Source organism: Comamonas sp. GW821-FHT11H03, from assembly GCF_058807955.1.
In genome coordinates this window covers 548,307-605,977 of sequence record NZ_JBXARF010000001.1, presented here as the reverse complement: position 1 = coordinate 605,977, position 57,671 = coordinate 548,307, and the positions used below count along the sequence as shown (strand labels likewise).

Here is a 57,671-nt window from a genome sequence, read left to right as displayed (position 1 = left end):
TGCGCCCGTGGTACCCATCGCTGTTACCTCGGGCAAGTGCTGGCCGCGCAAGGCCTTCATCAAAAAGCCCGGCGTGGTGGATGTTTCCATAGGCAAGCCCATTTCTTCGGTGGGCCGCAAGCATGACGAGCTGATGGTCGAGGTCGAGGCCTGGATCGAGTCCGAAATGCAGCGCCTGGACCCTGAGGCCTACCGCAAATAAGGCAAAACTGCCCATGTCCACAGGCGATAGCTTGCAGCAAGCTTGGCAATGGCTGGTGCCGCCTGTGGTGGGGGATGGGCAGGGTGGGTTGGTGCCGCGCAAGCGCCGGCGCAGCGGCCCTGAAGCCATTGAACGGCGTTTGGATCAATCCGAGCTGGAATTTGAGAATAGTCAGCCTGTAGCGCCCGTCATTATCTCGGTGGGTACTATTGATTCTGAAGAGGACGAGCTGCCTGCAGAGCCCGTACTTCTGGTGCATCCGGAAGCCAGCCACAGCGCCCGCTTGCAAGGGTGTGAGGTGGCTTATCTGCTGCGCCGTTCGGCGCGCCGCAGCATCGGCTTCAGCGTAGGGCAGCAAGGGCTTGAAGTCACCGCTCCGCAATGGGTGGCCATGCCCGAGATCGAGTCAGCGCTGCAGACCAAGGCCGGCTGGATTGTGCGCAAGCTGCAGGAAGCCGGACAGCGACAGCAGATCAAGCAGGAAGCGCGCATTCTCTGGCAGGACGGAGGCGTGCTGGACTATCTGGGGCAGCCCATGACCTTGCGGCTGACAGGAGGGGTATCACCTGCATTGGCTACTCGCCAGACGCATCGAGAGCAGGGGAGCGATGGGTCGCAAAGCCTGCATCTTCCCCTGCCGCCGCAGGCACCGGCAGCCCAGGTGCGCGCTGCCGTTCAGGCCTGGATACTGCGCGAGGCACGTAGCTATTTCACGGCCCGCATGCTGCACTTTGCCGCACTCATGGGCGTGCGCTGGAATGCGCTGCGCCTGACAAGTGCCAGCACGCGCTGGGGCAGCGCCAACAGCAGCGGGGTCATTCGTCTGAACTGGCGGTTGATGCAGCACGGCCCGCAAATCATCGACTATGTGGTGGTGCATGAGCTCGCCCATCTGCATCATATGGATCACAGCCCGCAGTTCTGGGCTGTGGTGGCTCATGTGCTGCCTGACTGGAAGCACTTGCGCAGAGCCTTGAGAGACAGGCCTCTGCCGGTTTGGGAATAGCGGCAATGACCGAGACGAGGAATGAAATGAGCAATACGACCCCAATCCAACCTGCTGCCGGCTATGCCGGCGATGTGCCGGCGGAGTTGGCCTGGCAATGGTTGCAGGCCGGTGAAGCGGTTCTGGTCGATGTGCGCACCGATGCCGAGCGCGAGTGGGTGGGCAAGGTGCCAGGCGCTGTTGCCGTGGCCTGGAAGCAGTGGCCCGGCATGGCTGCCAACCAGAACTTTGACGCCGAGCTGCGAGCAGCGGTGCCCGAAGGCAAGAAAGTGGTGCTGCTATGCCGCAGCGGTGTGCGTTCTGTTGCGGCGGCCCAGCGTGCTGCGGGCCTGGGAATCGAGGCCTACAACATTCTTGAAGGTTTTGAGGGCGACGTTGACGCCAACGGCCAACGAGGCCAGTTGGGAGGCTGGCGCAAGCGCGGCCTGCCCTGGCATCAGTAAAGCGCAGGGCTTGGCCTGCAGCTTCTAGGCTGAACGATAGCCGTTGGGATTCCAGCTTTGCCAGCGCCAAGTGTCGGCGCACATGGTGTCCAGATCATGCTCGGCTTGCCAGCCAAGGGTTTTCAGGGCGTGGTCGGGGTTGGCGTAGCAACTGGCCACATCCCCGGGGCGGCGGTCTGTAATCGTATAGGGAAGGGTCTTGCCGCAGGCTTTTTCGAAGGCATGCAGCACTTCGAGCACGCTGTAGCCATTGCCTGTGCCCAGGTTGATGGTCAACAGTTCGGGCTTGGTCAGGCCGGCCAGTTTTTCAAGTGCCTTGACATGACCTCGGGCCAGGTCGACGACATGGATGTAGTCACGCACGCCGGTGCCGTCCACGGTGTCGTAGTCGCCGCCAAAGATCTGCAGCTTTTCACGACGGCCCACGGCGACCTGTGCCACAAAAGGCAGCAGGTTGTTGGGAATGTCCGAAGGGTCTTCACCAATCAGGCCGCTGGCATGGGCTCCAATGGGATTGAAGTAGCGCAGCACGGCCAGCGACCATTGGGAGTCGGAGTGGTAGAGGTCCGACAGAATCTCTTCCACCATCAGTTTGCTGCGGCCATAGGGGTTGGTGGCCGAAGTGGGGTGCACTTCATTGAGAGGCAAATATTGTGGCGAGCCATAGACTGTTGCCGAAGAGCTGAACACCAGATTGCGCACATTGTGCTTTTTCATGGCGCGCAGCAGCACCAGGGTGCCATTGACGTTGTTGTCGTAATAGTCCACAGGTTGAGCAACGGACTCGCCCACTGCTTTTTTGCCGGCAAAGTGCACGACACTGTCAATGCCATGCTCCCGCAATGCCTGCTCGAGTGCAGCTTGATCGCGTACATCGCCATTGATCACGGGGATGGTGCGTCCTGTGATCTTCTCCACACGGCGCACAGCTTCAGGATGGCTGTTGCTGAAGTTGTCGAAAATCACGACTTCATGGCCTTTGCCTAGCAGTTCAATGGCGGTATGGCTGCCGATATAGCCGGCGCCGCCTGTGAGCAGAGTTTTCATAAGCTGCAGTCTAACTTCGAGTCAAATGAAAAAAGCGCTCAGGCGAGCGCTTTTGGCGGCTGTATTTACAGAGCCAGATTTAGAGCGCCGGAATGCGCAGCTTCTGGCCGGGATAGATCCTGTCCGGGTTGCTGAGCATGGGCTTGTTGGCTTCAAAAATCACGTTGTACTTGTTGGCGTCGCCATAGTACTTCTTGGAGATGGCCGACAGAGTGTCGCCGCGCACCACATCGTGGTACTGGGCTTCTGGCTCGGGGTTGGTGACCGTCATCAGGTTGTCCACGGATTGGACATTGGCCACATTGCCGCAGCACAGCGTCACTTTTTCCTTGATGGCCTGAGTGGGGGCGGTCCCGTTGACCGTCACCTTGCCTTGAGAGCCATCGAACTGAACCTGCAGGTCGGATACGCCAAGATTCTGGGTATTGATATAGCTGGCGATCGCTTGAGCCGCCTGGGCATTCAAGTCTTCGGTTGGTGAGGCCGCATGTGCGTCGCTGCCGCCAAACAGTTTTTCTCCGGCTTCCTTGATGAAACTGAACAGACCCATGGTTTCGACTCCTCAAAATTAGTGGAAGAAGGCGGTTCACTTTAACGGGAAATCGAAATGAATCCTTGCAGGATATGGACTGAGCGCTTTCTTTGACAATTTCCTGCCCGCTTGTAATGAATGTGACAAACGGCTGTCTGATGAAGAGAAAAGTGCTGATAATGCGCCGCATGACATTTTTGGCCATAGACATTGGCAACACCCGTTTGAAGTGGGCCATGTATGAAGATCATCGCCCGGGTGCTGCCTTGCTGGCCCATGGAGCGGAGTTCCTGGAGCATATAGAGCGCCTGGCAGATGGTGCTTGGGCGGGGCTGCCAGCTCCCGAGCGCATGCTGGGCTGCGTGGTTGCCGGCGAGACGGCAAGGCGTAGGGTGCACGAGCAGATCGAGCTCATGCTGGGCTGGAATCTCGAGCCTCAGTGGGTCGTTCCTTCCGTTGCAGAAGCCGGCGTGACCAATGGCTACGACCATCCCTCCAGGCTGGGAGCAGACCGCTGGGTGGCCATGATTGGTGCACGTCACCACATGTTGCAATTGGGGGAGGCCCGGCCTTTGATCACGGTTATGGTGGGCACCGCAGTGACGGTCGATGCCATGGACGCGCAAGGCCATTTTCTTGGCGGCCTGATCATTCCCGGGCATGGCATCATGCTCAGGGCCCTGGAAGGCGGTACTGCGGGCCTACATGTGCCGACCGGTGAAGTCAGGTGCTTTCCCAAGAACACCAGCGATGCACTGACCAGCGGCGGCACTTATGCGATTGCAGGTGCCGTGGAGCGCATGTACCAGCATCTGGCCGAACACTGCGGCGCAGAGCCGATGTGCATCATGGCGGGTGGCGCCGGCTGGAAAATGTCTCCCAGCATGACCCGACCTTTTGAGCTGATCAACAACCTGATTTTTGATGGCTTGCTGGTGATGGCTGAAAAGCGCTGGGGCTGAGTGCTTTTTTGAAATGATTCGATTTTTGGTTTGAGGCTGTTTCCATGATTTTTGTAACCGGCGGTGCAGGTTTTATCGGCGCCAACTTTGTTCTCGACTGGCTGGCACATGTTAACGAGCCTGTGGTCAATATCGACAAGCTGACCTATGCGGGCAATCTGGAGAATCTGGCCAGCTTGAAGGGCGATGCCCGCCATGTGTTTGTGCAGGCCGATATCGGCGACAGTGCACAACTGGCGCAATTGCTGGCGCAGCACCAGCCTCGCGCGGTGGTGAACTTTGCGGCAGAGTCGCATGTGGATCGCTCCATTCATGGCCCCGAGGATTTCATCCAGACCAATGTGGTGGGTACTTTCCGCCTGCTGGAGGCAGTGCGTGGCTATTGGAATGGCCTGGAGGGCGAGGCCAAGTCCGGTTTTCGCTTTTTGCATGTCTCCACCGACGAGGTCTATGGCACGTTGGCGCCTACGGACCCCGCGTTTACCGAAGAGCACAATTACGAGCCCAACAGCCCGTACTCGGCCAGCAAGGCAGCTTCGGACCATCTGGTGCGAGCCTGGCATCACACCTACGGCCTGCCGGTGCTGACGACCAATTGCAGCAACAACTACGGCCCGCTGCATTTCCCGGAAAAGCTCATCCCGCTGGTCATTGTCAATGCGCTGGCAGGCAAGCCGCTGCCCATCTACGGTGACGGCATGCAGGTGCGTGACTGGCTGTATGTGCGCGACCATTGCAGCGCCATTCGCCGCGTTCTCGAGGCCGGCCAGTTGGGCGAGACCTATAACGTGGGCGGCTGGAACGAGAAGGCCAATATCGATATCGTCAAGACCGTGTGCAGCTTGCTCGACGAGTTGCGCCCGCGCGCCGACGGCAAGACCTATGCCGAGCAGATCACCTATGTGACCGACCGTCCCGGCCATGATCGCCGCTATGCGATCGATGCACGCAAGCTGGAACGCGAGCTGGGCTGGAAGCCTGCCGAGACGTTCGAAACCGGCATTCGCAAGACCGTGCAGTGGTATCTGGCCAACCCCGAGTGGGTGGCCCATGTGCAGTCGGGCGCATACCGTGACTGGGTGCAAAAGCAGTACACCGGCGAGGCTTCGGCATGAAGCTGCTGCTGCTGGGCAAGAACGGTCAGGTCGGCTGGGAGCTGCAGCGCAGTCTCGCCCCTTTGGGCGAGGTGATTGCGCTGGATCGCCAGAGCGTGAATGTGGATGGAAATGGCCTGTGCGGCGATATCGCTGATCTGCAGACACTGGCGCAGACCATTCGCAGCGTACGCCCGGATGTGATCGTCAATGCCGCAGCGCATACGGCAGTGGACAAGGCAGAGAGCGAGCCGGACCTGGCTTGGCGCCTGAACGCCGAAGCGCCCGAAGTCATGGCGCTGGAAGCCAAAAACCTGGGCGCCTTGCTGGTGCACTACAGCACCGACTATGTCTTCGACGGCTCTGGCAGTGCGGCGCGCAAAGAGGGGGATGCGACGGGGCCGCTATCGGTCTATGGCCGCACCAAGCTGGAGGGTGAGCAGCGGATTGCGGCCACGCATTGCCGCCATCTGATTTTTCGCACCAGCTGGGTCTATGCGGCGCGTGGCGGCAACTTTGCCAAGACCATGCTGCGCCTGGCGCAGGAGCGTGAAGCGCTCAGCGTGATCAACGACCAATGGGGCGCGCCGACTGGAGCCGATCTGATCGCCGATGTCACGGCCCATGCCGTGCGCCATATGGGCGCTCATGAAGGCGATGGCGGTCTCTACCATCTGGTCGCGGCAGGGGAAACCAACTGGCACGCCTATGCCAGCCATGTGATCGAGCGCGCGAAAAGCCTGCGCCCGGATCTGGACTGGAAGGCGAAAAGCATTGCCGCCGTGCCGACCACGGCCTTCCCGACACCGGCTGTACGGCCCTTGAACTCGCGTCTGGATACGCAAAAGCTGCAAGCGGCCATGCAACTGCATCTGCCCGCATGGCAGCAAGGCGTGGAGCGCATGCTGCGCGAGATTCTGTAATTTTTAAATAACTCGCTTCAAGTGCTTATCCGTAAAGCGCTTGAAGCCATCCATTGATTCATCATGACGACACAGCGCAAAGGCATCATTTTGGCTGGCGGCTCCGGCACCCGTCTGCACCCTGCCACCCTGGCCATCAGCAAACAGTTGCTGCCGATCTACGACAAGCCCATGATCTACTACCCGCTGAGCACGCTGATGCTGGCGGGCATCCGGGATATTCTGATCATCAGCACCCCGCAGGATACGCCGCGCTTCGAGCAACTGCTGGGCGACGGCAGTCAGTGGGGCCTGAACCTTCAATATGAGGTGCAGCCCAGCCCGGATGGCCTGGCCCAGGCCTTCCTGATTGGCGAAAAATTCCTCAACGGCGCTCCCAGCGCCCTGGTGCTGGGGGACAACATCTTCTACGGCCACGACTTCCAGCCGCTGCTCAAAAAGGCGGATGCGAGGCAGAGCGGCGCCTCGGTGTTTGCCTACCATGTGCAAGACCCCGAGCGCTATGGCGTGGCCGAGTTCGATGTCGACGGCAAGGTGCTGTCGCTCGAAGAAAAGCCCAAGCAGCCCAAGAGCAACTATGCGGTCACCGGCCTGTATTTTTACGACGAGCAGGTGGTGGAGCTGGCCAAGCAGGTCAAGCCTTCGGCGCGGGGTGAGCTGGAGATCACGGATCTCAACGGCATGTATCTGCAGCAAGGCAAGCTCAATGTCGAGCTGATGGGTCGAGGCTATGCCTGGCTGGACACCGGTACCCATGACAGCCTGCTCGAAGCCGGGCAGTTCATCGCCACCTTGCAGCAGCGCCAAGGCCTGAAAGTGGCCTGCCCGGAAGAAATCGCCTATCGCCAGAAATGGATTGATGCCGCTCAGTTGGAGAAGCTGGGCCAGGCGCTGGTCAAGAATGGCTACGGACAATATCTGCTGCAGGTGCTCAAGGAAAAGGTGCGCTTATGAAGTTCACGTCTTTGGCGATTCCCGATGTCTTTCTGATCGAGCCCAAGGTGTTTGGGGATGCGCGCGGCTTTTTTCTGGAAAGCTTTCGCCAGGACCTCTTCAACCAGGCGACGGGCACTAACTACGCGTTCATTCAGGACAACCACAGCCGCAGCAGCAAGGGCGTGCTGCGTGGGCTGCATTATCAGCTGCCGCCCCATGCCCAGGGCAAGCTGGTGCGTGTGATCTCCGGCGCGGTGTTTGATGTGGCCGTGGATATTCGCCGCAGCTCGCCCACTTTTGGCCAATGGGTGGGGGCGGAGCTGAGTGCCGAGAATCACCACCAGCTCTGGATTCCGCCGGGCTTTGCGCATGGCTTTGTGGTGCTCAGTGACACGGCGGACTTTGTGTACAAGACCACGGCCTACTACGCGCCGGAGTCGGATCGGGGCCTGCTCTGGAACGACCCCGACATCGCTATTGCGTGGCCACAGCTCGATACCGCTTTTTCCCTGTCCGAAAAGGATAGGCATCAGCCTGCATTCAAGCAGGCCGAACTGTTCGATTAGTTCTTTCTTGATTCGGCCATCTGCAGAAATGGCTGAATCAGCTGCGCATCGCGCCGCTCTCGCAGGCAGTACAGGTATTCGGGAAGACAGGGGACCTCGCCTTCCAGATCCAGAACGACCAGGTCCGGATGGGCCGATGCTTCGTGCCGCGCAAAAATGCTGATGCCCATCTGGCGTATCACGGCTTCGCGTATGGATTCGCGGCTGGCAATTTCCAGAATCCGGTGCGGGCTGACCTGGGCGGCTTCCAGCATCTGCTCGGTCATCTGCCGGGTCATGGAGCCGCGCTCGCGCAGGATCAGCGTGTTCTTTGCCAGATCCTTGATGGCTACGGACTTCTGCCCGGCTAGCGCGTGTTGCCGGTGCACGACCAGGGCCAGTGGGTCGCGCCCCAGCTCCAGGCGCAGCAGGCGCGGGTCGGTGTCCAGGTGCGAAGAGGTCGCCAGATCCACCTGGTACTCGGCCAGCGCCTGAATCATCTGGCGCGAATTGCCATTGACGATGCTCACCTCCACCAGCGCATATTGCTGCTGATAGCGCTTGACGATGTCCAGCACATAGTAGGGCGCTGTTGCGCCTATGCGCAGCTGACCCTGGTTGACATGGCCTGACTGGCGCAGCGCCGATTCGATCTGGGCCGACTGCAGCAGCAGCTTCTCTATTTCCGGCAGCAGCTTCAGGCCCGCATCGGTGATGGCCAGCCTTCCGCTCTGGCGCGTGAACAGCTCGACCTCATACAGCTCCTCCAAGGCCTTGATCTGCGCCGTGACCGTGGGCTGGCTCAGCCCCAGCTGGCGCGCTGCCTGCGTGATGCTGCCGAGGCGGGCGACCCAGAAGAAGGATTTGAGCTGTGTGGCAAACATGACAAGGTCTTCAAGAAAGCGGTGCCCGGATTTCACCATGAACGCTGCGAACGGCAATGTGCAAGCGTTGCTTTGATTTCAATAGCTTCTTGCGCATATATAAGAAAGTTTTTAGATGGTTTTATATATAAATATGATGCGGGTAAAGCGCAATGTGCTTCTGATTTAATAGCATCTCGACGGCCAACACTGGCGCGGCGCGATGACTACAAAGTTTGCTGATGACATCCGTGGCAGATTTCAGTTCTATGACACCAGCGTTTCACAGTGAGTTTCTACAGTTCCCTCATGCCGCAAATGATCGCGTTGGTCGGGCGGCAACGATCAATTCAAGGGACTGTTATCCATGCGCCACGCTTTTGCACCCGCCACTCGCCGCTTCACCTTGATCGCCTTTGCCGCAGTTGCCACGGCCTTGCTGGGCCTCACTTCCGCGGCCCACGCCAGGACCGATCTGCTCGTGTATTCGGCCCTGGAGGCCGACCAGATCAAGGCCTACAAGGCGGCTTTTGAAAAAGCCCATCCCGACATCGAGCTGAAGTTTGTGCGCGAGAGCACGGGCATCATCACTGCGCGCCTGCTGGCCGAAAAAGCCAATCCCCAGGCCGATGTGATCTGGGGCGTGGCCGCCACCTCGCTGATGCTGCTGGACAAGCAAGGCATGCTGCAGCCCTATGCGCCCAGGAACGTGGCCAAGGTGCGCTCCAGCATGCGCGATGCGGCAGCCACGCCGACCTGGGTGGGCATGGATCTGTGGTCGTCCGCCGTCTGCTTCAACACCGTGGAAGGCGAAAAACGCAAGCTGCCCACGCCTGCCAGCTGGGCCGACCTGACCAGGCCCGAATTCAAGGGCGCGATCACCATGCCCCACCCCGCGTCCAGCGGCACCGGTTATCTGATGGTGGCCGCCTGGCTGCAGATGATGGGCGAGGACAAGGGCTGGGCCTATATGGATGCGCTGCACCAGAACATCGGCGTCTACACGCACAGTGGCTCCAAGCCCTGCCGCCAGGCCGGCGCGGGCGAGTTTCCCGTGGGCCTGAGCTTTGAGTACCGGGCCAACAAGACCAAGAAGGACGGGGCGCCCATAGACATCGTCTTCCCCAGGGAAGGCCTGGGCTGGGATGTGGAGGCCACGGCCATCTTGAAGGCCAGCAAAAAGCAGGAGGCTGCCAAGGCCCTGGCCGACTGGGCGGTGACGCCCGATGCCAACAAGCTCTATGCGGCCAACTTCGCCGTACTGGCTCTGCCCGAGGCCCAGGAAAAACACGAATTCATTCCGGCCGACCTGGAAAAGCGCCTGGCCAGAAACGACTTCAACTGGGCAGCGGCCAATCGCGATCGCATTCTTTCCGAATGGAACCGCCGCTACGAGGCCAAAGCGGAGAAGAAGTAACACCCCCTGAGGCGCTTCGCCTGGGCGGCGCTGCCGCTTCCCCCTCTCTGGCGCTGCGCGCTGGAGGGGGACGACACCAGCGCGGCGGGGCGGCCCTTGCGCGGTGTCTCTGGGTTGGGGCGCGCCGGTATCGACCGGTATGCGCTCTGGTGGAAATAGTAGGCCGTCCGTTTTTGCAGGTGAAAGAGATACATGCTGCGCATAGACCATATTGCCAAGCAGTACAAGGAAACGCCGGTGCTGCGCGGCATTGACCTGGCAGTGGATAGCGGCGAGTTCGTCAGCCTGCTGGGCCCTTCGGGCTGCGGCAAGACCACGCTGCTGCGCATTCTGTGCGGCATCGAGCAGGCCGACGCGGGCCGCATTCTGTTTCAGGGGGACGACATCACGCGCTGGCCCGCCGCGCGCCGGGGCTTTGGCGTGGTGTTCCAGAGCTACGCACTGTTCCCTAACCTGACGGCGGCCCAGAATGTGGCTTTCGGCCTCAAGGGCCAGCCTGCGGCGCAAGTGCAGGCCCGGGTGCAGGAGATGCTGGCTCTGGTAGGCCTGGACGCCCAGGCGCAGCGCTATCCGGCGCAATTGTCGGGTGGCCAGCAGCAGCGCATTGCGCTGGCCCGTGCACTGGCGCCGCGCCCGCGCCTGCTGTTGCTGGACGAGCCGCTGTCCGCGTTGGATGCCCAGGTGCGCACCGAGCTGCGCAGCGAAATCCGCCAGTTGCAGCGCCAGCTGGGCATTGCCTGCGTGATGGTCACGCACGACCAAGAGGAGGCTTTGTCGATGGCCGACCGCGTGGTGCTGATGCACCAGGGCCGTATCGAGCAGCAGGGCTCGCCCGAGCAGCTTTATGCCCGACCCGTCAGCCATTTTGCGGCCGGCTTTGTGGGACGCATGAATTTGCTGCCCGCCGTGGCCGAGTCGGGCGATGCGGTGCGCGTGGGTGAGGGGCGGCTTGAATGCTGCACTGCCGGCTTTGAGGCCGGTGATGCCTTGCTGGTGGGCGTGAGGCCCGAAAGCGTCGTGCTGCACCCGGCCCAGCCCGCAGCGCTGCCCAATCTGTTCCGGGCGCGGGTGGTGGAGACCTCGTTCCTGGGCTCGCTGGTGTTGGTGCGTGTGTTCAGCCCCACGCTGCAATGCCAGATCGAGGTGCAATGGCCGCTGCGCCATGACGCGCGCCTGCCCGACTGGCTGCAGGGCGAGGTGCTGGTGGAGTTGCCGGCTGCTGCGCTGCAGTCGCTGGCAGCGCCCGAGATTCTGCGAAAGGCGGCATGAGCATGGATGCCTCTTCTTCTGCGCTGCCCGTGGGGAGCTACGCGCCCGCAGCAGCATCACACCAGCAGCAAGGCACCGGCCCTGCGGCGCCACGGCAAACGCGCTTTTTCCATTGGGAAAAGCTGTGGCTGGGCGCGCTGGTGCTGGGCCTGCTGTGCGCGCTGCTGGTGGCCATTGCACTGCCCGTGGGAGCCCTGCTGGGCCGCAGCTTTGTGTCGGCCGATGGCAATTTCTCGGGCCTGGCCCAGTACCTCGCCTACGCGCAAACGCCGGGCGTAGGCCAGTCGCTGTTCAACAGCCTGTGGCTGTCGGCCATCAGCAGCACTTTGTGTGTGGCCCTGGCCTATGGCTATGCCTATGGCGTGATGCGCAGCTGCATGCCGCTGGCCAGGCTCTTTCGCGCGATTGCCCTGGTGCCTCTGCTGGCGCCGTCGCTGCTCATGGCCATCAGCCTGATCTATCTTTTTGGCGCCCAGGGTCTGCTCAAGAGCTGGTTGGCGGGGGGCACGGCCTACGGCCCGTTTGGCATCATCATTGGCTCGGTGCTGTGGACGTTTCCGCATGCGCTGATGATTCTGTGCACCACGCTGGCCTCGGGCGATGCACGCTTGTATGAGGCCGCCGCCACACTGGGCGCAGGCCGCTGGCGCAGCTTCTGCCAAGTCACGCTGCCAGCCAGCCGTTATGGACTGATGATTGCCTGGATCGTGGTGTTCGTCCTGGTGGTCACCGACTTTGGTGTGCCCAAGGTGATTGGCGGCAACACGCAGATGCTGGCCACCGATATCTACAAGCAGGTGATTGGTCAGCAAAACCTGTCCATGGGAGCCGTGGTGGCCATGCTGCTGCTGGTGCCTGCGGGCCTGGCCTTGGCGGCCGAGCGCCATTTGCGTGCCCGGCAGGCCGCTGTCATGAGCGTGCGGGCCGTGCCTCTGGTGCCGCAGCCCTGTGCGCCGCTTGACCGTGCGCTGCTGGTGTATTGCAGCCTGATGGCTTTGGCGCTGCTGGCGGTGATGGGAGTGGCCGTGCTGGCATCCCTGGTCAGCTTCTGGCCCTACAACCTGAGCCTGAGCTTCAAGCACTACCAGTTCGACCTGATGGATGGCGGCGGCTGGGCCAGTTACGCCAACTCGCTGACCATGGCCGTGGCCACGGCGGCAACCGGCGCGCTGCTGAGCTTTCTGAGCGCCTATCTGGTGGCCAGGCCCACGGGCTGGCGTCGTGCGCGCCAGTGGCTGCACGCGGTGGCCACGCTGCCCATGGCGGTGCCGGGACTGGCGCTGGGTCTGGGCTATATCCTGTTCTTCAATTCGGGCAGCAATCCACTGCACTTTCTGTACGGCTCCATGGGCATTCTGGTGCTGTGCTCGGTGGCGCATTTCTTCTCGGTGGCGCACATCACCCAGCTCACTGCCTTGCAGCAGCTGGACGCCGAATACGAACGCGTGGCTGACTCCATGGGCGTGCCGTTCTGGACGCTGCTGTGGCGCGTGCACCTGCCCGTGTGCCTGCCTGCGTTGATGCAGGTGGCGGGCTACTTCTTCGTGAATGCCATGACCACGGTGTCGGCAGTGGTCTTTTTGTATTCGCCCGAAACCACACTGGCCTCGGTGGCCGTGCTGGCCATGGACGACGCGGGCGATACCGCTCCCGCCGCCGCCATGGCCACGCTGATCTTTGCGACCGCAGCCGCCGGTCGCCTGCTGATTGCGCTGCTCGATGCCTGGCTGCAGCGGCGTACCCAGCACTGGCGCCAGCGCTGAGGGCTTTGTCCTCATCACTTGATTTCCTGAATGTCTCTCGCTGCATCGCCATGGCGCTGCGGCAGGGATTGGGCTTGTCTGCTTTTCCTGTAACGCTATGAAAAACTACGATCTGATCGTCGTCGGCGCCGGCATTGTCGGCCTGGCGCATGCCTATACCGCTGCCGCGCACGGCCGCTCTGTGCTGGTGATAGAGCGCGACGGCGCCAGCCTGGGCGCCTCGATTCGCAACTTCGGCTTTGTCACCATCACCGGCCAGCGAGCCGGTGCCCATTGGCGGCGCGCCATGCGCTCACGCGATGTCTGGGCCGATATTGCCCCCAAGGCCGGTATCGATGTCCTGCATTCCGGCCTGTGGCTGACGGCGCGCCGTCCTGCTGCAGCTGCTGTGCTTGAGGCATTCATGCACACCGAAATGGGCGCAGGTTGTGAGCTGCTGACGCCAGCCCAGGCCGCGGCGCGCCATCCGGCGCTGCGCACCCAAGGGCTGCAATCCGTGCTCTACAGCCCGCATGAGCTGCGCGTGGAGTCGCGCACCGCCATCCCGCAACTGGGCCTGTGGCTGCAGCAGGCGCTTGGAGTGGATTTCGCCTATAGCGAAAGCGTGACCGAAGTGGCAACGCCGCGCGTCACCACCTCGCGAGGTATTTACCATGCCGAACGTGTGGTGGTCTGCAACAACGCCGATCCGGGCGGGCTGTTCGCCAGTGAATGGACTGACCACAAAGTGCAGCTGTGCCAGTTGCAGATGTTGCGCGTCAAGCCGCAAGCAGGCTTCAAGCTTGAAGGATCAGTCATGGGGGATCTGAGCCTGGTGCGCTACGAGGGCTATAGCGCGCTGCCCGAAGCCGCTGCACTGCGCGCTCAGCTGGAGCTTGAGGAGACGCAAAGCCTGAAGCACGGCATCCACCTGATTGCCGTGCAAAGCGCCGACGGCTCGCTCGTGGTGGGCGATTCGCACCACTACGCCAGCGCACCCCAGCCTTTTGCCAGCGAAGCCGTCGACCAGCTCATGCTGCGCCATATGCACGAGGCGCTGCATATCGACAAGGCCCAGGTGGTGGAGCGCTGGACGGGCATCTACCCCTCCAGTGCCGAAGCCCCTTGTTTGGTCAAAGCGCCCGATGCCGCGACACGCGTGGTGGCGGTGACCAGCGGCTCGGGCGCGAGCACGGCGTTTGGTCTGGCTGAAGAGGTATGGAAAGCTTGGTAGTTGCTACGGATTGAATAGCTGCTAGCGCTTGTCAGTTCTCGAATGTCGGGTGAATGAAATCAATATCGAGATCTATTCAGCGCTAGCAGCTATCAATGCATGAGCGTCACTGCTGCACAAACAGCGGCGCAATCAGCACCAGCAGCAAGATTACGGCCAGCACGGCAAACATGATCTTGACCCAGCTGTAAGGCCGCTCGCCCGCAATCTGGCCGGTATAGCCATTGGCCACGATCTGGTAGGTCTTGCTGCCATAGGTGTAGCCGACCAGCCAGACCGGCACCAGCGTGTGCTTGAAGCTGCGGCCCGAGTACTGGCGCTGGACCTGCAGATTGCGCTGCGTGTCGCCCGGCACCTCACGCGAGCACATGCTGCGCAGCTGGCCGTCCATATCTTCCTCATTGATCCTGGCTGCCTTGGAGAGGTCCACCTGGTAGCGCTCCACCGTCCAGCCGCGCACGAACTCCGGGCTGTAGGGCTTGAGGTCGGTGGTGGTCGGGAAAGGCTCCACCTGGCGCAGCAGATGGGCTTGCACGCCCACCGTGCCGGGCACCAGCTCATCGTCGAAGAAATGCTGCAAGCTGCCCGATGCCGGCTCCCAGCGCACATGCTGGACCTGGCGGGTCTGCAGATTGCCGTTGCCGTCGCGATAGGACTCGGTGGTGTAGTAGTAATAGCCGGCCTCTGCCCACCACTGTGCGCTGGCGTGGGCGTCAAAGGTCCAGTAGGGCAGATAGACACCGTGCAGCGTGTCCGTCAGCGCGGCGCTCTTGAGCTTGCTGGGCGCAAACCAGCGGCTGCCATACCACTGGCGGATCTTGTCGCGAATCTGGCCGTCGCTGATCTTGAACGGCAGAATGCTCTGCGGCGTGATGGCGTCGCTGCGCTCTTCATGGGCGACGATGGCCGGCGAGCCGCAGAAGTCGCAGCGCTGGGCCACATGCTTGCCGAGAAATACGGAGATGGCGCGGCAGTTCTGGCACTGCACCTCGTAGCGCTCGTCCGAGCCCCAGCCGCGACCGCTGGCCGGGTTGCGCAAGGCCTCGGCCAGATCCTGCTCCACCACGGCGCGTCCCAGCTCGGGCTGTGTCTGCTCGCTCCAGGGAACGACGGTGCCGCAGTAAGGGCATTTGAGCGACTGGGCCTTGGCATTCCACTCCAGATTGCCACCACATTCGGGGCAGACATGCTTGCCCACCATGGAGGGGGGCGCCGTCTCGGAGATAGGGGTGAATGCAGATCCGGAAGAGCGAGAGGAAGAAGCGGGTGTGGCCACGGCAAAAACGGGTTCAGGCGGCAGTAGCGGCTGGATGAGTTTCGTAGAAGGTCACGCAGTTGCCATCCTCGTCGAGAAGGCTGAATTCCTGGGTGCCCCAGGGCTGCTGGCGCAGACCGCCGTTGGGGTGAACCGCATTCTCGGCCAGACACTGCGCATGCAGGGCGGCAATTCCCGCCACCTGGATGCGGCAGCTGGTCTGCCTGGGAATCTCCGGGTCCTGGCAGGCCCAGAAGTGCAGCTCCAGTCCACCCAGCGAGACGATGGCGTACTCGGCGGGCTGGACGTGGACGGTTCTGGCGCCCAGCACGCGGGCGTAGAAAGCCACGGTGCGCGCCATGTCCAGCGATGCCAGCACCGGAGTGGTGCTGATGAAAACCGGTTTGTGTTCACTCATGACGTGCACCCGATGCCATCGGTTGCGGATCAGCCGCGCAGGAACTCGTCCAGCGCAGCCTGGGCGATGCGCCACTGGCTGCCGATCTGGCGGGCCTTGAGGTTGCCGGCCTGGATTTCGGCCAGCACATCTGCCTCGGCCACGCCCAGCACCTGGGCCGCCTGGGCGGGGGTCAGGACCTGCAGGCCGGCGGCGGCCGGGGCGGTAGGCGTCTGGGCGGCTTGGGCCGCTGCTGGCGAAAAGGGGTCTGCCACAGCAGCGCCCGGGCCGCCTGCAGCGCCGCCGCCGCCCTGCATGCCCTTCATCATTTCCTGGGCCATGCCAAAACCCATGGCCATGGTGGCCGGAATGGTGGCTGCGGCAGCGCCTTCGCCGCCGTTGGCCATGGCCTGGCCCATCTGGTATTTCACATAGTCGTTGAGGTTGCCGATGGCGCCCATGCTGGAGCGCTTGTCGATGGCCTGCTCCACCTCGGGCGGCACGGAAACGTTTTCCAGCAGGAAACTGGTGATCTCCAGGCCGTATTTCTCGCTGACGGCGGGGTTGATGAGCTGCAGCAGTGCGTCGCCCAGCTCGCTGTAGCGCTGGGCCACATCGAGTGCCGGCACCTGGGCCTTGGCCAGGGCTTCGGAGAAGATGCTGACAATGCGCGAGCGCATGGTGTCGGCAAACTCGTCGATGCGGAAGTTCTGGTCCGTGCCCGCCACCTCCTTGAGGAACAGGGCGGCGTTGGTGATGCGGAAGTCATAGGTACCGAAGGCGCGCAGACGGATCACGCCAAAGTCCTTGTCGCGCATCATGATGGGGTTGGAGGTGCCCCATTTGTTGCCCGTGAACAAGCGCGTGTTGATGTAGTAGACATCGCACTTGAAGGGAGAGTTGAAGCCGTACTTCCAGCCGCGCAGTGTGGACAGAACCGGGATGTTCTGCGTGGTCAGCAGATGGCGGCCCGGGTTGAACAGGTCTGCAAACTGGCCTTCGGAGACGAACTGAACCTGCTGCGACTCACGCACGATGAGCTGGGCGCCGTTCTTGATTTCCTTGTCTTCATCAGGCCAGCGATACGACAGCGTGTCGCGCGAATCATCGGTCCATTCGATGATTTCGATCAGTTGCTTGGTGATGATTTTCATGAAATCCATGACGTGCTCCGAAAGAGGATGACGGGAAAGGAATCATTCTAGGAGGCAAACCGCAGCAGCCGGCATCCGGGATGCATGGCAGTTGCACGGAAATTGTTAAAAAGTGAGCACACTGCGCTCGATATTCAATAGTTTCAGGGTCAATTGATGCTGTATCTACCTATTCATGAGTGGTAAGTGCTAGCGTTTTGTTTCTCACATTTTGAAATCACCGGCTGGAGCCCCTTCGTGAAAATGCCCGCTGTGGGGCCGCGCAGACAGACTACGTCCGTGATCAGTGGCACAGACTTAGAATCTAGCGCTTATGCGGTCGATACCGCCCAGAACACCTCTTAATGAAGATGCCGCCCGCAATCGCCAGTGATTGCAGACGCGCGAACGTATACAAGTCATGCTGACCTTCCAACAAATCATTCTGAAACTGCAGTCCTACTGGGCCGAACAGGGCTGTGCATTGCTCCAGCCCTATGACATGGAAGTCGGCGCCGGTACCTCGCACACCGCCACCTTTCTGCGCGCCATCGGCCCCGAGCCATGGAAGGCCGCTTACGTGCAGCCCAGCCGTCGTCCCAAGGACGGCCGCTATGGCGAGAACCCCAACCGCCTGCAGCACTACTACCAGTTCCAGGTTGTTCTGAAGCCTGCGCCCGACAACATCCTGGAGCTGTATCTGGGCTCGCTCGAAGCCCTGGGCTTCGATCTGAAGAAGAACGACATCCGCTTTGTCGAGGACGACTGGGAGAACCCCACGCTGGGCGCCTGGGGTCTGGGCTGGGAAGTCTGGCTCAACGGCATGGAAGTGACCCAGTTCACGTATTTCCAGCAGGTCGCCGGCATCGACTGCAAGCCCGCCACCGGCGAGATCACCTACGGGCTGGAGCGTCTGGCCATGTATCTGCAGGGCAAGGAATCGGTATACGACCTGGTCTATACCGACGGCCTGTCCTATGGCGACGTGTTCCACCAGAACGAAGTGGAGCAGTCCACTTACAACTTCGAGCATTCGAATGCCGAGTTCCTGTTCAGCGCCTTTGCGGCCCACGAAGGCACGGCCAATCAGCTGATCGACGCCCAGCTGGCGCTGCCCGCCTATGAGCAGGTGCTCAAGGCTGCCCATACCTTCAACCTGCTGGACGCCCGTGGTGCCATCTCGGTGACCGAGCGCGCTGCCTATATCGGCCGCATCCGCAACCTGGCCCGCGCCGTGGGCAAGAGCTATCTGGACAGCCGCGCGCGCCTGGGCTTCCCCATGGCACCCAAGGCCCATGCCGACGAGGTGCTGGCCGAGCTGGCCAAGGCTGCGGAGCAGGCAGCGAAGAAGGCCGCTTGAACCTGCCTGAGCCGCTTTCACGCTACCACCGTCCCACATTCCAAAATATCAGCAGCCAGCCTTGATATAGCAAGCGCTGGCTGCTATCAAAATTATCATGAACGCATCGAATCTACTGGTTGAACTGTTTGTCGAAGAGCTGCCGCCCAAGGCGCTGCAAAAGCTGGGTGACGCTTTTGCCGCCGTCATCTTCGAGCAGCTCAAGGCCCAGGGACTGCTGGCCTCGACCGAGTCGCGCCTGACCGCCTACGCCTCGCCCCGCCGTCTGGCCGTGCACATCACTGAAGTACTGCCCCAGGCAGAAGACAAGGCTGTCTCGCAAAAGCTGATGCCTGTCTCCGTGGCGCTGGATGCCGAGGGCAAGCCCACGGCGGCACTGCTGAAAAAGCTGGCGGCCCTGGGGGCCGACGAATCCGCCGTGGCCGCTCTGAAGCGCCAGGGCGAAGGCAAGGCCGAAGCCCTTTTCTACGAATCCACTGCCAAGGGCGTGCTGCTGACCGATGGCGTGCAAAAGGCGCTGGACGAAGCACTGGCCAAGCTGCCCATTCCCAAGGTCATGCGCTACCAGTTGCAGGACGGCTGGACCAGCGTGCACTTTGTGCGCCCGGCCCACGGCCTGGTTGTGCTGCATGGCACCCAGGTGCTGATCGGCGTGAAGGCCCTGGGCCTGACGGCCGGTGCCGCCACGCATGGCCACCGCTTTGAAGCCGCTGTGGACCCCGTGGTCATCCAGAACGCCGACAGCTATGCCGAGCAACTGCGTGAGGAGGGCTCCGTGATCGCCGGCTTTACCGAGCGCCGTGCCGATATCGCCCGCCAGTTGCAGGCGGCTGCCGAACGCATTGGTGGCGACGTGCGCCCCATCGACGACCCGGCCCTTCTGGACGAGGTGACGGCCCTGGTCGAGCGCCCCAATGTGCTGGTCTGCGAATTCGAGAAAGAATTCCTGGCCGTGCCTCAGGAATGCCTGATTCTGACCATGAAGGCCAATCAGAAGTACTTCCCGCTGCTGGACGCCAATGGCAAGCTGACCCATCAGTTCCTGATCGTCAGCAACATCCAGCCCCAGGACGCTTCGGCTGTGGTCGGCGGCAACGAACGGGTGGTGCGCCCCCGTCTGGCCGACGCCAAGTTCTTCTTCGACCAGGACCGCAAAAAGACCCTGGCCAGCCGCGTCGAGCAGCTGGACAAGGTGGTCTATCACAACAAGCTGGGCACGCAGGGCGAGCGCATTGCCCGCGTACGTGCCATCGCCAAGAGCATTGCCCAGCAGCTGGGCAACTCCGAGCTGGGTCGTCTGGCCGATCAGGCCGCCATGCTGGCCAAGACCGATCTGGTCACCGACATGGTGGGTGAGTTCCCCGAGCTGCAAGGCATCATGGGTCGCTACTACGCCCAGAACGACGGCCTGGATGTGGCCGTGGCCGATGCCATCGAAGACCACTACAAGCCCCGCTTTGCCGGCGACGAACTGCCGCGCGGCGATGTGGGCGTGATCGTGGCCCTGGCCGACAAGCTCGAAACCCTGGTCGGCATGTTCGGTATCGGCAACCTGCCCACGGGCGACCGCGATCCCTTCGCCCTGCGCCGCCATGCGCTGGGCGTGATCCGCATGCTGGTCGAAAAGGATCTGGAGTTGGATCTGGAAACCCTGCTGGTCAGCACCTTGCCCGCCTTTGGCGACAAGATCCAGGATGCCACGCCTCAGCTGGTCGAGTTCATCTACGACCGCCTGGCCAATATGTTCCGCGAACAAGGCTACAGCGCCCAGGAAGTGGAGGCCGTGCTGTCCCTGCAGCCCCAGCGCCTGTCCGACGTGCAAAAGCGCCTGGAAGCCGTGCGCGCCTTTGCTGCCTTGCCCGAAGCTCCTGCTCTGGCCGCGGCCAACAAGCGCGTGGGCAATATCCTGAAGAAGGCCGAAATCGACGTTCAGCCGCAGGTGAACGACGCGCTGCTGGTGGAACAGGCTGAAAAAGACCTGTATGCGGTGCTGCAGCAGGTGGCACCCAAAGCTCAGCAACAGTTTGCAGCAGGTGATTACACCGCCAGCCTGCAAACCCTGGCAGGATTGCGCGCTCCGGTTGATGCCTTCTTCGAACACGTCATGGTCAACGCCGAGGATCCTGCGCTCAGAGCGAATCGTTTGGGTCTGCTGGCCACATTGCATGAAGCCATGAACCGGGTGGCCGATCTGGCGCGACTGGCGTCTTAAGCTTTCCCTTTTACTGTTAGCTTGTCAGGCGCACGCGGGCGTGCGCCTGCTGCTTTTGCTTTATGTGACCCATGAATCCACATATAGATCATCCGTCCTCTCTATACGGCATGTTTTCCACCCTATGGCGTAATAGGCAATTGATTGCACGTATGACGCGCCGGGAGGTGGTTGGCCGTTACCGTGGTTCCGCCATGGGCTTGCTGTGGTCCTTGTTGACCCCTTTGTTCATGTTGGTTATCTACACCTTCGTTTTTTCCGTGATATTTAAAGCCCGATGGGGTGGAGATATGCAGGAGGGGCGCGGTCAGTTTGCCACCATTTTGTTTGCCGGCTTGATTGTGCATGGACTATTTGCCGAAGTGCTTAATCGTGCCCCGCAATTGGTTTTGGCCAATGTCAACTACGTTAAAAAAGTGGTATTCCCGTTGGAGGTATTACCTGTTGTTCAACTGTTGGCGGCCAGCTTTCATGCGTTGGTAAGCTTGGCCGTATTGCTGGTTGCGCAGTTTTGGCTAAACCATACCATTCCGTGGACGGCGCTGTTGTTCCCGGTGGTTGCCTTGCCTTTATTGTTGCTGACTTTGGGGTTGGCTTGGTTGCTTGCTTCGTTGGGCGTTTTTGTGAGGGATGTGGGGCAGGGTATCAGTTTGATTACCAGCGTATTGCTCTTTACCGCCCCCGTTTTCTTTCCCTTGCAAGCTCTGCCTTCTGCATTACGCCCATGGATGCAACTCAATCCTTTGACGTTCATTATTGAGCAGACACGCAATGTCTTGATTTTTGGGAAATTTCCTGATTGGTCAGGGATAGCTCTATATAGCTTGGTCGCATTCTTGGTCGCAGGGATGGGCTTCAAATGGTTCCAGAAAACACGCAAAGGATTTGCCGATGTCCTCTGAAAAGGCAGAAGTGGCCATCCGCGTCCACGGACTAGCCAAACATTACGAGATATACGATACCCCGGGGCAACGTCTGCGGCAATTCACGCTGCCGCGACTACAGCGCTGGCTAGGCATGCCGCAGCGTCAGTATTATCGGCAGTTCCAAGCCTTGAACGATATTTCCTTGGAGGTGCATAAAGGTCAAACGGTTGGCATCATCGGACGCAATGGTTCGGGTAAATCCACCTTGCTGCAGATTATTTGTGGAACTTTGTATCCATCAGCGGGAGATATTGAAGTAAACGGCAGGGTTGCAGCCCTTTTAGAATTGGGGTCGGGATTCAATCCTGAGTTTACGGGGCGCGAGAATGTTTACTTCAATGCCAGTGTCTTAGGGCAAGATGAGACGGTCACCCGCACCAGATTCGCTGAGATAGAAGCTTTTGCAGATATTGGTTCCTTTATTGACCAACCGGTAAAGACCTATTCCAGCGGAATGTTGGTGCGCTTGGCATTTGCTGTGATAGCCCACGTTGATGCCGATATTCTGGTAATTGACGAGGCCTTGGCGGTGGGGGATGCCTTTTTCACGCAGAAATGCATGCGCTTTTTGCGTGAATTCATGCAAAAAGGTACCGTGCTATTTGTCAGCCATGATCTTGGCGCTGTAAAAAATTTGTGCAGCGATGCTATTTGGATAGACCGGGGCTGTTTGCGTTACAGCGGTGACTCGCGCATTGCATGCGATCAATACATGGAAGAGCTTTTTGGCCATGTACAGGATGAGGCTGATACCCGGGTGGTCAATGCTCCCAAGCCTGCCGATTCCAAGGACCTGCCCGCAAGGCATGGCTCGGAGTCTCGCCATCAGAATGTTGCTCCAATCGTGAAAGATGTTCGCTCTGATTTGATAGATCGTTCGACTTTACGCAACGATATCCAGGTCTTTGACTTTGATCCGGCAGCCAAGTCTTACCACACGGGATTGGCCACCATTCAAGATGTCAGCTTCTGCAATTTGCAGGGGAAACCTCTGGCTTACATTGTGGGTGGAGAGACCGTAGTGTTGCAGATTCGTGTGCATGTGAAGGATGCCATTGAATCACCTATTGTCGGTTTCTACGTCAAGGATCGTTTGGGGCAAAATTTGTTTGGCGATAATACGTGGCTGAGTTATTGCGATCAGGCGCAGACAGTTCCCGCCGAGCATGATTTGCTGGCCCGCTTCGTTTTTGACATGCCGCGGCTGCACGTGGGTGACTATTCGATTACCGTGGCCTTTGCTCAGGGTACTCAGGAATCCTTTGTGCAACACCACTGGATACACGATGCTTTGCATTTTGTGTCTCAGACCAGCAGCGTTGCAGGAGGCCTTGTCGGCATACCAATGCAGGAAATTTCCATGGAAATTTCCCAAGATATCGATGTCTCTGCTCAGGAGGCGGTATGAGTAGCCTTTCGGCGGACGTGTCAGCTCCCGCACTCTCACTGATTGTCGTGGCCTACAACATGGCCCGGGAATTACCGCGTACCCTCTATACCTTGAGTTCCCAATACCAGCGTGGCATTGCTCCTCAGGACTATGAAGTCATCGTCGTGGATAACGGCTCGGATCAGCCCGTGGATAGCGCCATGTGGGCCTCCTGGCAGGCTTGGCCGGGACAGTTTCGACTGCTGCGTATTGATCAGGCGAGTCACTCGCCTGTCGATGCCATCAATCAGGGCTTGGCACAGGCCAGAGGAAACTGCATAGGCGTCATGATTGATGGCGCGCGCATGTGCAGTCCGGGCTTGCTGGCTCAGGCCTTGCAGGCCTGCAAGGGGATTGATGGGGCGGTGGTCGGCGCGCTGGGCTGGTACCTGGGGCCGGATTTTCAGCGTCAAGCCATGGTACGCGGCTATGACCAGCAGCGAGAGGATCAACTGCTGGCCAGCATCGATTGGAAAAGCGATGGCTACCAACTCTATACCATCGCTTGCATGGATGAATCCTCCATGGATGGATGGTATGCGCCGGTCGCTGAATTCAATGCCATTTTCATGCATCGCCAGCGCTGGCTGCATCTGGGCGGGTACGACCTGGGGTTTGATATGCCGGGAGGTGGCCTTGCCAATCTTGACCTGTGCAAAAGAGCGCTTGAGCAAGAGGATGCCCAGGGCGTGCTGCTGCGTGGCGAGGCTACATTCCACCAGTTTCATGGCGGTACGGCGACCAATGCCAGTCTCAAGCAAGCCATAGACGACTGGAATCGCTGGTGCGAGCACTACCAAACGTTACGTGGCAAGGCCTACGAGCTGCCCAGGCCAGGCAGGCCTATCTTGCATTTCGGTAGCCTGCCAGAGCCCGTGCGTCTGCATTATCTGAGGGCTCTGGCCTTTGGCTCGCAGCCCTCGGCGAGACAGCATCCTCCTTTGGGAATCGGTTTTGACCTGGCGTGCTGGGCCATGCCTGATGCCGTCTGGAACGAGGGCGATATTCCCCGCGTGTCTCAGGCACAGGCTTTGGCAGTGGCGCAATTGCTGCGCCATGCCCTGCAGCAACGTCTATACCACGATCTGGTGCAGACCTGCCGCTGGCTGTACCAGTATTACCCGGCCTGGAAGGCGCCAAGCCACCTGCTGCGTCTGCTTGCCCCTTGGTTACCTCATGGTCCAGGCCCCTTGGAGGAAGTAGCTGCTTCTCCCTTATTGCAGGCGGTGCAATCCGTGCTGGATGGCTCCAGAGCCCTCGGCTATGTCACTGTGGCCGGCGCAACTGAAGCCACAGGCAATTGGATTGCCACCACGCCCCCAACCTTGAATTACTGCTCTGAAGCGACATCGCGCATGACCTCTGTAAGCTCTTTTTCCACTTTGTTGAATTCTTCGGCCCTCTTGGAGCCGCATCATCTGACCCATCCAGCACCATGGGCGGGGCACATCGCCTTTGCCGGCTGGTTGCTCGCCATTCAGCAGCCGCGTACCTTGGTGGAACTGGGTACCTATTCCGGCATCTCCTACCTGGCGTTTTGCCAGGCCATCGCCGAAAACCGGCTGCCTACGCGCACTTGGGCGGTGGACACATGGCAGGGGGATGCGCATGCGGGTGCCTATGATGAAAGCATCTACCAGGCCCTGCGGCGGGCGCATGACCCGCATTACACGGGTTTTTCTACGCTGCTGCGCATGACGTTTGACGAAGCACTGCCGTACTTCGAGGAGGGATCCGTCGACCTGCTGCACATTGACGGCTTGCACACCTATGAAGCAGTACGCCACGATTTCGAGACTTGGCTGCCCAAGCTCTCCGATCGGGGCGTGGTGTTGTTCCACGACACGAACGTCTTTCGCGATGACTTTGGCGTGCACCGCTTGTGGGCCGAGCTCAGTCAGCGTTATCCCAGCCTGCACTTTACGCATAGCAATGGTTTGGGAGTGCTCTTGGTTGGTTCCCGGCAGCCGGACGAGTTGCAGCAACTGTGCGATGCGACCAACACCGAACTGCAGCAGCAGGCCCAGGCGCTGTTCGCATCCTTGGGTGCCCGGCTGGAGCGGCGTGCGGACGTGCTCATGCTCAATATCCAGTTGCAGGATGCGGAGCACCGTGCGGCGCGCGAGCAGGAGGCGGGCGGCCAGCGTCATCAGTGGATCGAGAAGCTCGACGGAGACATACGGGCTCTCTCCGGGCAAGTCCGGGAGCGCGATGCGCAGTTGGAGGAAAGCGGGCGGCAATTGCATGAGCGAGCCAGGCAACTGCAGGAGCGCGAGAGGCAATTGAATCATGCGGGGCAGGAGCTGCAGGCGCTCTACCGTTCGCGTAGCTGGCGTGTAACGTCCGGATTGCGTGCCATGGGGGGCGTCGCTCGCCGTCTAGGGGTCGCCCAGGTGCTGCGGCGAGCGCGCAACGCCTTGCGCTATGTGATGCGTGGTGACATCGGCGGGCTGCTGCAGCGCGCCCGCCAGCTTCGTCATGAGCGGCAACGCCATACGCATCTGGCTCGGCTGAGTGGCGAAGGGGTGCAGATCGGCATCATGGCCACGACGCACACCATGTTCATCGCCCATCTGCTGGAAAACGCTCTGGCGCAGGCTGGGCTCCAGGTTCAAATCGTGGATCAGCCTCAAGGCAGCAAGGACTTCGTGCTGGACTGCTACATCGTCATCTGTCCACAGATGTTCCAGCACCTTCCTCCGGGGCACCAGCGTATCGTTTTCCAGATGGAGCAAGGCGTCAGTTCCCGCTGGTTCACTCCCGAATACATCGGAATGCTGGAAAGCTCCTTGGCGGTGCTGGACTATGCATCGGCCAACTTGCCTTTCCTGGCGGACAAAGGGGTGGCCTATCCCCATGTATTCCTGCTGCCTGTAGGGGGCTTGCCCGACTATCCGCAATATCTGCGCCAGCACGGGCATGCCGTGGCAGAGCCTGTTTCCGAGCCGCAGTACGACGTACTTTTTTATGGCGACGTCAATGCGCCCCGGCGCCAGGCCATGTTGCAGGCGCTTGGCCAGCGCTTCAAGCTGCGAGTGGAGGGCAACCTTTTTGGACCGCAATTGCACCAGGCCATGCAAAGCGCTCGGCTGGTGGTCAATATCCACTATTACGAAGGCGCATTGCTGGAGACCACGCGCATCTATGAATGTCTATCGCTCGGCGTGCCCGTGGTTTCGGAAAGCAGTGTCGACATGCAGGACCACCAGCTTCTGGTCGAGAGCGGTGCGGTGACCTTCGCCCCGGTGGGTGATGCCCAGGCCTTGATCCAGGCGGTGGCCGACCAGCTGGAGCGGATCCGCAGTGCTCCTCAAGCGGTGATGCAGGCCTGTCAGAGCGCTCAGGCGGCTGGCAGCCAGCATTTCGCCTTCATGCTGTATCGGGCGCTGTATGCGCTCAAGCTGCTGAGCCATGAACAGTGGCAAAAAGCGACGGATCACCTGACTCTGCCAGGGCAGCGCATGGTGTTGGGGCTTCCCGAAACGTGGCAGCGTCGCAAGCACTTCATGCAAACCACGGCAGCAGCGCTGGGGCAGGACGCCCACTTGTTTGACGGCGTACGCTATACCCCGGGGTGGATGGGGTGTGCGCTGAGCTACCAATATCTGGCCCGAAAGTGCTTGCAGGCGGGCTGGCCCTGGCTGGAGGTTTCCGAGGACGATGTGTCGTTAGGGGGCGACTATGCGGCTCGGCGCGCCATCATCGAACAATGGCTTCATGCCAACGAGGGACAGTGGGACATATTTTCCGGATTGATCGCCCAGGTCCATCCAGACACCCGCGTGCTGGCGGTGCATGAGTACCAGGGGCAGCGTCTCGTGGTGATCGACCGCATGATCAGTACCGTGCACAACATCTATGCGGAGGGTGCCTTGAAAGCCCTGGCTCAGTGGGATGCAAGCAACACCGATGCACACAGCAACACCATCGACAAGTACATGCAAGGCCACCAAGGCCTGCGGTTGGTGGTGGCCTTGCCCTTCCTGGTGGGGCATGAAGAAGACGTGGCGTCCTCGCTCTGGGGCTTCAACAATGTGCAGTACACCGACATGATCGCCCAGGCCCAGGCTCAGCTGGAGCATATGGCGCATCTCTATACGCAGCAAGTCCAGGCACAGTGAACCGGCTGGTCTCTTGGAACGTGTCCACGACTTCCTCGGCGCCGCGCCCGAAAAGGCAGCGGCCCGAAGGAATGGGGCGAAATCGGGCGATTTCTTTGCACTGCGGCTTACTTGCACCCGGTGCCTCGAACTCACCCCGATGACATCCCAACGCGGTTGAGGCTTGCCCAGGGGGGGGCGAGCACGGCATTCAAGTGCAGTCGTCGATAGCGAAGAGATGGAGCCCCCTATTCGCCGAAGCTTCATTGTCAGCCAGGCGGTTGACACTTTGATGACGGTTGCGCGGCAAACTGACGGCCGGTTGAATGTGCCCGGCATACCAATGTATAGCGAGTGCTTGCAACTCAAGGAAAGGCCATTCAGCCTTGGGTTGGTTCAGGCTGCCCCCGTTCTGCAAAGCCCAAGAAACCGGGGGCGGTGCGCAATCCGTATCGGTTCAAGGTTCTGACCTAGGGATTTCCCTAGGGCCGGCTGTTGCGTGTTGCGAACAGAATCCCGCGTTAGCGTCTTGTTGCATTTGACGAAGTTTGACAAGGCCGGGCTTGAGTTGGGAACCCTGCAGGCGCCCATATGGCTTATCGTGGCTCATCTCAACCGGGTGTGCGGTGTTGTCGGGCTTTTGCGGCCAGTATCGAACCCATTCGTCTTACGGTAACCGGCCAGGCAGTCGTGAAGCTGGAATGCCGTTCACAGAGTCTTTTTCAAGGCGCGAGCGCATGCCTTCTTTCTCGGTATGTATTCATCGCGCCTGTGCTTGGGTCTGGCTTAACACAAATGGTTTGATATTTTTTGTTCAAATGTTTCGTTCTTGAAAAAAATGTCGTAAAAAGCTAACACGTAGTGTTTTTGTGTGAAGTCGTACAAAAAATTGTGCGCTTTGTTGAAAAAATGCTACCTATAATCGGAGAACCGTTTGGAAATTTGGCTTGCCATGTCCTTCCGGTTTTCTGTCTGGCTGGGGTGTGCTCTAGCAAAGACCCGAAAGCTGAACTAGTTCTAACTTTTTGAAGAGGTTTTTTCATGAAACTGAGCAAAGTAGCCTTTGCAGTGGCTGGTCTGATGGCTATTGCCGGCGCCGCCCATTCCGGCCAAATTGGCTCGTCCTCCTCCACGCTGGCTATTGAAGTCATCAAGAGCGACGCTCAAGTGGTGTTGGCTCCCTCCAAGAGCTACAACTTTGCAGGTGACATCGATGCTCGTACCAACGAGCAGCGTCTGCAACTGCAATACACCCTGGAAAAAGGTTCGTGGCCCTTCGGCGCGGGTACGCGCTTCCCCGCCGCAAACGCCTTGGTGACTCTGGCAGCAGATCAGGTCATTACCGTTGCCTATCAAGATGCTGCTAACGCAGCTCAGACTGCACTGCCTGCCGGTTCGACCGTTGACGGTTTTGTGACTGCCGATGGCAAGACCCTGGCACTCAACATCACCATTCCAGCGGGCGCCACCAACCTGCTGAAGGCTCCGATCTTCACGCTGAACGCGAAGAACACTACTGCTGACCTGCACGTGGCCAACTCCGGTATCACCGGTCTGTTCACCGTGGCTGGCGCTGCTACTTGCGTGTCTCCTGACTCCAGCATGGACATCACGTTCAAGCACTTCACGAACCACAACGGTCAGGCCCAGCTGCAAACCAATGTGTCGCCTGACTCCGAGCACGTGCGCTCCGGTTCCACCAACCAGGCTCGTCTGCTGAACTTCACGCAGAACCTGGCTTTCGAATTTGCCGCAGCGCCTCGCTCGTCGCAAACCGATGCCAACACCGTGAACAAGACCCTGCTGCTGTCCGGCGGCGTGGGTAACTGGTCTGGCGTTGAAGTGGTTCCTGGCACGGCCCTGACTCCTCTGACTGGCGCTACCGCCAACCTGCTGCACTACATCGGCAAGGTGAACCTGAAGCAACGTGGCAACGGTCTGGACACCAACTACACTAATGTGTACGGTGATTCCGTGGCTCCCTTCGTGGCTGCCAGCCCCTTCATCGCTGCTGACTTCGTGCAAATCGCTGCTCCTGGCACTGCAACTTCCAATGCGGGTGTTGTGGAATTCCAGAGCTTCGACGTGACGCTGACGCTGCCTGCAGCCTGGCCTGCCGGCACGATCGTGACGCTGGCTGATGGCGCAGGTGCAGCAATTCCTGGTGTGACGCCTGTCACACTGGCTGCTCCGAACCTGACAGAAGTCAAGCTCGTGGTCAGCAATGCTGCTGCTGCTGCTGCAGTTGCCAACGGCGCCTATGCTTGGGCTACCTTCAACGGCACAACAGCCATTCCCCAGACCGCTGGTGTGGCCGCCAAGGCCAGCATCATCAAGGCTCTTGGTGCAACGGCAGCCGACTTCAGCGAACAGAACAACATCTGCTCTGGCTCGCTGGCCGGTATTGGCGGTGGCATCAAGATCGACGTGCGTAACTACGCCACCTACGCCACCTACGGCACAACTGGTCCCAAGTCCTTCGTGCGCCTGATCAACAACAGCGAGTCGCAAGCCGCTGACGTGTTCGGCCAGATCATCTACGGCAACGGCCAGTACGGTCCCTGGGGCAAGCTGACTGACCTGGCTCCTCGCGCTGCCGCGAACATGACCAGCCAGCAAATCGAAGCCCTGCTGACCAATGCAGCTTCTGCCACCAACCCCTTCGGTAACGGCACCAAGTACGACAGCGACACCAACGCTGCTGTGCAAGGCAACAAGGGTGGTGCAGGTAACGGCGACCGCCTGCGTATCGTGTCGAACACCGGTTCGACCCTGCGCGTGCAAAGCTTCATCCTGTATCCCAACGGTACGGTGCTCGACACTTCCAATGCCCAAGGCGTGGACTTCGAGAACCAGAACAACAACCGTACTCCCTCTACCGCAATCGACGGTCAGCCTATCTCGCAAGACGCGATCAACGGCCTCGGCCGTTAATATGGTTGCTCAATTTGCCTGAACCAGGCAAATTGCATCCATTCAAAAAATGGCCCTTCGGGGCCATTTTTTTTATGTGAAAAAGCATTTGATCCAAAGTGGTATCTTCCACCTTGAAAAAGGAATGCCCTGCGAAATTAATGCCGGGTGCATGGGGTGCCAGGCCATGCCGACCTTGAAGCAAGCGCGAAAAAGACGAGGGTGCTGCAACCAGGGCACCAGCGCATCGCAGCCAGGCTCTGGCATGTGTTCGCTGAGCCATTCTGGAGGCCAGTTCATTCCGCTCCATCGGGTAGGCAAAGAGCGGATGTGAGGATGACGTTGATGGCGGCCTGCTGCAATCTCAAGCAAATGGCGAAGTCTGTTCTACAAGCGCATGCGGGCGCCGAAGCCAGGGGCCGGTGGTTCCCTGAGAGTCTCAATTTCCCGGGCTTGCGGAAATCATCTTGGGCGGCAGCGCGCAAGATGATTGGCTGGATCAGGTCGTGGCCGGAATTACGGGAGCAAGATCAAAAGCTTCCCGGCAAGCGCAGGACACGCTCGGCCGTAGTTGTCTCAGGACAATGCGCTTATTTCCCGTTAGCTACCCAAGAACATACGCTTTGCGGTAGCGCAGAAAGGGACGCTCGATGCAGCGGTAGCTGAGCCAGCACAGGGGCAGCAAGGCGATAAAACAGAGGAGGGCCGCTGGCAAGGCCAGGTAAAAATGCTGCAGAGCCTGTGATTGGCGCTGCAGAGCATCGGCAATGGCAAAAACTACAAAGAAGTGCAGCAGATACATCGAGTAGGAGAGGCTTCCGACCCAGGACAGAAAACGGCTTGCTGTGGCCGGGAGTGGGTGCGTGGCGGCGTGGTGGTCATACCAGCCGATGAGAAGGGCGTAGGCCACTCCTTCCGCGGTTGGTAGCCATATCCATATGGGCGATGGTGATGGGTAGCTGGGCATGCCATAGAAGCCGCCGCGCTGGTCAAACCATGCATACAGCAGCATGAAGCCCAGCAGGCCAAGCCAGACTGCATGCGTGCGCTGGACATAGTGCTTGCGCCAATGCCAGGCCAGGATGCCCAGCAGAAATTGGTCGATGCGGCCCAGCAAAGTGAGATAGGCCATGCGTTGCACTTCTCCGTACTCGGCGTGCCAGTACACGCGCAATGCCAATGCCAGAGCCAGGCAGCCCAGAAGCCATAGGGAGCTGCGGTGCAGCAAGGCCAGAAGCAGCGGTAGGAGAACGTAGAACTGCAGTTCAACCGCAATGGACCAGGCGCCGTTGGGCCATAAAGGGTAGACCAGGCCTAAGGCAAGTTCATGGGAGAACTGACGTAGATAGGCCTCGGGAGACGGGCTTTGGCTGGCGTGCCAGACGGCGTAGCCAAGCAGGGTGCATGCCAGCAAGGGCAGCAGGCGCAGCAGGCGATTGTAAAGAAACCAGCCGTAGTGAATGGAACGACCGTCGGTGAGGCGGGCAAAGAGGTATCCGCTGAGCGTCATGAAGAGGGCAACGCCTGTGTGACCTTCATCCCAGAGCGCCAGCAGTGGCAGCGGGGCGCTCTGAAAAGGCAGAGGGTAGCCACTCGTGCCGTGCATGAAGTGCCAGGCAAATACCATGCAGGCGGCTAGGGCGCGCAGATGATCCAGCCCTGGGTAATGCTGTCCGCTGGTGGAATGCATGCCTTGTACGCTACAAAAGAATAGCTAAGCACAACAAGGCCGCTTCTGCCGGAAGCGGCCTTGGTTGTTCTCAGGTCAGTGATTGAAGGACTTCATGATGTCCCTGAGCAGTTCAGGATCATCGACCACGGTCGCTCCTTTGGGGGTATTGATTCCGCCAATGCTGCTGGGTGCGGGCTTGCCGGTAGGGGCAGGCGCTGTATTGATTGGCGCGGTAGCCGGGGTCGCTGTTGTGGGGGCCGGCCGGCTGCTGGTCTGTGGAGGCGGTAGTGTGGTGGGTATTGCCGGAGTGATCTGGCTGCCTACAGGAGCCGCGCTGCGGTTGCTGAGGTTGAGCATGCGGCCCTGTGGCTGCGTAGTGCTGGGACTGTTGGGGGTCTCGGCTCCGGTTGGAGGAGCGCTTGCAGGTGCTGGCTGAGCTGGAGCTGGAGCTGGAGCTGGAGCTGGAGCTGGAGCTGGAGCTGGAGCTGGAGCTGGAGCTGGAGCTGGAGCTGGAGGCGTCGGCGTCAATGGGCCTGATGACGCGGCAGGGGCTTGTTCGGCAGCAGGTGGTTGGGCATCAAGGCGAGCCTGGCGGGAAAGGCGAACGCGGTCGCGCACGCTCTTGGCCCAGTCTCCAAGCGTATTCTGATAGGCATCGGTGGCAGCTTCGGCTTCGGCGCTATCGTTGAGGATATAGGGGGTGATGAGCATGACCAGTTCGGTACGGTCACGTGACTTCTTGGCGCTCTTGAACAAGGTGCCAAGGTAGGGGATGTCTTTCAGCAGCGGAATACCGCTGTCGCTCGTCGTATGGGTTTCCGAGATCAGTCCGCCGAGCATGACGGTGGCTCCATCGCGTAGGCTCAGCTTGGTTTCGACGGAGCGCTTGCGTATGGTGGGAGAGGATGTGACGCCCGTGACGGTGGATTCGGCGCTGCTGACTTCCTGGCTGACCTCGATGTCAATACGGTCGCCGGAGTGTATGACTGGGCGGACGCGCAGCAATACGCCGGTATTGCGGTACTGGACGGTTTGCGGCACCACGGTGGTGTTGCCTCCAATGATGCCGCCGCCGTTGGTGACGGCCTGGCTGGTAACGGTCGGGACTTCCTGGCCGACGTTGATGTTGGCAGCCTCCCCATTGCGGGTGATGATTTTCGGGTTCGAGATAACCCGGGAATCACTGGAGCTGGCCAAGGCATTGATGGCCAGTTGGCGCAGTGGATTGCCACCCAGCAGGGCGTTGATCTTGAGGCCGTTGCCATCGGCATTGAGGCCGTAGGTAGTTCCGCTGAGCTTGACGGCGCTGGCGCCTGAGCCGAGTTGGTCCAGTTTCCAGGAGAAGCCGAGGTCGTTGTCGTCCTTCAGGGCTACTTCAGCAACCAGAACGTCGAGCATTGCCGATTTGACGGGCTTGTCCAGCTCGGCCAGGAGTGCCAGCCATTGACGATAGTCTTCCTGGCTGCCGCCCTGGAAGATGAGGGAGTTTGTGGCGTTGTTGACAACAACGCCGCGTCTGCGACCGACTGGGGCCTGGGTGGTGGTGCTGCTGCCCGAACTTTGCTGAGTCGGTGCGGCTGCGCTGCTGCTGATCAAATCGTTGAGGGATTTGGCGAGTTCCTGGGCATCGGTATTACGCACAGGGTAGGTAAAGAAAGCGCTACCGGCTTGCACAGCGCTCAGCTGGTCAAGCTCTTTGACCCAGTCAATGACGTGATCGAGAGTGCCTTTGCTAGTTGCAAAGATGAGCACGCTGTTGATGGGAGGCAAGGCCACCAGAGAAATGGGCTCGCTGCCGCCAGCTTGCAGGCCAACGGCGTACCCTTCTGCCTTAAGTACTTCGGCCAGACGCTTAGCAAACTCTTCCGCTCCCCAGAACCGGGGGACGACTCGCATATTGTTTTGACTGCGCAGAGTAGGCTGGTCAAAAACCTGTATCAGCTCCAGCGCAACTTGTACGTCATCGGGCTGGCCGCTCACAAGCAGGCCGCCAAGCTGAGTGGGTTCCACCTTGACCGAATCGCCCAGCATGGTCTTGAGTGTGCCGATGAAGGTGTTGGCTTGTACCGCTTCCGTTTCCACGTAATGGAAGATGGGGCGCAATGGCAGCGGGACTGTCGGTTGGGCACGTCCTCTGCGTATCAATGGGAGCGTGCTGGCGATCGAAGTGCTTGGGGTGATTCGGATGAGTCCGCCAAAGTCCTGCACCGCCACGCCATAGCTTTTGAGTAGCTGGCTGGTGACGTCCATCAGCCGGGCCGCACTGATAGGCTTGGGAGTTCGGAATGTCACGAGGTCAGGCCGTGCATTGACTGAGGCATCAATGGTGTAGTTGACTTGGAGAATGCCTCCGTACACAGCCTGTATGAATGCGCCCAGAGGCATTTGCTCCAGGGTGACGGTCAGGTTGCCTCCCTCTTCGCTGGCTTGCAGGGGAGGAGTGGCGGGACGCAGGTTTCCGGTAATGGGATCTGCGGGCCGAGGGCCTGGCCGAATTGTCGTTTGTCGGTTGAGCTGGTTTGTATCCGTGGGCGCTTGCGGTGTTCCTGCGCTATCTTGGCTGCGTGCAAATGCCGGGGGGCGAGGGGCGGTGGGAGGGGCTATGCAGCCGACCAGCACCACGCAGGCGGTGGCGATGGCGGTTAGACGGTAGACAGAAGATAACAACATGATTGAATGACTAAATTAGGGCAAGGCCAAAGCTGTTGAAGGGCAAGGCATCCTCCAAAATTCATGCCCTGAGGAGGCGATGAGGCGTGCAATGCATTGGGTGCACAGAAGCTAATGTTTGCCAAGGCCTACTTTCGCGTTGATGTTGGAGAGTTCGAGGGGGATTGTGTGGCACTGTCACGCTCGAACAGCGGAAGACGCAGTCGCTGCCGATCCGGTGTAAGAATTCCAATGGCGTCTGACTTGACCCAGACTAGTACACCGCCACCTGGCAGACTGTCTCCAATTTTCAACATGTGAGGAGCAGGGTCGTTATCGAACTGCACGATGATTTGTGTCTGTTTGCCCCGCCGCACGACGCCTGTGACATGCCAATCCACGGGAGTCAACGGAGTGGCTCGAACTGACCAGGGCGTATTGGCGGTGCTTTCCCACAACGTCAGCAGCGGACCGGGCGGGCTATCGCTATCCTTCTCTGGAAGGGCCACTACCGTGGGCGGCAAGGAACCAGGAGGCAGTTGCACAACTTCAGTTGCCGATTCTGGCACTGATGCGGTATCTGATGATTGTGTGATGGCATGTTGGGTCGTGGTGCCAGCCCAGTATCCGAGGGCTGCACACAACAAGCCAGTTAGAACCAGGAAGCCTATCCTTTGTTGCGCCTGCTTCATTGGCTTGATTCCTTTGGATTGGAAGGCACGGCAGCAGTCTGTGTCAGGCGGCGGAGGTCGCGTTGCGCCGCGTCGTAAGTGGTTTGCCAGTTGGAACTGTTCAAACCATAGGTTCGAACCTGTAGTTCAATGGTTCCGCTGCGGACAGCGAGCTTTTCTATTTTGCGCAAAATAGGGCCCTGCTCAATTTGGCCCAGAAGTGTGTCCAGATGAGGATATTGCAGGGGGACGCTGACGCGTACATTGGCGTAGATGAGGCCAGGGAACTGGGCATCCTGTCCAGATGGAGAGACGGTCTCGCCCTGGGCAGAGACGCGGCAGCCTGCTTTGAGGCGTTCGCATAGGTCTCCCAGGGACTCCATGGCTTGGGCTCGAAAAGTGCCAGTCTGAGTGATGGAAGGGAGGCGCTCGAGCCATTGCAGCTGAGCTTCTAAGGCCTGCTGCTCTTGCTGGGACCAGTTGACACTTGTGATGGAGCTGCGCTCACGCGAGCGCAGCTCTGTCAGGCGTTTCATTTCTGGCTGCAGTTGCTTGAGTTCGCCTTCCCATTCCATGGCCTGGTTGGCCAGGATGATCAGGGCCGCCAGCCATACCAGCCAGCGAAGGTTGTGGGTCATTCTGCGTTCTGGCCTGGTGTAGAGGCGACACCCTTGATGCGCCATGTGAATTTGAAAGCTCCATTTCCGGCGACATCCACAAAGCGGGCATCATGGAAATAGGAGCTGTTTTCGATAAGTTCGAGCATGGCAGTCAACTTGACGGAGCTTCCCGTGCTGTTGCTGGGAGTCAAGGTCGCTTGAATGGTGGGAGGAAGAATCTCCAGTTCACGCAGCGCCATACCTTGGCGCGGCCAGGTATCTGCCAGTTCCAGGAGCAAGCTATTCATGGTCGGCTGAGGTGAGAGCTTGCTGGCTTGGTGCAACCAGTCCAGATTGTGCTGCGCACGCTGCCGAGCCTGTAGCAGCGGCTCCATTGCTACAGCTTCTGCCGCCTGAGTTTGCAGGCCGGTGTCAATGATGTACTGAGCCGAATTCTTTTGCCCATAAATCCATCCAGCCCAACCCAACATTGCAACAGTCGTCAGCGACAAGCCAAGGTTGATCAGGCTCGGCCAGCGTACCTGAAGCTTGCTTTCTGGTCTGGGTGTGAGATTCCTGCCCCAGACGGCGGTGTTGGCAGGGGATGAGGGAGGCTGGGTCGGAAGCTGCTCGGGCCAGCCGTTGCTTTGTAGTTCAGGGGTTTGGGCATACAGAGCCGCCCATTCATCCTGCGATGGAAATGAGGGAAGCCAAAGACTGTCTGCCAGCATGCGCTGCTGCCAGAGTTGCAGCTCTATACCGGGTACTTGAGGAGTCTGTAATAGGCTGACCTCGGAATCCCGTGGGCTGCCCAGAAGGCTTGAGGGCCAGATACTGAAGCGCTGACCGGGTGCGAAGTGCCGGGCCATCTGCTCTTCCAGATCTTTGTTCCACAACCATAGGTGGAGCCATTCGGCCTGGTGCAGTGCGAACGAACCGGTGCTGGCAAAAGGCGATAGCGATTGCGTTTGAATCTGAGCGAATGCCCTCATTCGCAGACGCGGCACCCCTTTGCATGGAATGCGTTGATATATGCACAATTCGCGTGGCAGTATGACCCGTGCAGTGCGCAGACGCTCTAGCCAGTGAGAGCGCTTTGGCGGCACTTTTTCGGACTCGTCAAGGCGAAAAAAAAGAATCGGTGGGTGCATTGCTCGGAATCGTCACTGGGGCCGCAGGGGGCCACGGCAGGGCTTGGAGTGTACCAAAAGGGGGGGCTGACAGTATTTCGCTCTGAGTTGTATGCCAAGGACTGTCTTTGTCTGATGAGTCAAGCACCAATGTGTAGCGCAGCAGCCAAGGACCCTGGGTGGCTTGGTGGGTTATGTGCAAGCTGCGCTGGGCATGTTTGCCAGAGAGGGCTCCAAAAGCGCCATCGTTGCGTCCCGCGAGTTGGTTGTTGTTGGCTGTGCGTTCGGCCAGTCGCTCGGGGTCTCCTCTGGCACTGATGATGTCCTGCACCTGTTCGGCATTGAGGCCTGTAGCTTTCAATACGCGTGCTGGAGCGGTTGCCAGGTTGAGGCTGGTGCCAACCATGGTTGTTTCGCCGTGGATGGTCATTTCGTTGGCGCAGCCGCTTTCCTCAAAGGCATGACGGTATTTTCCCCAGCCATATACGGCCCATACTTCGGCACTTGTCAGCAAAGGACTATTGCGTGGCGGCGGCAACCCTGCTGTGGCATAAGTCTCCTGCTCAGCCCCGTGCAGCCGTTGAAGGTTGTCGCTATCCACATAGTCTTCCAGTGCATCCATCAAATAAGGGGTTTGCTCCGAGGAGACACCGCATAGCTGTAAAAAACGATCCAGCAAATTGCGGTCGATACTGGCCAGATTGACCAGTCCACCTGCGTCTTGCAGGCGTATCAGACTGTACTTGTCGGGCTGATACAGGGTGCTGTCGACCTGTACGCTTGAGCCGCCATTGCTGAATTCTGCCAGTCCGGCTTGAGCGGTGGAGAGCCAGTATTGCGATTGAGCCTTGGCGCTCAGAGCGCTGAGGATGAATTCGGATCGCTTGCGCAGCAATGACACACGCTCAGCGGAGGTTTGAGTGATATCGGCAAGCAGGGCAACAGCCAAAGACAGGCCCGCGAGTATCCAGAGTACGCCAGCGAGTGCAAAGCCGCTATTTGATGAAGGAGATGGAATTTCTTTCATTACGTCCCTGGAAAAAAATCGCTCATGTTTTTCTGCGGAGGTGTGAGATAGCCCTCATAGGCAATGAATTTCAGAATTTCTGCTGATCCACGCGTATCAATTAATATGATAGAGGAAGGTATTTCTCGATATTGAGCTGTGCCTTTTGGCGGCCAGTTGGAATATTCTTTTCCTTGATGATCAATGAACTTGAACTGAATCTGACCAGGGAAAACTGTGATTAATTTTTCTTCTTTTTTGCTTTGATTCTGAAATGATAAGGCTGTGCTTTTTTGATCTTGTTTGAGGTTTATATGGATGACTTTTGGAATTCCTCGCGGCGCATCGGGAGGTGCGGTGGTGGATAAGGTAATTGATTTTTCAGAAGCTGAAAAAGGAATTTCCTGCTGAGGATCTATCACCATATTTGCAATAATATCATGCATGGCCCGAACTTGATTCCAACGATCTAGAAACCCATTGTTTTGGGTAGATGCGGTTTCTATGATTCTTGAGATCTGGGTAAGAGATCCAGAAATAAGCACGATGACGAAGCTGAGAATTACAATAGTGACAAGAAGCTCGATTAGAGTTAAACCAGCCTCATTTTTATGAGGAGCTGATTTACCAGGAGATTCCAGAGTTTGCATTGGATATTTTTTTATAACCCGAAGAATTAATGGTGAAATTGAGTGCTACTTCGTTGCTTTTTGAGATTTTCACTTCTGTCTTGAATAAGCCGATTTCATAATTCCCCTGGCCTCCGCGACTGTTGAGACTGCGCTGTATGGGCTGCGAGGGTGTGCTGCTCCATTGAAGATCGTAATCATTTATTTTTGTTCTGCCTTGAGCATTATCCATTGGATTAATCGAGCGAATATATTCAATGGCCTCAAATTTAATGAGTAGTAATTTTTCCTCTTGCTTAAGGCGATGCATGGTGGACGCGCTCTGCCCTAGCCAAGTAAAAGCTACCGTGGCTCCGATGCTCAAAATAACCAGTGCAGCAAGTACTTCAAGGAGGCTGATGCCTTTTTGTGCATTCATATAAATCAGCGCATGAGAATTTTTGATTTATTTTTCAAAAATTTTGACTTTTTCTTTCAAGGAAAAATGGCAGTTTTCCTTATCAATGTTAAAGGTTATTTTTTCTTTTTTTGTGGTAAATGTTATGTAACTAGAGTCGCACATGCCTGACTTCCAGATATTGAGTTTCTGATCTTTTCCAATCATCCATCCCGCTGGCAAATCGAGCGCTGCTTGACCATCTGCCAAAATGGTTTTTGCACTTTTTTCGTTAAGCTCAAAATCTTGCTCCAGCAGTGCAGATCGCACTATTAATTTTTGTAATCTATTGGATATCTCAATAATTGTAACATTGTCTTGCGTGGAATTGAACCAGCGTTCAAAGCCTGGCAAAACAATACCCGCAAGCAGCCCCAATAAAACCATGACAGCCATCATTTCTATCAAAGTAAAACCTTTGAGTAGATTTCTGGAAATGTGGCTGCGGTGTGGATTGATATTTTTGGGGTGGTGATTATTTTGACATAATATCGGCATTTAATCCTTCACCGCCTGGCTTGCCATCCGCACCATAAGATATTACAGAGAATGCTTTTCCATTAGGACCCGGGCTTGTGATTTTATATGGGTTGTTCCAGGGGTCTACGGGAAGCTGGCCCTCCAGATAAGGTCCTTTCCACAAGGCTTGAATATTGCTATCTTCAGGCTTGTTTGTGAGCCATTTGAGAGCAGTCTCCCCTTCTGGCAAAGTACCTATGTCGAGGCGCATGATTTGCAGGGAGCTTTCAAGCATTTTTATTTGCACTTGCGCTGTCTGCACTTTGCTGGTATCAACCTTCCCGAAAATTCGAGGGCCCACCAAACCTGCAAGCAAGCCGATGATGACCATGACAACAAGCATCTCGAGCAGGGTAAATCCGCGCTGTTGATTGATATTTTTTCTATAAATGTTTTTCATTTGAGTTTGTTTGTGAAATGAGTAATAAATAATTTCATCATTTAGATGACGTTAGTCAGGCTTGTAATGGCTAGCATGACGCTGATCATGATGCCTCCTAGCAGGACTGAGACTAATAAAATAGTAATAGGTTCCAGGAGGATCAAAAATTGTTTCATGCTTTGCTGGGCATGGGTTCTGTGCATCTGAGCCAATGATGTTGTGGTTTGAGGTAATTTCCCAGATTGCTCCCCCACTTTAATGAGATTAAGGCCGATGGCATCAACAAATTGATGCTCTTGCATAGCTAGAGCTAATGATCGTCCGGATTTAACATCTTTAGCGATTAGTTCTGCACGTGCTCGCCAGCTTTGACCGGTTAAAGAATTGAGAGAGTGGTTTAAAGCGTCTAGTAGCGGAACATGATTTTGTAGTAAGACAGAAAACATGCCAGCCCAACGAGCAAGTTCAATGTTGGTGATCCATGTGCCTATAACTGGCATTTTGCTGGCATTTTCCCAAAGTTGAAGCTGAATATTTTTTTGGCTAAATAAAAGCCATAAACTCAGGAAAAATCCTGCCGTACAGGCTGCTGCAAGTAACTTGTTGTTGACTAACCATAGACCAGATTGAAGAACCCAGCGTGAGAACATTGGGATATCTGCTTTGGGATTGGTAAGAATATTCGCGAACTTTGGAACGACGAAGATAAATACAACCAATGTTGCTAGAAATCCGCTGGTAATAAGTACGAGAGGATAGGTAAGAGCATTTCTGGTTTCTCGCCGAAATTCTGCATCCGCTGTCATTTGCTGAGTTGCAGACTGCAAGGAGGCACCAAGCTTTCCGGTTTCTTCTCCGGCCTTGATTAGCTCGTGAACATATTCTGGTAAATTGAGGCCACTATGGCGCAGTGCAGTTGCCAGGTTGCTTCCTGATCGCAGGCTTGCATAGGCGCTGGAAAAAATTGGCCCGGATGCACGTGTTTCATGCCCTTGGGCAATGTTCAGAACGGAATCGGCCAGAGGAATACCCGCATTTAATAATGTTGAAAGCTCTTGAATGCACAACAATATTTCTTCGGAATTTATTTTTTTAGAGCTGTTTTTTTCTAAAAATTTTATATTGAGAGAATCTTTTCTATTATTGTTTTTATTTGAAGATTTTATGGAGAAAACTTGTAAGCCACGTTTTGATAGATCTTGAATTGCAATATTTTCATTTTCTGACTCAATCGTATCAGTGGTACGTTGCCCTTTTTGATTAATAGCTTGATATATGAATTTTGGCATATGATCTTAGAAATCACCAAGGGGCATAATTTCTTCCATGGTTGTGATGCCTTGAGCTACCTTGAGAATGCCATCCTGTGTCATTGAGCGAATTCCAAGAGAACGTAGTCTTTGAATGGTTTGCTCTTCACTGACGGCGTTGAGAATTTGTAATCTCATATCTGCATCAACCTCAAACATTTCATATACAGCAATTCTTCCAAGAAAACCTGTATGAAGGCAAATATCACAACCAACTGGGTGGCATATTTTTGGTTCTACGAGGGATGAACTGTACTTATTCTGGGTTTTTTTTATCAATTCAAGGTGAATTTCATCCGGATTTTCTACTTCCTTGCGACAGTGCGGGCAAAGGCGCCGGACCAAGCGTTGTGCCATGATTCCCCGCAAACTTGATGCGAGCAGGAAACGTTCAATGCCCATATCTGCTAAACGAGTAATGGCACCTGCGGCACTATTGGTGTGAAGCGTGGAAAATACTAGGTGACCTGTTAAAGCCGATTGCACGGCGATGGAGGCTGTCTCCTGGTCACGTATCTCACCAATTAGAATAACATCAGGATCATGTCGCAGAATGGAGCGGAGTGATGCGGCAAATGTGAATCCAATATCGGAGTTTACTTGTATCTGGGTAATTCCATCAAGCTTATATTCAACCGGATCTTCAACAGTAATAATTTTTTTTAATCCGTCATTGCCAAGATCTAAAGCTGTATAAAGTGTTGTTGTTTTTCCTGAGCCTGTAGGACCAGTGACCAAAATTATTCCATCAGGTGTATGAATCCAACGTTGAAATAAATTTGTATGATCTGGAAGCATACCGAGATCTTCAAGATTGTAATCCGGCCTATCCTGGCGCAGTAAACGCATTACAACAGATTCACCATTACTTCCGGGTAATATGGATACTCGAACATCGAAGACTTCTCCATGAATGCGTGCAGTCATTCGACCGTCTTGAGGAAGACGGCGTTCGGCAATGTCGAGTTGGGAAAGTATTTTGATACGGCAAACTGTCGCATCGAATTTTTCCATCGGAAATCTTTGCAGCTCACGCATGATGCCATCCACGCGAACTCGGGTGATAAACCCATTTTCCCCTGGCTCTACATGAATATCTGATGCGCGCCGCGTAACTGATTGGCTGAGAAGACTGTTTACTAGCTCAACAATTGGACCTTCTTCGGCTAATTCACGTAGATGAGTTAGGTTGTTGACATTGTTGTTTTCGAGTTGTCGATGGAGTGCAATATCTGCATAAAAATTATCTAAATCGACTTGGCGGCACGCTCGCATGGAGATTTTTTTATGATTTTGTACTCCTTGTATACGCAGCATTTCGTTGCTTGTACGAGAAATTAGATCTGTCGTGCAGCAAACGATTCCATCATCATTTTCCCAAAGAATAATATTTTCTTTCTGGCACCATTCAGCTTGTAGTCTTAGATTGAAAAGAGCTTCCTGAATTCTTGGTGCCATGCTGTGGAGTTCGGAGCCAGAAATAGAGGGCCATCCTGTGTACTGGCACAAAGCATCGAATAGGACTTGACTTGGAACCATGCCGGTTCTTGCTGCTATGGTGAGCGGTGAGCCAGATTTTTCTTTAATGATTGCTTCTAGCTGCAGCGAGCGCTCAATATCTATCCATCCTTGGCTCTGAAGGTATTCTATAAATGGATGAATATTGGATTTTTCTGATTCGGTATTCATTTTTTGTTTTCAATCTGACCGATTTTCACTTGGCGCTGCAATCCGTAGTATTTTCCATTTGCTCGTACTACAAGGAGAATATTTTGAGTGCGTTGCAAATTTAAATGGAGCACTGCTTCTGGTTTGGCTGTGGGCGTGAGCTCAAGGCTTGCAAGCAGGACTGACGGCCCTTCGAGTTGAGGGCTGAGGCTCAAGAGCCACATTCGGTCTGTTTGGGGAATGGTGCTTTTGATCTTGACGGGGATGGAGCCGGATGCTGCGACGGAGGGCGGCTCCAGGAGCAAGTCATTGCCGCTTGCGAGCTTCTCGAAGCTGGTGGATGGTGCAAGCGCGCCCAAGTAGGCGTCTACTTTCTGTGTTGCTGGCCGAGGCTGGGAAGCGCCCTGGCCGCCAGGGGGCGGTGTTTGAGCGTTGGCGCAGGGTAGGACAACAGCAGCTAGCGCAGTTGCCAAAGAGAGGAGGAAGAGACGGTTGGAAGCGGTGAGCATGGGGCTATTCTAAAGAAATGACAAGAGAGCTTCCAGTACCTCTAAGAACCGCCAACACAATCCTTGATACGTCGTTTTGCTGTGATCTCAACGACAACCAGACGGTTTGCAGCGCGCGCGCTGCGCTAGCAGAGATTTTTTAGTATATTCTTTTGAGAAAAAGAGGAAAAATATATAAACCTCGTGATAGATGAAATTTCATACGAAACCTAGAATTAAAAAAATAAATAATAAAATAGCCTCAAATGGATTTCTTCTGCATTCCATGGGGTGTTTAAATATTTTCATTTTATATTTTTTATCTTCTGTATTTATATTTTCAAGAATTTGTAGAATTTGCTTTCTATAAACTCCTTGAATTAACATATTTATTCGCTTTATCTTTTGAGTCAATCCATGATTAACTCCTATTTGATTATTTCGGTGTTGTCTGTAAAGAACTGACTGAAAATCATCGATGATCCATGGAAAATTACAGCTTCTTGCATATGCGTATATGAACCAGTCATGATGGTGTGGCAAAAACTGCGGAGAAGTGCTTTGAATTTTATTTTTTATTTCTATGGCCAGTTTTTTAGTAATGACGAATGTGCATCCTGGGCCCGCTGATTCAAAAATGAAATCAAATTTTTTTTGAGGATGTGATTTTTTTACAGATTTTTTCTTTTTGTTTTCCCAGAATGCTAAAAAATCGCTGGAGTATCCATCCGCATGTGCGGTCTTTAAAATATTTGTTGCTCTTTCAAGTTTATTTTCTTTCCATATGTCATCCTGGTCTGAAAATGCAATATAGTCAAAATCTTGAAAATCCACTTCATTTATCAGGTGATAAAAATTTTTCCCGGCTGAGCCATAAATTCCTCCATAAGGAAGAATTTCAATATTGCTCGAATTTATATTTTCGCAAATTTCTTTTGTTCTGTCGCTGGAGAGATCTATGCTTAAAAATATTTTGAAATTTACTTTTTCTTGATTTAAGATAGATGAGATTTGTTGCTCAATATAATTTTCTCCATTATATGCCGCTAAAAGTATTGCTATATTGTCCGGCTTGTTTGAGGTCATTTTTTCAGGCCCCATCGGAAAAAAGCTAACTTGCTGTACATCATTAGATAAATTACGATGCTTATTATTAATGATAGGATTGTGTAATATTTATGGTTATAAAAAAATACAGCGGCAGAACATGGAATTAACACATAAATCCACAAAAATGGAGAAGTCATGCCATTTTGTGTTGTTGGAGATGCATTAGGAAATATTTTTTTTGCCCAGCGTCTATTAGCTAGCATATGCAGATGTACGCTATCGGGTTGACTGGGGTGATAGCCTTTGCGCAGCGTTTTTCTGATAAAACTGAACAGGACTTCAATGATGGGGTAGGAGCATATGAGCAGGCTGCTCCATGGTGAAATAATTGCGTTCCTTTCAGGCAATAGAACCGCAATCCAGGCCAGAGTGAAGCCTAGGAAGTAAGCGCCTCCGTCTCCCAGGAAAATTTTCCCCTTAGGCCAGTTGAGCAGGAAAAAACCGGTCACCGCACCAGCAATAATCAGGCAGGTAAATGCGAGTGGAATATCTCCTGCTTGGCGAGCGATAATTCCGAAGGCGGCGAGCATGATGAGGGCAGTACCTGCAGTCAGACCGTTGAATCCATCAATGATGTTGATGGCATTGGCGACACCGCCTACAGCAAAGGAGGTAAACAGGACGGAAATGAAAATGTAACTCAGCAGCCAGTCGATTCCAGGAATATCCACATGTGTTAGGGATGTGCCTGTAATAAACCATCCTAAAATTCCTGATGCCATCGTAGCCAGTAAACGTATTTTGACGGAAACTTTTTTTGTCACGTCTTCCAGTAGTCCAAATATGAAGGCCGGCATGCCTGCCAATAAAATGGAGCTCAGAATGGAGCGTTTTTCAGCTGCGCTCATGCTGTGGCTGGAGGCGATGAAGCCTGCGAATACGCCTATCACAATGGCAATACCCCCAATTCTAGGAGTAGGGTGTGTATGAAATTTCTGTACCCCGATATTGCTGTCCATGGAAAAATTACCATGCCATGATTTTGTCAATATCAAAAATAAGCAACTAAGAAAAGAAATCAGTCCGGCAAATAACGCGTCGTACCTGAATAGTTCGGAGATCAGAAAATTTAGGGAGAACATGCAGCGTGGATGATTGGTGATAATTCTCGCGTTTTGAGCGTTACGTTGAAAAGCGCTGAGGTTGCGTCAGGATGAGGCACGACAGTTGCGGCACAATGCGGGCCTTGATTGCTTCTATTGTCCCACGTGATCATTGACCGAGAGCTATGACTATGACCATCACCACTCCCATCGCCCCCCGCGACAAAGCGGAAATCCTCGCGCAGGCGCTGCCCTACATCCGCAAGTTCCATGGCAAGACCATGGTCATCAAGTATGGCGGCAACGCCATGACCGATCCCGCCCTGCAGGCAGACTTTGCGGAAGATGTGGTGTTGCTCAAGCTTGTGGGTATCAATCCTGTGGTGGTTCATGGTGGTGGGCCTCAGATTGAAGCGGCGCTGGGTCGTCTAGGCAAGAAGGGTGAATTCATTCAGGGCATGCGTGTCACGGATGAAGAGACCATGGAAGTGGTGGAGTGGGTGCTGGCCGGCGAGGTGCAGCAGGACATCGTGGGTCTGATCCATCAGGCCGGCGGCAAGGCCGTGGGCCTGACGGGGCGAGATGGTGGCTTGATTCGTGCCAAGAAGCTCAAGATGCTGGATAACAAGGATCCGAGCATAGAGCACGATGTGGGTCAGGTGGGCGATATCGTGGCCATCGACCCCAGTGTGGTGAAGGCGCTGCAGGACGATGCTTTCATTCCAGTGATCAGCCCTATCGGTTTTGGTGAGGAGAACGAAAGCTACAACATCAACGCCGACGTGGTTGCAAGCAAACTCGCAACAGTGTTGCAAGCTGAAAAGCTGGTGCTTTTAACCAACACTCCGGGCGTTCTGGACAAGGCCGGCAATCTGCTGACTGATCTGACGGCGCGCGAGATTGATGCGCTGTTTGCCGACGGTACGATTTCTGGCGGCATGCTGCCCAAGATTTCGGGCGCCCTGGATGCTGCCAAGGCGGGCGTGAATGCGGTGCACATCATCGATGGACGCGTGCCGCATTCCATGCTGCTGGAAATTTTGACGGACCAGGCGTATGGCACGATGATTCGCAGCCATTGATGAGTCTGTCTGGCCCTGACATGTGGTTGCTCTTCTCGAGTGGCTTTTCACATATGGCGTTAACATCGCCGCAGGGCTTTCCCGGGTGGAGTCGCGCTCAAGACTCCGCCGCAAGCCGCCTTTGGGCGGCTTTTGTTTTTGAGCGAGGTAGGACTTTATGCGTTTGCTTCTGGTGGAAGATGATGTGATGGTGGCCAGCGGTATCAAGTTGGGTCTTTCCGATGCCGGTTATGCCGTGGACTGGGTGGGCAGCGCCGAGCGTGCGCTGGAAGTGTTGGCCCAGGAAGCGTTCGATGTGGCGGTGATCGATATCGGCCTGCCGGGCATCAACGGCCTGGAGCTGACGCGTCGCCTGCGCAGCAGCGATGTGGAAAGCAAGGCCATGCCGGTGTTGATCCTGACTGCGCGCGATGCGCTGCAGGACCGGGTGCAGGGCCTGGACTGGGGCGCCGACGACTATATGGTCAAGCCGTTCGAGCTGCCCGAGTTGCTGGCGCGCCTGCGTGCGCTGATGCGCCGCTCCCAGGCAGCAACTTCGGCTGTCCTGAACTTTGGCTGCATTGAGCTGGATACGGCAGGCCGTCGCGCCGGCGCACGCCAGCTGCCGCAGGAGGGCGAAACTGAAGGCAAGCTGCTGCCCATCGACCTGGGGCCACGTGAATGGACGGTGCTGGAGTATCTGCTGCTCAATGCTCCCAAGCCCGCCAGCAAGGAAAAGTTGCTGCAGGCCCTGACCGGTTGGGACCGCGAAATTACGCCCAATGCCGTGGAAGTTTATGTGTCCCGCCTGCGCAGCAAACTGGAGCCGCATGGCGTGGCCCTGCGCTCCATTCGCGGCTTCGGTTATCGGCTGGAGTTGATGCCTGAATCCGTTTGATTCTCTATTTGATAGCTGTCAGCGATTGATTGATATGGAGTTTGGTTATTTATATATCTGAACTGGTTATTAATAAAGCGCTTGCAGCTATAAAAATTGAATACTCCGAGTTCTCATTGAATAAGCATTAATGACCGCCAATCTGCGTTTTCGGCTGCTGGTTCTGCTTTTGGTGCCGCTGATGCTGTTGGCGGCCATGGGGGGCTGGTTCAGCTACAGCGCTGCGGATGAGGCCTCCACCCAGCATGACCAGCGTTTGTTGCGCTTGCTGCCGGCCCTGGCCGATTCGGTGCTCGCGCCCTCGATTGCGGACGGTACGCCGCCGCTGGTGTCGTTGACTTCAAGCGTCGAAGACTTTTTGCGCAATCAGGGTGACGAAGCAGGCTATGCCGTGGGCGATCTGCAAGGCAATGTGGTGGCAGGCGACACCTGGATCAGCTTCGATGTGCCTGCGACCGGTACGGCGGAATTCCATAGCCAGGAGCACGACGGTGTGACCTATCGCGTTGCCGTGCTCAAGGCCGAAACCTATGGCGCCGGCGAGATGGTCGTCATGCTGGCCGACAGCAGCGATGTGCGCCAGCAATGGGTGCGACAGCTGCTGATGCATGTGCTGCTGCCCAATCTGCTGCTGATTGCGGGTGCAGCCGTGGCCATTTACTGGTCGGTGAGCCGGGCCTTCAAGCCGCTGCACAAGCTGACGCAGGCGGTGGAGCGCCGCTCGCCGCGCGATCTGAGCCCGATCGACGAGCAGACTTCACCAGCCGAGGTGCGGCCTCTGGTGCGCTCGCTCAATCGCCTGTTCTCCCTGGTCAATGCCCAGGCCGAAGGCCAGCGCCGTTTCGTCGCCGATGCAGCCCACCAACTGCGCACGCCGCTGGCGGCCTTGCAGACCCAGGTGGAGGCCTGGGCCTTGAGCGGACAGGAGGCCAGGCGCCTGGCCAAGCGTACGGGTGAGCCGGCGCAGGTCGTGCTCACGGTGGAGCAGATCGAGCAGCTGCGCGATGCAACCCGGCGCACTTCCCAGCTGGCGCGTCAACTGCTGGCTCTGTCGCGTGCCGATGCGCGCAATGCCGAGGTGCAGCCGCTGCAGGAGGTGGATCTCAAGGAGCTATGCGAAAGCATGCTTGAGACCTTTATCGATCGGGCCTCGATCAAGCATCTGGACTTTGGTCTCGAGGTCGAGCCTGCATCGGTCTGGGGCCATAGCTGGTTGCTGCGCGAACTGGTTTCCAACCTGGTGGAAAACGCCATCAAGTACACGCCCAGGGGCGGCAGCGTCACCTTGCGCTGCGGTCTGCGCCCCCGGCCTGTGGGCACGGACGATGCCACCTTGCTGCAGATGGCGGGTGTGCAGCAATGGGCTTTTGTCGAGGTTGACGATGACGGGCCCGGCGTGCCCGAGGAAGAGCGCAGCCAGATTACCCAGCGTTTCTATCGCGCGCAGGGGGTGATTGAAGAAGGAACCGGTCTGGGCCTGGCAATTGCCGATGAAATAACGCAATTGCATCAAGGTGTACTGAGTTTTTCAGATGGCAGTTTCGGTAAAGGCCTATTAGTAAGACTTGAAATTCCGGTTCAATCAGTTTCAGAGGGCAGTCATGAGGTATCTGAAGCTCTCAAAGGTTAATTTCTCGGTTACGCTTGCGTGTTGGTGAGAGCGGGGGTGAAAGTTCGGGGTGGAGACCGCAAGCCTGCTGTGTATTAAGGTTGGTTTGACGCACCTGGCACCTACCGGTAAGGATAGTCGTGTGCTTAACAGTGCAACTGGCTGTGAGAAAATTGCTAATAAATACTGAGTCGCCTATGTCTGAGTCTGAAGTCCTGTCGCCTGTTTCCAATATTGAAAATCCCGCGGAGGACAGTCCTGCCGCTCCTGCCATGGCTCCTGCACGCAAGCGCCCCAAGCCGGGCGAACGCCGCGAGCAAATCTTGCAGGCATTGGCCTCCATGCTGGAAAAGCCCGGTGCCGACCGTATTACCACGGCGGCCCTGGCTGCCCATCTGAGCGTGAGCGAGGCGGCTCTGTACCGTCATTTCGCCAGCAAGGCCCAGATGTTCGAAGGCCTGATCGAGTTCATCGAGCAGTCCGTCTTCACGCTGGTGCAGCAGATCGTGGGCCGCGATGTGCCCGAGGCTGCACATGACCCGATCACGAGCGTGCGCAATGCCAACCGCGTGGTGGCATTGCTGCTGCAGTTCGGCGAAAAGAACCCTGGCATGGTGCGCGTGATGGTCGGCGACGCCATTGTTTTCGAGCACGAGCGTCTGCAGACCCGCATGAACCAGTTCTTTGACCGCATCGAGTCCACCTTGCGCCAATGCCTGCGCCCTGCCGCTGGCGCCATGGGCTCTGCTGCACCGACGGCCGAAGCATCGGTGGCTGCCAGTGTGCTGACTTCGTTTGCGCTGGGGCGTCTGCAGCGCTATGCTCGCTCGGGCTTCCGTCGCCTGCCCACCGAACACCTGGATGCCAGCCTGGCCATGATGGTCGTGGTCTGAGTCGCTCGTCGGGCACTCTTTCAGAAACGCCGCAGTCTCAGGACTGGCGGCGTTTTTTATGGTGTATCAAGGCACCTGAGTCGGCAAAAGTTCTGGCAGGGAAGGGTAAGTATTTACCCTTGATGGATTCAAAAGCGGCCTGAAACTGTGCAAAATAGAACGAACGTTCGTTTTATTGAGAGTTTCATGGCCTCGTCTCCCGTTTCCCGTTCCACCACTTCTCCCGCCGCCAGGGATGCGGCGCATAGGGCCGGCCGTTCGGGGCAGCAAGGAGAGAGCGGGCCCGTGAAGACTAGCGCAAAGTCTCGCAAGCTGCACGCCCAGGCGCAAGATGCGGTTAGCCCCAGGAAGGCCGTTGAGGCTGCAGCCGTCCGGTCTGCGGGCCGCTCGCTCGCCAAAGGTCAGCAGACCAAGGCCACGATTGTCGAGGCAGCGCTCAATCTTGCCACCCATATCGGCCTTGAAGGCCTGTCCATTGGCGCGATTGCCGAGCTCACGGGGATGAGCAAATCAGGAGTGTTTGCCCATTTCGGCTCGCGTGAGGAATTGCAGATTTCCGTGGTGCACGAGTACCACGACCGTTTCGAGCAGGAAGTCTTCTACCCCGCCATCGAGGCGTCGCGCGGCATTCCGCGTCTGCGCGAGCTGTTTGGCAACTGGATGAAGCGCACTTCCATGGAGATCGATTCCGGCTGCATCTATATCAGCGGAGCGGTGGAGTTCGACGACCGCACGGGTCCGGTGCGCGATGCACTGGTTGAATCCGTCAGCACCTGGCTGGCCGCCATGCGCCGCACCATTGTGCAAAGTCAGGAATGCGGCGATCTGCGTGCCGATGCCGATGCCAGCCAGTTGCTGTTTGAAATTCACGGCCTGATTCTGGCCTTGCACTACGAGGCCCGCTTTCTGCACAGCGAAGGCTCGATAGAGCGCGCCCATGCAGGCTTCAACAACATTCTGGCGCGCTATGCCAGCGAGCCGCCGGCCGCCTGAGGCCACTCACAACCCGCGCCAGTTCCAACCCCAGCAGCAAACCGTTCAACGCGCAACCATCACAGGAGACGACAAATGCCCAGCTACAACCCGCCACTGCGTGACATGCAATTCCTCATGCACGAGGTCTTCAAGGTCACCGAGACCTACCAGCAGATTCCCAAGTACGCGGAGGTCGATGCCGACACCATCAACGCGGTGGTCGAAGAGGCGGGAAAGTTTGCGGCCAATGTCGCGTTTCCCCTGAACATCTCCGGCGATGAAGAGGGCTGCACGCTGAACAAGGAGACCCACGAGGTCACCACGCCAAAGGGTTTCAAGCAGGCATACGCGCAGTTCATCGAAGGCGGCTGGCCTGCTCTGTCCTGCGATCCGGAGTATGGCGGCCAGGGCCTGCCCTTCGTGCTCAATTCGGCGCTGTATGAAATGCTCAACAGCGCCAATCAGGCCTGGACCATGTATCCCGGTCTGTCGCATGGCGCCTATGAGGCTTTGCATGCCTATGGCACGCCGGAGCAGAAGAAGACCTATCTGGGCAAGCTGACCAGCGGCGAGTGGACCGGCACCATGTGCCTGACCGAGCCGCACTGCGGCACCGACCTGGGCCTGCTGCGCACCAAGGCCGAGCCCTTGGGGGATGGTAGCTACAAGATCACCGGCAACAAGATCTTCATCTCTGCCGGCGAGCATGACTTCACCAGCAACATCGTGCACCTGGTGCTGGCGCGTCTGCCCGATGCGCCTGTCGGCTCCAAGGGCATCAGCCTGTTCGTCGTGCCCAAGTTCAAGGTGAAGGCCGATGGAACGTTGGGCGAGCGCAACCCGATTTTCTGCGGTGCGCTGGAGCACAAGATGGGCATTCACGGCAATGCCACGGCCCAGATCAATATCGATGGTGCCGTCGGCACCCTGGTGGGCGAGCCCAACAAGGGGCTGCAGGCCATGTTCGTGATGATGAATGCGGCCCGCCTGGGCGTGGGCAACCAGTCGCTGGGGCTGACCGAGGTGGCCTACCAGAATGCACTGGCCTATGCCAAGGACCGCCTGCAGATGCGCAGCCTGTCGGGCGTGAAGGCCAAGGACAAGCCGGCTGACCCCATCATCGTTCACCCCGATGTGCGCCGCATGCTGCTCACGGCCAAGGCCTATGCAGAAGGCGGCCGCGCGCTGTCCACCTTCTGCGGTTTGCTGCTGGACAAGGAGCTGCACCACCCCGACGAGAAGGTGCGCAAGGACAGCGGCGAGCTGGTGGCATTGCTGACGCCCATCGTCAAGGCCTTCATCACCGACAACGGCTGGACGGCGACGACGCTGAGCCAGCAGGTCTTCGGCGGCCACGGCTTCATCAAGGAATGGGGCATGGAGCAGTTTGTGCGCGATGCGCGCATCAACATGATCTATGAAGGCACGAACGGCATCCAGGCGCTGGATCTGCTGGGCCGCAAGATCCTGGGCAACCAGGGCGCGACGCTCAAGAAGTTCGGCAAGCTGATCGCTCAGCTGGTGGAGGAAGAAGGCGTCAACGAGAAGATGAGCGAGTTCATCACGCCCATTGCCATGCTGGGCGAGCAGATGACCAAGTTCACCACCGAGATCGGTTTCAAGGGCATGCAGAACCCCGACGAAGTCGGCGCAGCCGCCGTGGACTATCTGCGCGTGGCCGGCCATCTGGTCTTTGGCTACCTGTTTGCTCGCATGGCCCAGGTGGCGCTGCGCGAGATCGCGGCCGGCAATGCAGATCCCTTCTACCAGGGCAAGCTGCAGACCGCGCGCTTTTATTTCGCCAAGCTGTTCCCCGAGACGGCGTCGCTGATGCGCACCGCTCGCGCCGGCAGCCAGTCGCTGATGGATAGCGACGCGGCCCTGGCCTGATGTTCCGCAGGCGCATGCTGCTTCGCTATTGAAAGAGTAGCTTCATGCGCCTATTCATCCGTTGTTTTGAATATAAAGGACTCGGAAATGAAGAAGATAAAAGCGGTAGCAGCTCTTGTATTGATAGCGAGCAGCATGTCGGCTGCCTGGGCGCAGATGTCGCCCATAGGCACCTGGCGCAGCATGGATGAAAAGGAAAACACGCCCAAGGCGCAGGTGAAGATCACCGAGGCCGGCGGCGTGGTCACGGGCAAGGTCGAGGCCCTGCTGCGCAAGGGCGCGGACCCGAATGCGCTGTGCACCGAGTGCAAGGACGAGCTCAAGGACAAGCCCGTGGTGGGCATGACGCTGATCAGCGGCGTCAAGAAGGCCGAAGGCAAGGAAGTCTGGGAAGGCGGCAAGATTCTCGATCCCGAAAACGGCAAGACCTATACCGTGCGCCTGACGCCCATCGACGCAGGCCAGAAGCTGGAAGTGCGTGGCTCCATCGGTCCCTTCTGGCGTACCCAGACCTGGATCCGCGTTCAGTAATTGAAATGAAGCCCCTTGAGTCGCTGCGCCTGGATGGCTGCGCACCTTCCTCTTCTCTTGACGCGTTACGCGCTGACGGAGGGGGATGCAGCCCCGGCCCTCGCTCGGCTGCCCCGGACTGGGGCGCGCCAGTTTCATGCGCTGTGCGCATTATGAATACCTGAAATGAATGCAATCATGTCCCGATTCAATGTGAAAAAAGTCGCCGTGCTGGGCGCGGGCGTGATGGGTGCGCAGATTGCCGCCCATCTGGTCAACGTCAAGGTGCCGGTCATTTTGTTTGACCTGCCGGCCAAGGAAGGCTCCAAGAGCGGCATTGCAGAGCGCGCCATTGCCAACCTGAAAAAGCTCAAGCCTTCGCCGATCGGTGTGGCCGATGATGTGGAGCTGATCCAGGCGGCCAACTACGAAGAGCATATGAAGCTGCTCAAGGGCTGCGATCTGGTGATCGAGGCCATTGCCGAGCGCATGGACTGGAAGCTGGACCTGTATCACAAGATCGCTCCCTTCGTCGCCAAGCACGCGCTGCTGGCATCCAACACTTCGGGCCTGTCGATCACCAAGCTGTCCGAGGCCTTGCCCGACGCCATCAAGCCGCGCTTTTGCGGCATTCACTTCTTCAACCCGCCGCGCTATATGCAGCTGGTGGAGCTGATCAACACGCCCACCACGCAGGCCGAGGTGCTGGACCAGCTCGAGGCCTTTGTCACCAGCACGCTGGGCAAGGGCGTGGTGCGCGCGCACGACACGCCCAACTTCATCGCCAACCGCATCGGCATCGCCGGCATGCTGTCCACGATGAAGGAGGTCGAGAACTTCGGCCTGTCCTTTGACGTGGTGGACGACCTCACGGGCAAGAAGCTGGGCCGCGCCTCCTCGGGCACTTTCCGCACGGCCGATGTGGTGGGCCTGGACACCATGGCCCATGTCGTCAAGACCCTGCAGGACAATCTGAGCCTGGAGACCGACCCCTTCTACGCAAGCTTTGGCACGCCGCCCGTGCTGGCCAAGCTGATCGAGCTGGGCAACCTGGGCCAGAAGACCAAGAAGGGCTTCTACAAGAAGGTCGGTCGCGACATCTTCCAGTTCGAGCTGGACAGCGAGGACTACATTCCCGCAGGCGGCAAGGCCGATGAGGTCTACGGCCGCATGCTCAAGAAGCCCGCTGCAGAGCGCCTGAAGCTGCTGCGCAATGCCGAGGGCAAGGAAGGCCAGTTCCTCTGGGCCATTTTGCGCAACAGCTTCCACTATGCCGCCGTGCACCTGCATTCCATTGCCGATTGCGCACGCGATGTGGATCAGGCCATGCGTTGGGGCTTCGGCATGAAGCAGGGCCCGTTCGAGCTGTGGCAGGAAGCCGGCTGGCTGGAGGTGGCCAAGATGGTGCAGGAGGACATCGATGCCGGCAAGGCGCTGTGCAAGGCGCCGCTGCCCCAATGGGTTTTCGAAGGTCCGGTGGCCGAGGCCGGCGGCGTGCACACCGGCAATGGCTCGTGGAGCCCTGCGCAGAACCGATTCGTGCCGCGCCGTGTGCTGCCCGTGTACGAGCGTCAGCTCTTCCCCGAAAAACTGCTGGGTGAAACCGATCTGCCCGACTGGCAGACGGCTGGCACAACGATTGCCGAAACCAGGGCGCTGCGCACCTGGACGCTGGATGGCAAGGTCTTGATCGCCAGCATCAAGAACAAGATGCACGCCATCAGCCCCGAAGTCATGGAAGGCCTGATGGAGGCGGTGGATACGGCCGAGAGCGACTTCGACGCTATGGTCATCTGGTCTGGCGATGCGCCCTTCAGCGTGGGTGCGGACCTGGAGGCCACCATGCCTGCCTTTGTGATCGGTGGAGCGGACGCCATCGAGAGCATCGAGCAGGAGCTGCAGAACCTGATGCTGCGCTTGCGTTATGCACAGGTGCCCGTGGTGTCTGCCATTCACGGGCTGGCGCTGGGCGGCGGCTGCGAGATGGCGGTGTATTCGGCGCGTCGCGTGGCCCATATGGAAAGCTATATCGGTCTGGTGGAAGTCGGCGTGGGCCTGGTGCCCGGCGCCGGCGGCCTGACCTATATCGCGCGCCGCGCAGCCGAAAATGCTGCCACCAGCACCGGCAAGGATTTGCTGCCCTTCCTGACCGAAGGCTTCACGGCCGCCGCCATGGCCAAGGTGGGCACCAGCGCGCTGGAGTCGCGCAAGCTCGGCTATCTGCTGGACAGCGACATCGTCGTTGCCCACAAGGACGAGGTGCTTTTTGTTGCCATCAATGAGGCCAAGGCCATGGCAGCCAGCGGCTGGCGTGCACCGCACAAGCGCAGCTTTCCCGTGGCGGGGCGCAGCGGCCAGGCCACCATCAAGGGCTCGCTGGTCAATATGCGCGACGGCGGCTTCATCAGCGAGTTCGACCAGCATATTGCGGGTCTGATCGCCAATGTGGTCTGCGGCGGCGATGTCGATGCCGGCACGCTGGTGGATGAGGCCTATCTGATGAGCCTGGAGCGCAAGGCTTTCTGCCATCTGATTGCCCACCCCAAGACCCATGAACGAATCCTGGGCATGCTGAACACCGGCAAGCCGGTCCGCAACTGATTTGATATGAGCATCCCCCTGAGTCGCTGCGCGCCTTCCCCCTTCTCCCGCTTTGCGGGAAGGAGGACGCCAGCAACGCTGCGGGGCGGCCCTTGCTTGCTGGCTGCTGGTATGCGCCGCCAAGCAATTGAAGCCTTGCACACAGGTTAAAGAGCTAAGAGACAACCAAGGAATTTGGTCATGAAACAAGTACAAGACGCCTATATCGTTGCCGCCACGCGCACGCCTATCGGTCGCTCGCACAAGGGTTTTTTCCGCAACTACCGTCCCGACGATCTGCTGGCCACCACGCTCAAGGCGGCGCTGGCCCAGGTGCCCGGCCTGGACCCCAAGGCGATCGAGGACATCGTCTGCGGCTGCGCGATCCCCGAAGCCCAGCAGGGCCTGAACGTGGCGCGTATCGGTGCCGTGCTGGCGGGCCTGCCCACCAGCATCGGCGGCATCACCGTCAACCGTTTCTGCGCCTCTGGCCTGTCGGCCGTGGCCATGGCGGCGGACCGCATCCGCGTCGGTGAAGCCGATGTGATGGTTGCCGCCGGCGTGGAGAGCATGAGCATGGTGCCCATGATGGGCAATGCGCCCAGCCTCTCGCCCAGCATCTTCGAGCGCGACGGCGATGTGGGCATTGCCTACGGCATGGGCCTGACGGCAGAGAAGGTGGCCCAGCAGTGGAAGGTCTCGCGCGAGGCGCAGGACGCGTTTGCACTCGAATCGCACCGCCGCGCGATCGCCGCGCAGCAGGCCGGCGAGTTTGCCGCCGAGATCACGCCGATCGAAGTCACCGACCGCACGCTGAACATCGCCACCGGCGAAACCGTGGCCAGCACACGCACCGTGAGCCTGGACGAAGGCCCGCGCCCCGATACCAGCCTCGAAGGCCTGGCCAAGCTGCGCACCGTGTTTGCGGCGCGCGGCTCGGTCACTGCGGGCAATAGCTCTCAGACCAGCGATGGTGCGGGCGCGCTGATCATTGCCAGCGGCGATGCCGTCAAGCGCTTTGGCCTGACGCCGCTGGCGCGTTTCGTCAGCTACGCCAGCAAGGGTGTGCCGCCCGCCATCATGGGCATTGGCCCTATCGAGGCCATTCCCGCTGCGCTGCGCTACGCGGGTCTCAAGCAGGACGATATCGACTGGTACGAGCTCAACGAGGCTTTTGCGGCCCAGTCCCTGGCCGTCATCAACACCCTGGGCCTGGACCAGAGCAAGGTCAACCCCATGGGCGGTGCGATTGCACTGGGCCATCCCCTGGGGGCAACCGGAGCCATCCGTGCCGCCACCGTGGTGCATGCGCTGCAACGCAAGCAGCTCAAGTACGGCATGGTGACCATGTGCGTGGGCATGGGTCAGGGCGCGGCAGGCATCTTCGAGCGCGTCTGAACACTGCCGACCATGCAGACCGACCCGTCACAAGCCTCTGGGCCAGCTCCGGTGCAAGCTACCGTGCAATGGACGGAGTTGGCTTTGCCCATCTCCGTGGGCTCGGGCCATCTGGTGCTGCGCCAGTGTCAGCCCAGGGCGGCTGCGCCGCTGGCCCAGGTGGTGGTGGCGGGCGCCATGGGCGTGCAGCAAAGCTATTACCAGGCCTTTGCCCGCTGGCTGGCGGAGCAGGGCTATGGCGTCACCACCTTCGACTACCGCGGTCATGGCCTGTCGCTGCAGGTGCCGCTGCGCGACGCCAGGGCCGACTTGCTGGACTGGGCCAAGGACTGCGAGCTGGTGGCCGCGCATCTCAAGCAGCAGTTTCCCCAGCAGCCGCTGATCTGGATTGGTCATAGCGTGGGCTCGCAACTGCCGGGGCTGGCTTCCATCCCCCTGCCCATCAACGGCTTGCTTTCCGTGGGCAGCGGCAGCGGCTACTGGCGCGATAACGCAGCGCCCACGAGGCGCATGATCCGGCTGTTCTGGTGGGGTGTCGCTCCGCTGGTCACGGCTTTGTACGGCGCTTTTCCGGGACGCAAGCTGGGCATCGTGGGCGATCTGCC

At 57.8% G+C, this 57,671-nt stretch carries 48 protein-coding genes (2 of these 48 cut by a window edge); 28 read left to right on the top strand and 20 right to left on the bottom strand.

What is annotated here, in order from left to right; genetic code table 11:
- The 3 genes in view from AC1RTQ_RS02835 to AC1RTQ_RS02825 are tightly spaced (at most 26 nt apart) and all read left to right on the top strand, a layout consistent with a single transcriptional unit that may run on beyond the window.
- On the top strand, nt 1-202 hold the 3' portion of the coding sequence (locus AC1RTQ_RS02835; protein ID WP_304350136.1) for a lysophospholipid acyltransferase family protein. It extends 539 nt beyond the left edge of the window; 202 of the gene's 741 nt are visible here — the last part of the coding sequence; its start codon lies beyond the left edge, outside the window; its stop codon occupies nt 200-202.
- A gap of 13 nt (nt 203-215) precedes the next feature.
- A complete protein-coding gene (locus tag AC1RTQ_RS02830) occupies nt 216-1,208 on the top strand; it encodes a M48 family metallopeptidase (protein ID WP_492874146.1) in 993 nt (330 codons plus the stop codon).
- A 26-nt stretch (nt 1,209-1,234) separates the two neighbouring features.
- Nucleotides 1,235-1,651: a rhodanese-like domain-containing protein gene (locus AC1RTQ_RS02825; protein WP_492874144.1), complete on the top strand. Its 417-nt coding sequence runs from the start codon at nt 1,235-1,237 to the stop codon at nt 1,649-1,651.
- A 24-nt stretch (nt 1,652-1,675) separates the two neighbouring features.
- On the opposite strand, the gene galE is transcribed toward AC1RTQ_RS02825, so the two are convergent.
- Nucleotides 1,676-2,698 (bottom strand): UDP-glucose 4-epimerase GalE, encoded by a 1,023-nt coding sequence (gene galE / locus AC1RTQ_RS02820; RefSeq protein ID WP_492874142.1) that lies wholly within the window; start codon nt 2,696-2,698, stop codon nt 1,676-1,678.
- Between the two features lie 79 nt (nt 2,699-2,777).
- Nucleotides 2,778-3,248 carry a peptidoglycan-binding protein LysM gene (gene lysM, locus AC1RTQ_RS02815; protein WP_492874140.1) on the bottom strand — a complete coding sequence of 157 codons (471 nt, stop codon included), beginning with the start codon at nt 3,246-3,248 and terminating at the stop codon, nt 2,778-2,780.
- Nucleotides 3,249-3,418: 170 nt separating this feature from the next.
- Here lysM and AC1RTQ_RS02810 point away from each other — a divergent pair, with 170 nt between their 5' ends.
- The 5 genes from AC1RTQ_RS02810 (at nt 3,419) to rfbC (ending at nt 7,711) form a co-directional block, all read left to right on the top strand.
- Nucleotides 3,419-4,192 carry a type III pantothenate kinase gene (locus AC1RTQ_RS02810; RefSeq protein ID WP_492874139.1) on the top strand — a complete coding sequence of 258 codons (774 nt, stop codon included), beginning with the start codon at nt 3,419-3,421 and terminating at the stop codon, nt 4,190-4,192.
- 44 nt (nt 4,193-4,236) lie between these two features.
- Nucleotides 4,237-5,307, top strand: a complete 1,071-nt coding sequence (gene rfbB / locus AC1RTQ_RS02805; RefSeq protein WP_492874137.1) for a dTDP-glucose 4,6-dehydratase — start codon at nt 4,237-4,239, stop codon at nt 5,305-5,307.
- Nucleotides 5,304-6,209, top strand: coding sequence for a dTDP-4-dehydrorhamnose reductase (gene rfbD / locus AC1RTQ_RS02800; protein WP_492874136.1), 906 nt, complete (start codon nt 5,304-5,306; stop codon nt 6,207-6,209). The genes rfbB and rfbD overlap by 4 nt, the downstream gene beginning before the upstream one ends.
- A 63-nt stretch (nt 6,210-6,272) precedes the next feature.
- Nucleotides 6,273-7,163 carry a glucose-1-phosphate thymidylyltransferase RfbA gene (gene rfbA / locus AC1RTQ_RS02795; RefSeq protein WP_492874135.1) on the top strand — a complete coding sequence of 297 codons (891 nt, stop codon included), beginning with the start codon at nt 6,273-6,275 and terminating at the stop codon, nt 7,161-7,163.
- Nucleotides 7,160-7,711, top strand: coding sequence for a dTDP-4-dehydrorhamnose 3,5-epimerase (rfbC, locus tag AC1RTQ_RS02790; RefSeq protein ID WP_492874134.1), 552 nt, complete (start codon nt 7,160-7,162; stop codon nt 7,709-7,711). Before rfbA ends, rfbC begins: the two co-directional genes overlap by 4 nt.
- Here rfbC and AC1RTQ_RS02785 read toward each other — a convergent pair.
- Nucleotides 7,708-8,574, bottom strand: a complete 867-nt coding sequence (locus tag AC1RTQ_RS02785) for a LysR substrate-binding domain-containing protein (RefSeq protein ID WP_492874133.1) — start codon at nt 8,572-8,574, stop codon at nt 7,708-7,710. The genes rfbC and AC1RTQ_RS02785 overlap by 4 nt on opposite strands.
- Nucleotides 8,575-8,920: 346 nt before the next feature.
- Here AC1RTQ_RS02785 and AC1RTQ_RS02780 point away from each other — a divergent pair, with 346 nt between their 5' ends.
- The 4 genes from AC1RTQ_RS02780 (at nt 8,921) to AC1RTQ_RS02765 (ending at nt 14,215) form a co-directional block, all read left to right on the top strand.
- Nucleotides 8,921-9,970, top strand: coding sequence for a putative 2-aminoethylphosphonate ABC transporter substrate-binding protein (locus tag AC1RTQ_RS02780; protein ID WP_492874132.1), 1,050 nt, complete (start codon nt 8,921-8,923; stop codon nt 9,968-9,970).
- 192 nt (nt 9,971-10,162) lie between these two features.
- Complete coding sequence (locus AC1RTQ_RS02775) at nt 10,163-11,239, top strand: ABC transporter ATP-binding protein (RefSeq protein WP_492874131.1); 1,077 nt, start codon at nt 10,163-10,165, stop codon at nt 11,237-11,239.
- Between the two features lie 2 nt (nt 11,240-11,241).
- The gene (locus AC1RTQ_RS02770) at nt 11,242-13,002 is read left to right on the top strand and encodes a putative 2-aminoethylphosphonate ABC transporter permease subunit (RefSeq protein ID WP_492874130.1); all 1,761 of its coding nucleotides are present in this window, start codon (nt 11,242-11,244) and stop codon (nt 13,000-13,002) included.
- 97 nt (nt 13,003-13,099) lie between these two features.
- The gene (locus AC1RTQ_RS02765) at nt 13,100-14,215 is read left to right on the top strand and encodes a TIGR03364 family FAD-dependent oxidoreductase (protein WP_492874129.1); all 1,116 of its coding nucleotides are present in this window, start codon (nt 13,100-13,102) and stop codon (nt 14,213-14,215) included.
- Nucleotides 14,216-14,321: 106 nt separating this feature from the next.
- Here the strand turns inward: AC1RTQ_RS02765 and AC1RTQ_RS02760 are convergent, their stop codons facing one another.
- The 3 genes from AC1RTQ_RS02760 to AC1RTQ_RS02750 form a co-directional block, all read right to left on the bottom strand.
- On the bottom strand, nt 14,322-15,416 hold the full coding sequence (locus AC1RTQ_RS02760; protein ID WP_492874128.1) for a TFIIB-type zinc ribbon-containing protein: 1,095 nt from the start codon (nt 15,414-15,416) through the stop codon (nt 14,322-14,324).
- Between the two features lie 88 nt (nt 15,417-15,504).
- Nucleotides 15,505-15,888, bottom strand: a complete 384-nt coding sequence (locus tag AC1RTQ_RS02755; protein ID WP_492874127.1) for a bleomycin resistance protein — start codon at nt 15,886-15,888, stop codon at nt 15,505-15,507.
- A 29-nt stretch (nt 15,889-15,917) separates the two neighbouring features.
- Nucleotides 15,918-17,030, bottom strand: a complete 1,113-nt coding sequence (locus AC1RTQ_RS02750; protein WP_492874126.1) for an SPFH domain-containing protein — start codon at nt 17,028-17,030, stop codon at nt 15,918-15,920.
- Nucleotides 17,031-17,421: 391 nt separating this feature from the next.
- Here AC1RTQ_RS02750 and glyQ point away from each other — a divergent pair, with 391 nt between their 5' ends.
- The 6 genes from glyQ (at nt 17,422) to AC1RTQ_RS02720 (ending at nt 29,961) form a co-directional block, all read left to right on the top strand.
- Nucleotides 17,422-18,360, top strand: coding sequence for a glycine--tRNA ligase subunit alpha (gene glyQ, locus AC1RTQ_RS02745; protein WP_003068041.1), 939 nt, complete (start codon nt 17,422-17,424; stop codon nt 18,358-18,360).
- 97 nt (nt 18,361-18,457) lie between these two features.
- Nucleotides 18,458-20,572: a glycine--tRNA ligase subunit beta gene (gene glyS / locus AC1RTQ_RS02740; RefSeq protein WP_492874125.1), complete on the top strand. Its 2,115-nt coding sequence runs from the start codon at nt 18,458-18,460 to the stop codon at nt 20,570-20,572.
- A 71-nt stretch (nt 20,573-20,643) separates the two neighbouring features.
- Nucleotides 20,644-21,474, top strand: a complete 831-nt coding sequence (locus AC1RTQ_RS02735; protein WP_492874124.1) for an ABC transporter permease — start codon at nt 20,644-20,646, stop codon at nt 21,472-21,474.
- Nucleotides 21,464-22,906: an ABC transporter ATP-binding protein gene (locus AC1RTQ_RS02730; RefSeq protein WP_492874123.1), complete on the top strand. Its 1,443-nt coding sequence runs from the start codon at nt 21,464-21,466 to the stop codon at nt 22,904-22,906. The genes AC1RTQ_RS02735 and AC1RTQ_RS02730 overlap by 11 nt, the downstream gene beginning before the upstream one ends.
- Entirely contained in the window at nt 22,903-27,048 is a 4,146-nt protein-coding gene (locus tag AC1RTQ_RS02725; protein WP_492874122.1) for a class I SAM-dependent methyltransferase, read from the top strand. The genes AC1RTQ_RS02730 and AC1RTQ_RS02725 overlap by 4 nt, the downstream gene beginning before the upstream one ends.
- A gap of 1,020 nt (nt 27,049-28,068) precedes the next feature.
- Nucleotides 28,069-29,961 (top strand): hypothetical protein, encoded by a 1,893-nt coding sequence (locus AC1RTQ_RS02720; RefSeq protein ID WP_492874121.1) that lies wholly within the window; start codon nt 28,069-28,071, stop codon nt 29,959-29,961.
- A 583-nt stretch (nt 29,962-30,544) separates the two neighbouring features.
- Here AC1RTQ_RS02720 and AC1RTQ_RS02715 read toward each other — a convergent pair.
- The 14 genes from AC1RTQ_RS02715 to AC1RTQ_RS02650 form a co-directional block, all read right to left on the bottom strand.
- A complete protein-coding gene (locus tag AC1RTQ_RS02715) occupies nt 30,545-31,630 on the bottom strand; it encodes an acyltransferase family protein (RefSeq protein ID WP_492874120.1) in 1,086 nt (361 codons plus the stop codon).
- Between the two features lie 75 nt (nt 31,631-31,705).
- A complete protein-coding gene (locus tag AC1RTQ_RS02710) occupies nt 31,706-33,904 on the bottom strand; it encodes a secretin GspD/PilQ domain-containing protein (protein WP_492874119.1) in 2,199 nt (732 codons plus the stop codon).
- 1,045 nt (nt 33,905-34,949) lie between these two features.
- A complete protein-coding gene (locus AC1RTQ_RS02705; RefSeq protein ID WP_492874118.1) occupies nt 34,950-35,570 on the bottom strand; it encodes a hypothetical protein in 621 nt (206 codons plus the stop codon).
- Nucleotides 35,567-36,682, bottom strand: coding sequence for a hypothetical protein (locus tag AC1RTQ_RS02700; protein ID WP_492874117.1), 1,116 nt, complete (start codon nt 36,680-36,682; stop codon nt 35,567-35,569). The genes AC1RTQ_RS02705 and AC1RTQ_RS02700 overlap by 4 nt, the downstream gene beginning before the upstream one ends.
- A complete protein-coding gene (locus tag AC1RTQ_RS02695) occupies nt 36,651-37,688 on the bottom strand; it encodes a type II secretion system minor pseudopilin (RefSeq protein WP_492874116.1) in 1,038 nt (345 codons plus the stop codon). Before AC1RTQ_RS02695 ends, AC1RTQ_RS02700 begins: the two co-directional genes overlap by 32 nt.
- Nucleotides 37,688-38,317: a PulJ/GspJ family protein gene (locus AC1RTQ_RS02690; protein WP_492874115.1), complete on the bottom strand. Its 630-nt coding sequence runs from the start codon at nt 38,315-38,317 to the stop codon at nt 37,688-37,690. Before AC1RTQ_RS02690 ends, AC1RTQ_RS02695 begins: the two co-directional genes overlap by 1 nt.
- The gene (locus tag AC1RTQ_RS02685; RefSeq protein WP_492874114.1) at nt 38,292-38,714 is read right to left on the bottom strand and encodes a type IV pilus modification PilV family protein; all 423 of its coding nucleotides are present in this window, start codon (nt 38,712-38,714) and stop codon (nt 38,292-38,294) included. The genes AC1RTQ_RS02690 and AC1RTQ_RS02685 overlap by 26 nt, the downstream gene beginning before the upstream one ends.
- 27 nt (nt 38,715-38,741) lie before the next feature.
- Entirely contained in the window at nt 38,742-39,230 is a 489-nt protein-coding gene (locus AC1RTQ_RS02680) for a pilus assembly FimT family protein (RefSeq protein WP_492874113.1), read from the bottom strand.
- Nucleotides 39,208-39,651: a type II secretion system major pseudopilin GspG gene (gene gspG / locus AC1RTQ_RS02675; protein WP_492874112.1), complete on the bottom strand. Its 444-nt coding sequence runs from the start codon at nt 39,649-39,651 to the stop codon at nt 39,208-39,210. The genes AC1RTQ_RS02680 and gspG overlap by 23 nt, the downstream gene beginning before the upstream one ends.
- Nucleotides 39,652-39,692: 41 nt before the next feature.
- On the bottom strand, nt 39,693-40,922 hold the full coding sequence (locus tag AC1RTQ_RS02670; protein WP_492874111.1) for a type II secretion system F family protein: 1,230 nt from the start codon (nt 40,920-40,922) through the stop codon (nt 39,693-39,695).
- A gap of 6 nt (nt 40,923-40,928) precedes the next feature.
- The gene (locus AC1RTQ_RS02665; RefSeq protein ID WP_492874109.1) at nt 40,929-42,632 is read right to left on the bottom strand and encodes a GspE/PulE family protein; all 1,704 of its coding nucleotides are present in this window, start codon (nt 42,630-42,632) and stop codon (nt 40,929-40,931) included.
- A complete protein-coding gene (locus AC1RTQ_RS02660; protein WP_492874108.1) occupies nt 42,629-43,120 on the bottom strand; it encodes a thiosulfate oxidation carrier protein SoxY in 492 nt (163 codons plus the stop codon). The genes AC1RTQ_RS02665 and AC1RTQ_RS02660 overlap by 4 nt, the downstream gene beginning before the upstream one ends.
- Before the next feature lie 198 nt (nt 43,121-43,318).
- Entirely contained in the window at nt 43,319-44,185 is an 867-nt protein-coding gene (locus AC1RTQ_RS02655) for a glycosyltransferase (protein ID WP_492874106.1), read from the bottom strand.
- A complete protein-coding gene (locus tag AC1RTQ_RS02650; protein ID WP_492874105.1) occupies nt 44,182-45,168 on the bottom strand; it encodes an MraY family glycosyltransferase in 987 nt (328 codons plus the stop codon). The genes AC1RTQ_RS02655 and AC1RTQ_RS02650 overlap by 4 nt, the downstream gene beginning before the upstream one ends.
- Nucleotides 45,169-45,443: 275 nt before the next feature.
- Here AC1RTQ_RS02650 and argB point away from each other — a divergent pair, with 275 nt between their 5' ends.
- The 10 genes from argB to AC1RTQ_RS02600 all read left to right on the top strand — a co-directional run.
- Complete coding sequence (gene argB / locus AC1RTQ_RS02645; protein WP_492874104.1) at nt 45,444-46,334, top strand: acetylglutamate kinase; 891 nt, start codon at nt 45,444-45,446, stop codon at nt 46,332-46,334.
- A gap of 157 nt (nt 46,335-46,491) precedes the next feature.
- Nucleotides 46,492-47,211, top strand: a complete 720-nt coding sequence (locus AC1RTQ_RS02640; protein ID WP_003068054.1) for a response regulator transcription factor — start codon at nt 46,492-46,494, stop codon at nt 47,209-47,211.
- Between the two features lie 130 nt (nt 47,212-47,341).
- Nucleotides 47,342-48,841, top strand: a complete 1,500-nt coding sequence (locus AC1RTQ_RS02635) for a sensor histidine kinase (RefSeq protein ID WP_302088986.1) — start codon at nt 47,342-47,344, stop codon at nt 48,839-48,841.
- Between the two features lie 176 nt (nt 48,842-49,017).
- Complete coding sequence (slmA, locus tag AC1RTQ_RS02630) at nt 49,018-49,713, top strand: nucleoid occlusion factor SlmA (RefSeq protein ID WP_034373339.1); 696 nt, start codon at nt 49,018-49,020, stop codon at nt 49,711-49,713.
- Between the two features lie 186 nt (nt 49,714-49,899).
- Complete coding sequence (locus AC1RTQ_RS02625; protein WP_304349455.1) at nt 49,900-50,706, top strand: TetR/AcrR family transcriptional regulator; 807 nt, start codon at nt 49,900-49,902, stop codon at nt 50,704-50,706.
- A 75-nt stretch (nt 50,707-50,781) separates the two neighbouring features.
- Entirely contained in the window at nt 50,782-52,578 is a 1,797-nt protein-coding gene (locus AC1RTQ_RS02620) for an acyl-CoA dehydrogenase C-terminal domain-containing protein (RefSeq protein ID WP_492874103.1), read from the top strand.
- Nucleotides 52,579-52,665: 87 nt separating this feature from the next.
- Nucleotides 52,666-53,109 carry a DUF2147 domain-containing protein gene (locus AC1RTQ_RS02615; protein WP_304349453.1) on the top strand — a complete coding sequence of 148 codons (444 nt, stop codon included), beginning with the start codon at nt 52,666-52,668 and terminating at the stop codon, nt 53,107-53,109.
- A 177-nt stretch (nt 53,110-53,286) separates the two neighbouring features.
- Nucleotides 53,287-55,689: a 3-hydroxyacyl-CoA dehydrogenase/enoyl-CoA hydratase family protein gene (locus tag AC1RTQ_RS02610; protein WP_492874102.1), complete on the top strand. Its 2,403-nt coding sequence runs from the start codon at nt 53,287-53,289 to the stop codon at nt 55,687-55,689.
- A gap of 180 nt (nt 55,690-55,869) precedes the next feature.
- Nucleotides 55,870-57,066, top strand: coding sequence for an acetyl-CoA C-acyltransferase (locus AC1RTQ_RS02605; protein ID WP_114863266.1), 1,197 nt, complete (start codon nt 55,870-55,872; stop codon nt 57,064-57,066).
- Between the two features lie 12 nt (nt 57,067-57,078).
- Nucleotides 57,079-57,671, top strand: the 5' portion of a protein-coding gene (locus tag AC1RTQ_RS02600; RefSeq protein WP_492874101.1) for an alpha/beta hydrolase family protein. The gene runs 373 nt beyond the window's last position; 593 of the gene's 966 nt are visible here — the first part of the coding sequence; its start codon is at nt 57,079-57,081; the stop codon falls past the right edge of the window.

Bases quoted from the DNA above. Each gene is read 5' to 3' on its own strand.
- AC1RTQ_RS02830 (WP_492874146.1), top strand. From the start codon at position 216: ATGTCCACAGGCGATAGCTTGCAGCAAGCTTGGCAATGGCTGGTGCCG.
- AC1RTQ_RS02825 (WP_492874144.1), top strand. From the start codon at position 1,235: ATGAGCAATACGACCCCAATCCAACCTGCTGCCGGCTATGCCGGCGAT.
- galE (WP_492874142.1), bottom strand. From the start codon at position 2,698: ATGAAAACTCTGCTCACAGGCGGCGCCGGCTATATCGGCAGCCATACC.
- lysM (WP_492874140.1), bottom strand. From the start codon at position 3,248: ATGGGTCTGTTCAGTTTCATCAAGGAAGCCGGAGAAAAACTGTTTGGC.
- AC1RTQ_RS02810 (WP_492874139.1), top strand. From the start codon at position 3,419: ATGACATTTTTGGCCATAGACATTGGCAACACCCGTTTGAAGTGGGCC.
- rfbB (WP_492874137.1), top strand. From the start codon at position 4,237: ATGATTTTTGTAACCGGCGGTGCAGGTTTTATCGGCGCCAACTTTGTT.
- rfbD (WP_492874136.1), top strand. From the start codon at position 5,304: ATGAAGCTGCTGCTGCTGGGCAAGAACGGTCAGGTCGGCTGGGAGCTG.
- rfbA (WP_492874135.1), top strand. From the start codon at position 6,273: ATGACGACACAGCGCAAAGGCATCATTTTGGCTGGCGGCTCCGGCACC.
- rfbC (WP_492874134.1), top strand. From the start codon at position 7,160: ATGAAGTTCACGTCTTTGGCGATTCCCGATGTCTTTCTGATCGAGCCC.
- AC1RTQ_RS02785 (WP_492874133.1), bottom strand. From the start codon at position 8,574: ATGTTTGCCACACAGCTCAAATCCTTCTTCTGGGTCGCCCGCCTCGGC.
- AC1RTQ_RS02780 (WP_492874132.1), top strand. From the start codon at position 8,921: ATGCGCCACGCTTTTGCACCCGCCACTCGCCGCTTCACCTTGATCGCC.
- AC1RTQ_RS02775 (WP_492874131.1), top strand. From the start codon at position 10,163: ATGCTGCGCATAGACCATATTGCCAAGCAGTACAAGGAAACGCCGGTG.
- AC1RTQ_RS02770 (WP_492874130.1), top strand. From the start codon at position 11,242: ATGGATGCCTCTTCTTCTGCGCTGCCCGTGGGGAGCTACGCGCCCGCA.
- AC1RTQ_RS02765 (WP_492874129.1), top strand. From the start codon at position 13,100: ATGAAAAACTACGATCTGATCGTCGTCGGCGCCGGCATTGTCGGCCTG.
- AC1RTQ_RS02760 (WP_492874128.1), bottom strand. From the start codon at position 15,416: ATGGTGGGCAAGCATGTCTGCCCCGAATGTGGTGGCAATCTGGAGTGG.
- AC1RTQ_RS02755 (WP_492874127.1), bottom strand. From the start codon at position 15,888: ATGAGTGAACACAAACCGGTTTTCATCAGCACCACTCCGGTGCTGGCA.
- AC1RTQ_RS02750 (WP_492874126.1), bottom strand. From the start codon at position 17,030: ATGGATTTCATGAAAATCATCACCAAGCAACTGATCGAAATCATCGAA.
- glyQ (WP_003068041.1), top strand. From the start codon at position 17,422: ATGCTGACCTTCCAACAAATCATTCTGAAACTGCAGTCCTACTGGGCC.
- glyS (WP_492874125.1), top strand. From the start codon at position 18,458: ATGAACGCATCGAATCTACTGGTTGAACTGTTTGTCGAAGAGCTGCCG.
- AC1RTQ_RS02735 (WP_492874124.1), top strand. From the start codon at position 20,644: ATGAATCCACATATAGATCATCCGTCCTCTCTATACGGCATGTTTTCC.
- AC1RTQ_RS02730 (WP_492874123.1), top strand. From the start codon at position 21,464: ATGTCCTCTGAAAAGGCAGAAGTGGCCATCCGCGTCCACGGACTAGCC.
- AC1RTQ_RS02725 (WP_492874122.1), top strand. From the start codon at position 22,903: ATGAGTAGCCTTTCGGCGGACGTGTCAGCTCCCGCACTCTCACTGATT.
- AC1RTQ_RS02720 (WP_492874121.1), top strand. From the start codon at position 28,069: ATGAAACTGAGCAAAGTAGCCTTTGCAGTGGCTGGTCTGATGGCTATT.
- AC1RTQ_RS02715 (WP_492874120.1), bottom strand. From the start codon at position 31,630: ATGCATTCCACCAGCGGACAGCATTACCCAGGGCTGGATCATCTGCGC.
- AC1RTQ_RS02705 (WP_492874118.1), bottom strand. From the start codon at position 35,570: ATGACCCACAACCTTCGCTGGCTGGTATGGCTGGCGGCCCTGATCATC.
- AC1RTQ_RS02700 (WP_492874117.1), bottom strand. From the start codon at position 36,682: ATGCACCCACCGATTCTTTTTTTTCGCCTTGACGAGTCCGAAAAAGTG.
- AC1RTQ_RS02695 (WP_492874116.1), bottom strand. From the start codon at position 37,688: ATGAAAGAAATTCCATCTCCTTCATCAAATAGCGGCTTTGCACTCGCT.
- AC1RTQ_RS02690 (WP_492874115.1), bottom strand. From the start codon at position 38,317: ATGCAAACTCTGGAATCTCCTGGTAAATCAGCTCCTCATAAAAATGAG.
- AC1RTQ_RS02685 (WP_492874114.1), bottom strand. From the start codon at position 38,714: ATGAATGCACAAAAAGGCATCAGCCTCCTTGAAGTACTTGCTGCACTG.
- AC1RTQ_RS02680 (WP_492874113.1), bottom strand. From the start codon at position 39,230: ATGCCGATATTATGTCAAAATAATCACCACCCCAAAAATATCAATCCA.
- gspG (WP_492874112.1), bottom strand. From the start codon at position 39,651: ATGAAAAACATTTATAGAAAAAATATCAATCAACAGCGCGGATTTACC.
- AC1RTQ_RS02670 (WP_492874111.1), bottom strand. From the start codon at position 40,922: ATGCCAAAATTCATATATCAAGCTATTAATCAAAAAGGGCAACGTACC.
- AC1RTQ_RS02665 (WP_492874109.1), bottom strand. From the start codon at position 42,632: ATGAATACCGAATCAGAAAAATCCAATATTCATCCATTTATAGAATAC.
- AC1RTQ_RS02660 (WP_492874108.1), bottom strand. From the start codon at position 43,120: ATGCTCACCGCTTCCAACCGTCTCTTCCTCCTCTCTTTGGCAACTGCG.
- AC1RTQ_RS02655 (WP_492874106.1), bottom strand. From the start codon at position 44,185: ATGACCTCAAACAAGCCGGACAATATAGCAATACTTTTAGCGGCATAT.
- AC1RTQ_RS02650 (WP_492874105.1), bottom strand. From the start codon at position 45,168: ATGGACAGCAATATCGGGGTACAGAAATTTCATACACACCCTACTCCT.
- argB (WP_492874104.1), top strand. From the start codon at position 45,444: ATGACCATCACCACTCCCATCGCCCCCCGCGACAAAGCGGAAATCCTC.
- AC1RTQ_RS02640 (WP_003068054.1), top strand. From the start codon at position 46,492: ATGCGTTTGCTTCTGGTGGAAGATGATGTGATGGTGGCCAGCGGTATC.
- AC1RTQ_RS02635 (WP_302088986.1), top strand. From the start codon at position 47,342: ATGACCGCCAATCTGCGTTTTCGGCTGCTGGTTCTGCTTTTGGTGCCG.
- slmA (WP_034373339.1), top strand. From the start codon at position 49,018: ATGTCTGAGTCTGAAGTCCTGTCGCCTGTTTCCAATATTGAAAATCCC.
- AC1RTQ_RS02625 (WP_304349455.1), top strand. From the start codon at position 49,900: ATGGCCTCGTCTCCCGTTTCCCGTTCCACCACTTCTCCCGCCGCCAGG.
- AC1RTQ_RS02620 (WP_492874103.1), top strand. From the start codon at position 50,782: ATGCCCAGCTACAACCCGCCACTGCGTGACATGCAATTCCTCATGCAC.
- AC1RTQ_RS02615 (WP_304349453.1), top strand. From the start codon at position 52,666: ATGAAGAAGATAAAAGCGGTAGCAGCTCTTGTATTGATAGCGAGCAGC.
- AC1RTQ_RS02610 (WP_492874102.1), top strand. From the start codon at position 53,287: ATGTCCCGATTCAATGTGAAAAAAGTCGCCGTGCTGGGCGCGGGCGTG.
- AC1RTQ_RS02605 (WP_114863266.1), top strand. From the start codon at position 55,870: ATGAAACAAGTACAAGACGCCTATATCGTTGCCGCCACGCGCACGCCT.